Origin of the sequence: Hydrogenothermus marinus, from assembly GCF_003688665.1 — a bacterium.
GTDB lineage: Bacteria > Aquificota > Aquificia > Aquificales > Hydrogenothermaceae > Hydrogenothermus > Hydrogenothermus marinus.
In genome coordinates this window covers 57,672-114,362 of sequence record NZ_REFO01000011.1, presented here as the reverse complement: position 1 = coordinate 114,362, position 56,691 = coordinate 57,672, and the positions used below count along the sequence as shown (strand labels likewise).

At 27.8% G+C, this 56,691-nt stretch carries 68 protein-coding genes (2 of these 68 running past the window's edge); 27 read left to right on the top strand and 41 right to left on the bottom strand.

Going from position 1 to position 56,691, the window contains the following annotated elements; translation table 11 throughout:
- Positions 1–650: the 5' portion of a PEGA domain-containing protein gene (locus CLV39_RS03575; RefSeq protein WP_121922869.1), read on the bottom strand. It extends 943 nt beyond the left edge of the window; the window shows 650 of its 1,593 coding nt (coding positions 1–650); the start codon lies at positions 648–650; its stop codon lies beyond the left edge, outside the window.
- Positions 651–807: 157 nt separating this feature from the next.
- On the opposite strand from CLV39_RS03575, the gene CLV39_RS03570 reads away from it, so the two are divergent.
- Genes CLV39_RS03570 through CLV39_RS03560 form a run of 3 tightly spaced genes read left to right on the top strand, consistent with a single transcriptional unit; the run spans position 808 to position 2,549 of the window.
- Complete coding sequence (locus CLV39_RS03570; RefSeq protein ID WP_121922868.1) at positions 808–1,092, top strand: hypothetical protein; 285 nt, start codon at positions 808–810, stop codon at positions 1,090–1,092.
- Between the two features lies 1 nt (position 1,093).
- A complete protein-coding gene (locus CLV39_RS03565; RefSeq protein WP_121922867.1) occupies positions 1,094–1,297 on the top strand; it encodes a hypothetical protein in 204 nt (67 codons plus the stop codon).
- Complete coding sequence (locus CLV39_RS03560) at positions 1,287–2,549, top strand: MFS transporter (protein ID WP_121922866.1); 1,263 nt, start codon at positions 1,287–1,289, stop codon at positions 2,547–2,549. Before CLV39_RS03565 ends, CLV39_RS03560 begins: the two co-directional genes overlap by 11 nt.
- Before the next feature lie 10 nt (positions 2,550–2,559).
- Here the strand turns inward: CLV39_RS03560 and prfB are convergent, their stop codons facing one another.
- From prfB to CLV39_RS03530, 5 genes are all read right to left on the bottom strand, one after another.
- Positions 2,560–3,672: a peptide chain release factor 2 gene (prfB, locus tag CLV39_RS03555; protein WP_121922865.1), complete on the bottom strand. Its 1,113-nt coding sequence runs from the start codon at positions 3,670–3,672 to the stop codon at positions 2,560–2,562.
- 201 nt (positions 3,673–3,873) lie between these two features.
- Entirely contained in the window at positions 3,874–4,086 is a 213-nt protein-coding gene (locus tag CLV39_RS03550) for a hypothetical protein (RefSeq protein WP_121922864.1), read from the bottom strand.
- 64 nt (positions 4,087–4,150) lie between these two features.
- Positions 4,151–5,935: a penicillin-binding protein 2 gene (gene mrdA, locus CLV39_RS03545; RefSeq protein WP_245960301.1), complete on the bottom strand. Its 1,785-nt coding sequence runs from the start codon at positions 5,933–5,935 to the stop codon at positions 4,151–4,153.
- Positions 5,936–6,378: 443 nt separating this feature from the next.
- Positions 6,379–7,152 (bottom strand): rod shape-determining protein MreC, encoded by a 774-nt coding sequence (gene mreC / locus CLV39_RS03535; protein WP_121922862.1) that lies wholly within the window; start codon positions 7,150–7,152, stop codon positions 6,379–6,381.
- A 7-nt stretch (positions 7,153–7,159) separates the two neighbouring features.
- Positions 7,160–8,197: a rod shape-determining protein gene (locus CLV39_RS03530; protein ID WP_121922861.1), complete on the bottom strand. Its 1,038-nt coding sequence runs from the start codon at positions 8,195–8,197 to the stop codon at positions 7,160–7,162.
- A gap of 82 nt (positions 8,198–8,279) precedes the next feature.
- On the opposite strand from CLV39_RS03530, the gene dapA reads away from it, so the two are divergent.
- From dapA to nusB, 5 genes are all read left to right on the top strand, one after another.
- A complete protein-coding gene (gene dapA, locus CLV39_RS03525) occupies positions 8,280–9,161 on the top strand; it encodes a 4-hydroxy-tetrahydrodipicolinate synthase (protein ID WP_121922860.1) in 882 nt (293 codons plus the stop codon).
- Between the two features lie 118 nt (positions 9,162–9,279).
- Positions 9,280–10,110, top strand: coding sequence for a Gfo/Idh/MocA family protein (locus tag CLV39_RS03520; RefSeq protein WP_121922859.1), 831 nt, complete (start codon positions 9,280–9,282; stop codon positions 10,108–10,110).
- Positions 10,107–11,165, top strand: coding sequence for a DegT/DnrJ/EryC1/StrS family aminotransferase (locus CLV39_RS03515; protein ID WP_121922858.1), 1,059 nt, complete (start codon positions 10,107–10,109; stop codon positions 11,163–11,165). Before CLV39_RS03520 ends, CLV39_RS03515 begins: the two co-directional genes overlap by 4 nt.
- Entirely contained in the window at positions 11,166–11,630 is a 465-nt protein-coding gene (ribH, locus tag CLV39_RS03510; RefSeq protein ID WP_121922857.1) for a 6,7-dimethyl-8-ribityllumazine synthase, read from the top strand.
- On the top strand, positions 11,627–12,070 hold the full coding sequence (gene nusB, locus CLV39_RS03505) for a transcription antitermination factor NusB (RefSeq protein WP_121922856.1): 444 nt from the start codon (positions 11,627–11,629) through the stop codon (positions 12,068–12,070). The genes ribH and nusB overlap by 4 nt, the downstream gene beginning before the upstream one ends.
- Here the strand turns inward: nusB and CLV39_RS03500 are convergent.
- Both CLV39_RS03500 and CLV39_RS03495 read right to left on the bottom strand, forming a co-directional pair.
- Entirely contained in the window at positions 12,045–12,815 is a 771-nt protein-coding gene (locus tag CLV39_RS03500; protein WP_121922855.1) for a prepilin peptidase, read from the bottom strand. The two genes, nusB and CLV39_RS03500, sit on opposite strands and share 26 nt — an antisense overlap.
- Complete coding sequence (locus CLV39_RS03495; protein ID WP_121922854.1) at positions 12,816–13,142, bottom strand: ATP synthase subunit I; 327 nt, start codon at positions 13,140–13,142, stop codon at positions 12,816–12,818. It lies immediately after the preceding gene.
- 106 nt (positions 13,143–13,248) lie between these two features.
- On the opposite strand from CLV39_RS03495, the gene CLV39_RS03490 reads away from it, so the two are divergent.
- Genes CLV39_RS03490 through CLV39_RS03480 form a run of 3 tightly spaced genes read left to right on the top strand, consistent with a single transcriptional unit; the run spans position 13,249 to position 16,445 of the window.
- Positions 13,249–14,220: a thiamine pyrophosphate-dependent dehydrogenase E1 component subunit alpha gene (locus tag CLV39_RS03490; RefSeq protein WP_121922853.1), complete on the top strand. Its 972-nt coding sequence runs from the start codon at positions 13,249–13,251 to the stop codon at positions 14,218–14,220.
- Complete coding sequence (locus CLV39_RS03485) at positions 14,207–15,184, top strand: alpha-ketoacid dehydrogenase subunit beta (protein ID WP_121922852.1); 978 nt, start codon at positions 14,207–14,209, stop codon at positions 15,182–15,184. The genes CLV39_RS03490 and CLV39_RS03485 overlap by 14 nt, the downstream gene beginning before the upstream one ends.
- On the top strand, positions 15,174–16,445 hold the full coding sequence (locus CLV39_RS03480; protein ID WP_121922851.1) for a 2-oxo acid dehydrogenase subunit E2: 1,272 nt from the start codon (positions 15,174–15,176) through the stop codon (positions 16,443–16,445). The genes CLV39_RS03485 and CLV39_RS03480 overlap by 11 nt, the downstream gene beginning before the upstream one ends.
- A 375-nt stretch (positions 16,446–16,820) precedes the next feature.
- Here CLV39_RS03480 and CLV39_RS03475 read toward each other — a convergent pair whose 3' ends face one another.
- The 5 genes from CLV39_RS03475 to CLV39_RS03455 all read right to left on the bottom strand — a co-directional run bounded on the left by CLV39_RS03475 (position 16,821) and on the right by CLV39_RS03455 (position 19,967).
- Complete coding sequence (locus CLV39_RS03475; protein ID WP_121922850.1) at positions 16,821–17,096, bottom strand: HU family DNA-binding protein; 276 nt, start codon at positions 17,094–17,096, stop codon at positions 16,821–16,823.
- A gap of 95 nt (positions 17,097–17,191) precedes the next feature.
- Entirely contained in the window at positions 17,192–18,232 is a 1,041-nt protein-coding gene (gene argC / locus CLV39_RS03470; RefSeq protein ID WP_342769302.1) for an N-acetyl-gamma-glutamyl-phosphate reductase, read from the bottom strand.
- A 3-nt stretch (positions 18,233–18,235) separates the two neighbouring features.
- Positions 18,236–18,667, bottom strand: coding sequence for a 30S ribosomal protein S9 (gene rpsI, locus CLV39_RS03465; protein WP_121922849.1), 432 nt, complete (start codon positions 18,665–18,667; stop codon positions 18,236–18,238).
- 17 nt (positions 18,668–18,684) lie between these two features.
- A complete protein-coding gene (rplM, locus tag CLV39_RS03460; RefSeq protein ID WP_121922848.1) occupies positions 18,685–19,137 on the bottom strand; it encodes a 50S ribosomal protein L13 in 453 nt (150 codons plus the stop codon).
- A gap of 68 nt (positions 19,138–19,205) precedes the next feature.
- On the bottom strand, positions 19,206–19,967 hold the full coding sequence (locus tag CLV39_RS03455; RefSeq protein WP_121922847.1) for an HAD family hydrolase: 762 nt from the start codon (positions 19,965–19,967) through the stop codon (positions 19,206–19,208).
- A gap of 92 nt (positions 19,968–20,059) precedes the next feature.
- On the opposite strand from CLV39_RS03455, the gene mutS reads away from it, so the two are divergent.
- From mutS to CLV39_RS03440, 3 genes are read left to right on the top strand one after another with little or no spacing between them, the layout of a single operon-like run.
- Positions 20,060–22,663 (top strand): DNA mismatch repair protein MutS, encoded by a 2,604-nt coding sequence (gene mutS / locus CLV39_RS03450; protein WP_121922846.1) that lies wholly within the window; start codon positions 20,060–20,062, stop codon positions 22,661–22,663.
- On the top strand, positions 22,653–23,609 hold the full coding sequence (gene lpxK, locus CLV39_RS03445) for a tetraacyldisaccharide 4'-kinase (RefSeq protein ID WP_121922845.1): 957 nt from the start codon (positions 22,653–22,655) through the stop codon (positions 23,607–23,609). The genes mutS and lpxK overlap by 11 nt, the downstream gene beginning before the upstream one ends.
- 25 nt (positions 23,610–23,634) lie before the next feature.
- Positions 23,635–24,258, top strand: a complete 624-nt coding sequence (locus CLV39_RS03440; protein ID WP_121922844.1) for a segregation/condensation protein A — start codon at positions 23,635–23,637, stop codon at positions 24,256–24,258.
- Between the two features lie 93 nt (positions 24,259–24,351).
- Here CLV39_RS03440 and CLV39_RS03435 read toward each other — a convergent pair whose 3' ends face one another.
- The 8 genes from CLV39_RS03435 to CLV39_RS03400 form a co-directional block, all read right to left on the bottom strand.
- Positions 24,352–25,224 (bottom strand): prephenate dehydrogenase, encoded by an 873-nt coding sequence (locus tag CLV39_RS03435; protein ID WP_121922843.1) that lies wholly within the window; start codon positions 25,222–25,224, stop codon positions 24,352–24,354.
- Between the two features lie 10 nt (positions 25,225–25,234).
- On the bottom strand, positions 25,235–26,101 hold the full coding sequence (locus tag CLV39_RS03430) for a universal stress protein (protein ID WP_121922842.1): 867 nt from the start codon (positions 26,099–26,101) through the stop codon (positions 25,235–25,237).
- Positions 26,102–26,104: 3 nt separating this feature from the next.
- Positions 26,105–27,289 (bottom strand): cation diffusion facilitator family transporter, encoded by a 1,185-nt coding sequence (locus tag CLV39_RS03425; RefSeq protein WP_121922841.1) that lies wholly within the window; start codon positions 27,287–27,289, stop codon positions 26,105–26,107.
- The gene (gene carA, locus CLV39_RS03420) at positions 27,289–28,419 is read right to left on the bottom strand and encodes a glutamine-hydrolyzing carbamoyl-phosphate synthase small subunit (protein ID WP_121922840.1); all 1,131 of its coding nucleotides are present in this window, start codon (positions 28,417–28,419) and stop codon (positions 27,289–27,291) included. Before carA ends, CLV39_RS03425 begins: the two co-directional genes overlap by 1 nt.
- 66 nt (positions 28,420–28,485) lie before the next feature.
- Positions 28,486–28,737 carry a hypothetical protein gene (locus CLV39_RS03415; RefSeq protein WP_121922839.1) on the bottom strand — a complete coding sequence of 84 codons (252 nt, stop codon included), beginning with the start codon at positions 28,735–28,737 and terminating at the stop codon, positions 28,486–28,488.
- A 3-nt stretch (positions 28,738–28,740) separates the two neighbouring features.
- Positions 28,741–30,036, bottom strand: coding sequence for a UDP-N-acetylglucosamine 1-carboxyvinyltransferase (gene murA / locus CLV39_RS03410; RefSeq protein WP_121922838.1), 1,296 nt, complete (start codon positions 30,034–30,036; stop codon positions 28,741–28,743).
- A complete protein-coding gene (prmC, locus tag CLV39_RS03405; protein WP_121922837.1) occupies positions 30,033–30,866 on the bottom strand; it encodes a peptide chain release factor N(5)-glutamine methyltransferase in 834 nt (277 codons plus the stop codon). The genes murA and prmC overlap by 4 nt, the downstream gene beginning before the upstream one ends.
- Positions 30,863–32,029 carry a class I SAM-dependent rRNA methyltransferase gene (locus CLV39_RS03400; protein WP_121922836.1) on the bottom strand — a complete coding sequence of 389 codons (1,167 nt, stop codon included), beginning with the start codon at positions 32,027–32,029 and terminating at the stop codon, positions 30,863–30,865. Before CLV39_RS03400 ends, prmC begins: the two co-directional genes overlap by 4 nt.
- Positions 32,030–32,084: 55 nt before the next feature.
- Between CLV39_RS03400 and CLV39_RS03395 the strand changes: the two genes are divergently transcribed.
- From CLV39_RS03395 to CLV39_RS03385, 3 genes are read left to right on the top strand one after another with little or no spacing between them, the layout of a single operon-like run.
- The gene (locus CLV39_RS03395) at positions 32,085–32,651 is read left to right on the top strand and encodes a YqiA/YcfP family alpha/beta fold hydrolase (RefSeq protein WP_121922835.1); all 567 of its coding nucleotides are present in this window, start codon (positions 32,085–32,087) and stop codon (positions 32,649–32,651) included.
- Between the two features lie 32 nt (positions 32,652–32,683).
- On the top strand, positions 32,684–32,929 hold the full coding sequence (gene tatA, locus CLV39_RS03390; RefSeq protein ID WP_121922834.1) for a twin-arginine translocase TatA/TatE family subunit: 246 nt from the start codon (positions 32,684–32,686) through the stop codon (positions 32,927–32,929).
- A gap of 18 nt (positions 32,930–32,947) precedes the next feature.
- Positions 32,948–33,655: an RsmE family RNA methyltransferase gene (locus CLV39_RS03385; protein ID WP_121922833.1), complete on the top strand. Its 708-nt coding sequence runs from the start codon at positions 32,948–32,950 to the stop codon at positions 33,653–33,655.
- Here CLV39_RS03385 and CLV39_RS03380 read toward each other — a convergent pair.
- From CLV39_RS03380 to CLV39_RS03330, 11 genes are all read right to left on the bottom strand, one after another.
- Positions 33,652–34,977 (bottom strand): KamA family radical SAM protein, encoded by a 1,326-nt coding sequence (locus CLV39_RS03380; protein ID WP_121922832.1) that lies wholly within the window; start codon positions 34,975–34,977, stop codon positions 33,652–33,654. The two genes, CLV39_RS03385 and CLV39_RS03380, sit on opposite strands and share 4 nt — an antisense overlap.
- Before the next feature lie 45 nt (positions 34,978–35,022).
- On the bottom strand, positions 35,023–36,831 hold the full coding sequence (gene typA, locus CLV39_RS03375) for a translational GTPase TypA (RefSeq protein ID WP_121922831.1): 1,809 nt from the start codon (positions 36,829–36,831) through the stop codon (positions 35,023–35,025).
- 17 nt (positions 36,832–36,848) lie between these two features.
- Positions 36,849–38,159, bottom strand: a complete 1,311-nt coding sequence (gene purB, locus CLV39_RS03370) for an adenylosuccinate lyase (protein WP_121922830.1) — start codon at positions 38,157–38,159, stop codon at positions 36,849–36,851.
- A gap of 86 nt (positions 38,160–38,245) precedes the next feature.
- Positions 38,246–39,202 carry a 4-hydroxythreonine-4-phosphate dehydrogenase PdxA gene (gene pdxA / locus CLV39_RS03365; protein WP_121922829.1) on the bottom strand — a complete coding sequence of 319 codons (957 nt, stop codon included), beginning with the start codon at positions 39,200–39,202 and terminating at the stop codon, positions 38,246–38,248.
- A complete protein-coding gene (locus CLV39_RS03360) occupies positions 39,192–39,434 on the bottom strand; it encodes a sulfurtransferase TusB (protein WP_121922828.1) in 243 nt (80 codons plus the stop codon). Before CLV39_RS03360 ends, pdxA begins: the two co-directional genes overlap by 11 nt.
- Positions 39,428–39,778, bottom strand: coding sequence for a DsrE family protein (locus CLV39_RS03355; protein WP_121922827.1), 351 nt, complete (start codon positions 39,776–39,778; stop codon positions 39,428–39,430). Before CLV39_RS03355 ends, CLV39_RS03360 begins: the two co-directional genes overlap by 7 nt.
- 8 nt (positions 39,779–39,786) lie before the next feature.
- A complete protein-coding gene (locus CLV39_RS03350; protein ID WP_121922826.1) occupies positions 39,787–40,089 on the bottom strand; it encodes a DsrE family protein in 303 nt (100 codons plus the stop codon).
- Complete coding sequence (locus tag CLV39_RS03345; RefSeq protein ID WP_121922825.1) at positions 40,086–40,319, bottom strand: sulfurtransferase TusA family protein; 234 nt, start codon at positions 40,317–40,319, stop codon at positions 40,086–40,088. The genes CLV39_RS03350 and CLV39_RS03345 overlap by 4 nt, the downstream gene beginning before the upstream one ends.
- 12 nt (positions 40,320–40,331) lie before the next feature.
- Positions 40,332–41,153 (bottom strand): molybdopterin-synthase adenylyltransferase MoeB, encoded by an 822-nt coding sequence (moeB, locus tag CLV39_RS03340; RefSeq protein ID WP_121922824.1) that lies wholly within the window; start codon positions 41,151–41,153, stop codon positions 40,332–40,334.
- Between the two features lie 81 nt (positions 41,154–41,234).
- Entirely contained in the window at positions 41,235–42,368 is a 1,134-nt protein-coding gene (locus tag CLV39_RS03335) for an NAD(P)H-dependent flavin oxidoreductase (protein ID WP_121922823.1), read from the bottom strand.
- Between the two features lie 66 nt (positions 42,369–42,434).
- Positions 42,435–42,872, bottom strand: a complete 438-nt coding sequence (locus CLV39_RS03330) for a hypothetical protein (RefSeq protein ID WP_121922822.1) — start codon at positions 42,870–42,872, stop codon at positions 42,435–42,437.
- Between the two features lie 88 nt (positions 42,873–42,960).
- On the opposite strand from CLV39_RS03330, the gene recJ reads away from it, so the two are divergent.
- The 6 genes from recJ to CLV39_RS08845 all read left to right on the top strand — a co-directional run bounded on the left by recJ (position 42,961) and on the right by CLV39_RS08845 (position 46,964).
- A complete protein-coding gene (gene recJ / locus CLV39_RS03325; protein WP_121922821.1) occupies positions 42,961–44,652 on the top strand; it encodes a single-stranded-DNA-specific exonuclease RecJ in 1,692 nt (563 codons plus the stop codon).
- A 74-nt stretch (positions 44,653–44,726) separates the two neighbouring features.
- Positions 44,727–45,332 carry a peroxiredoxin gene (locus CLV39_RS03320; RefSeq protein ID WP_121922820.1) on the top strand — a complete coding sequence of 202 codons (606 nt, stop codon included), beginning with the start codon at positions 44,727–44,729 and terminating at the stop codon, positions 45,330–45,332.
- A gap of 63 nt (positions 45,333–45,395) precedes the next feature.
- The gene (locus CLV39_RS03315) at positions 45,396–45,716 is read left to right on the top strand and encodes a hypothetical protein (RefSeq protein ID WP_121922819.1); all 321 of its coding nucleotides are present in this window, start codon (positions 45,396–45,398) and stop codon (positions 45,714–45,716) included.
- Between the two features lie 64 nt (positions 45,717–45,780).
- Positions 45,781–45,981, top strand: coding sequence for a 30S ribosomal protein S21 (rpsU, locus tag CLV39_RS03310; RefSeq protein ID WP_121922818.1), 201 nt, complete (start codon positions 45,781–45,783; stop codon positions 45,979–45,981).
- Between the two features lie 25 nt (positions 45,982–46,006).
- Positions 46,007–46,450, top strand: coding sequence for a GatB/YqeY domain-containing protein (locus CLV39_RS03305; protein ID WP_121922817.1), 444 nt, complete (start codon positions 46,007–46,009; stop codon positions 46,448–46,450).
- Between the two features lie 43 nt (positions 46,451–46,493).
- Positions 46,494–46,964 (top strand): CvpA family protein, encoded by a 471-nt coding sequence (locus CLV39_RS08845; protein ID WP_121922816.1) that lies wholly within the window; start codon positions 46,494–46,496, stop codon positions 46,962–46,964.
- Here the strand turns inward: CLV39_RS08845 and CLV39_RS03295 are convergent.
- Genes CLV39_RS03295 through CLV39_RS03280 form a run of 4 tightly spaced genes read right to left on the bottom strand, consistent with a single transcriptional unit; the run spans position 46,945 to position 50,494 of the window.
- A complete protein-coding gene (locus CLV39_RS03295) occupies positions 46,945–47,424 on the bottom strand; it encodes a DsrE/DsrF/DrsH-like family protein (protein ID WP_121922815.1) in 480 nt (159 codons plus the stop codon). The genes CLV39_RS08845 and CLV39_RS03295 overlap by 20 nt on opposite strands.
- A 36-nt stretch (positions 47,425–47,460) precedes the next feature.
- Positions 47,461–48,780, bottom strand: coding sequence for an RIP metalloprotease RseP (rseP, locus tag CLV39_RS03290; protein ID WP_121922814.1), 1,320 nt, complete (start codon positions 48,778–48,780; stop codon positions 47,461–47,463).
- A complete protein-coding gene (gene dxr / locus CLV39_RS03285) occupies positions 48,781–49,884 on the bottom strand; it encodes a 1-deoxy-D-xylulose-5-phosphate reductoisomerase (RefSeq protein ID WP_121922813.1) in 1,104 nt (367 codons plus the stop codon).
- 1 nt (position 49,885) lies between these two features.
- A complete protein-coding gene (locus CLV39_RS03280) occupies positions 49,886–50,494 on the bottom strand; it encodes a thioredoxin family protein (RefSeq protein ID WP_170145597.1) in 609 nt (202 codons plus the stop codon).
- 158 nt (positions 50,495–50,652) lie between these two features.
- Here CLV39_RS03280 and CLV39_RS03275 point away from each other — a divergent pair, with 158 nt between their 5' ends.
- From CLV39_RS03275 to CLV39_RS08670, 4 genes are all read left to right on the top strand, one after another.
- Positions 50,653–51,867, top strand: coding sequence for a molybdopterin-dependent oxidoreductase (locus CLV39_RS03275; RefSeq protein ID WP_170145596.1), 1,215 nt, complete (start codon positions 50,653–50,655; stop codon positions 51,865–51,867).
- A gap of 15 nt (positions 51,868–51,882) precedes the next feature.
- Positions 51,883–52,209 carry a c-type cytochrome gene (locus CLV39_RS03270; RefSeq protein WP_121922810.1) on the top strand — a complete coding sequence of 109 codons (327 nt, stop codon included), beginning with the start codon at positions 51,883–51,885 and terminating at the stop codon, positions 52,207–52,209.
- A 95-nt stretch (positions 52,210–52,304) separates the two neighbouring features.
- Positions 52,305–52,445, top strand: coding sequence for a nitroreductase family protein (locus CLV39_RS08675; protein ID WP_211325046.1), 141 nt, complete (start codon positions 52,305–52,307; stop codon positions 52,443–52,445).
- A 198-nt stretch (positions 52,446–52,643) separates the two neighbouring features.
- Positions 52,644–52,811, top strand: coding sequence for a nitroreductase family protein (locus CLV39_RS08670; RefSeq protein ID WP_211325043.1), 168 nt, complete (start codon positions 52,644–52,646; stop codon positions 52,809–52,811).
- A gap of 151 nt (positions 52,812–52,962) precedes the next feature.
- Here CLV39_RS08670 and CLV39_RS03260 read toward each other — a convergent pair whose 3' ends face one another.
- The 5 genes in view from CLV39_RS03260 to CLV39_RS03240 are tightly spaced (at most 15 nt apart) and all read right to left on the bottom strand, a layout consistent with a single transcriptional unit that may run on beyond the window.
- A complete protein-coding gene (locus CLV39_RS03260; protein WP_121922809.1) occupies positions 52,963–53,358 on the bottom strand; it encodes a hypothetical protein in 396 nt (131 codons plus the stop codon).
- Between the two features lie 10 nt (positions 53,359–53,368).
- Positions 53,369–54,382, bottom strand: coding sequence for a PilW family protein (locus tag CLV39_RS03255; RefSeq protein WP_121922808.1), 1,014 nt, complete (start codon positions 54,380–54,382; stop codon positions 53,369–53,371).
- 15 nt (positions 54,383–54,397) lie between these two features.
- The gene (locus CLV39_RS03250; protein WP_121922807.1) at positions 54,398–54,847 is read right to left on the bottom strand and encodes a type IV pilus modification PilV family protein; all 450 of its coding nucleotides are present in this window, start codon (positions 54,845–54,847) and stop codon (positions 54,398–54,400) included.
- Positions 54,822–55,256 carry a pilus assembly FimT family protein gene (locus CLV39_RS03245; RefSeq protein ID WP_121922806.1) on the bottom strand — a complete coding sequence of 145 codons (435 nt, stop codon included), beginning with the start codon at positions 55,254–55,256 and terminating at the stop codon, positions 54,822–54,824. The genes CLV39_RS03250 and CLV39_RS03245 overlap by 26 nt, the downstream gene beginning before the upstream one ends.
- Positions 55,241–56,691, bottom strand: the end of a protein-coding gene (locus tag CLV39_RS03240; protein WP_121922805.1) for a pilus assembly protein. The gene runs 2,005 nt beyond the window's last position; only the last 1,451 of its 3,456 coding nucleotides appear in the window; its start codon lies beyond the right edge, outside the window; the stop codon is at positions 55,241–55,243. Before CLV39_RS03240 ends, CLV39_RS03245 begins: the two co-directional genes overlap by 16 nt.

Sequence of the window (56,691 nt, the reverse complement as noted above, 5' to 3'; positions counted from 1 at the left end):
ACTTTAACTTCATCTCCTTTTTTAACTTTTAATTCAAACTCATCTTTATAAGGACCTTTTTCTACAAGAACTTTATGTACTCCTTCATCTAAGTAAAGAGACGTAGGTATTTTATTAACTGGTTTTCCATCTATTAATATTTTTGCATCTTCAGGATTTGCATCTAAATGTACTAAAGCCTTTTCAAGATTTACAAAAAGCTTTGTTGTTTTTTTGAAAATTATTTCTACTTTTCTTTCTGCACTTAAATTACCCTTATAAAAATATAAATGATGAAGACCAGGATCTAAATTAATATCAAGAGGTGTTTTGCCTAAGAATTCTTTATTATCCCAAACTTCTGCTCCTTGAGGCTTTGTATCTGTTATTAATTTACCTTTTGGTGTTGGATTAAAAGATAATACTATAGTTTTATCAAAATAAACTTGTACATTTTTTTTAGTTTCTTCTACAAAAGGTTCTTTCTCAACTGTTATATCATACTTGCCTTCTCTAAGTTCTATTTCTAAAGGCACATCACCTACATATTTACCATTAATATAAACTTTTGCACCCTTTGGTTTTTCAATTACTATTTTCCCTTTACCTTCACAAGATACTAAAAATAGAGAAATAGCGAAAACTAAGAGGATAGAAAGTAATTTTTTCATCAGTTATGACTCCTTTTGTTAGCTCTCACTAACTTTATTATACTATATATATTTAACTATCTTTATATTTTAATACAAAAAATTCCTAAATATAAGAATCTTTCTTTTTGTAAATTTGATAAAATATAATTTCATTAATTTTTATTAAGGAGATAAAATGCTTGCACAAACCCTTTTAAAATACTGGAAAATACTTCTTGCAGTTGGAATAATTTTAGCATTTGGAGCTTTATTTATTCCAAATCAGATAGTATCAAAGATTGTAGAACTTACAGGATTTTCAATACTTGCTATAACTGCTTATGTTTTAGGCTATAAAATGGCAACTGATGAAGCAGAAAAATATATAAAGTCAGAAATGGAGAAGTTAGCAAAACATGATATTAGATATAAACTAATGAAGGATAAAATGATTAAAGGATTAAAAGGAGTTAAAAAATAAAGTGTCTGATTTGGCAAAAAATAACAAAACAATAAAAGTTAAAGCATTAAAAGAATATTTAAAAAACTATCCTGACAAAACTATAGCAGAAATATATTTAGAAGTTTTAGAAAATTTTGATGATGATGAGCTTGTTCCTGATGTTATCTTATATAATCTTGGATTTTCTATAGATTTTCTTTCTGAGGGAAGAAATGAAAGCTGAAAAGAAAACCTTCTTTGCTGGAATGGTAGGAAATATTTTAGAGTGGTATGACTTTGTAGTTTATGGATTTTTAGCAGCAATTATAGGTAAGCTTTTTTTCCCTTCAGGGAACGCTACTGTAGAACTTTTGAAATCTTTTGCTGTTTTTGCTGTTGGATTTTTAATGAGGCCTGTAGGGGCTATTATTTTTGGATATATAGGAGATAAATTTGGTAGAAAAAAAGCTCTTACTATATCTATAGTTATGATGGCAATTTCTACAACTGCCATTGGACTTCTTCCAACTTATGAAACAGTTGGAATACTTGCTCCTGTTTTACTTGTATTACTTAAATTAATCCAAGGTCTTTCTGTTGGTGGAGAATATACAACATCTGTTTCTTTTCTTGTAGAGTATGCTCCTCAAGATAAAAGAGGGTTATATGGTAGTGTTGGAATACTTGGGGCAGTTGTTGGAATATTACTTGGCTCTGCTTCAGGAGCTTTTATAACAAAAGTTCTTTCAGAAGATGCTCTTTATAGCTGGGGATGGAGAGTTTTATTTTTTACTGGTGTTATTCTTGGTTTAGTAGGGTATTATATTAGAAAACATATAGATGAAACACCAAAATTTTTAGAGCTTGAGTACGAAGAGTTAAAATCTAAATCTCCTTTAAAAGAACTATTTACAAAAGGAAGAAGTCAGTTATTGAAAACTTTTGCTTTAAGTACTTTTCAAGCTGTAGGTTTTTATATTATTTTTGTTTATATTGCAAGTCATCTTTCAGTATTTGTTAAATTTCCAAAATCTGTTGCATTAACAATCAATACTGTAAGTATGATTATTTTATTTTTATTAATTCCTGTTTTTGGATTTTTATCTGATAAATATGGAAGAAAACCATTTATACTTTTTTCAACATTTTTTACTTTGATACTTGCTTATCCTTTATTTTCCTTTATATCTTCTGGAAGTTTTGAAAATGCTTTAATAGGACAAGTAGTTTTTGCAGTAATTGTTGCAGGTTTTATGGCTATACTTCCAACAACCTTAGTTGAAATATTTCCTACAGAGATAAGAAATTCAGGATATTCTATTGGATATAACTTACCTTTTGCTATTTTTGGAGGAACTTCTCCTTTAATTGCTACTTATCTTATTAAAGAAACAGGGAATTTAGCTTCACCTGCTTATTACTTAATGTTTGCTGCTGCTATTGCTTTTATTACAGGATTATTTTTAAAAGAAACAGCAAAGGAACCTTTAAAATAGGTGAATTTTACTATTCTTTAGCACTTTCTGATGCTTTATATTTTAAAAAGCTTTCTATAAATGGATTTAAATCTCCATCCATAACTGCTTCAATATTCCCTGTTTCATATCCTGTTCTTAAGTCTTTTACCATTTGATAAGGATGAAATACATAAGACCTTATCTGACTACCCCAAGTAATATCTTTTTTTTCACCTTCAAGCTCTTTTTTCTTCTGTTTTTGTTTTTCAATCTCAAGCTGATAAAGTTTTGCTTTTAACATCTGCATAGCTTTTGCTCTATTTTGTATTTGAGATCTTTCACTTTGGCAAGATACAACAATTCCTGTTGGAATATGAGTAATTCTTACTGCAGAATCTGTTTTATTAACGTGCTGTCCACCTGCTCCTGATGCTCTAAATGTATCTATTCTTAAATCATCTTCATTTATCTCAACATTAATTTCCTCTCCTATTTCTGGAATAACTGAAACAGCAGCAAAAGAGGTATGTCTTCTTTTGTTAGAGTCAAATGGAGATATTCTAACAAGTCTATGAACTCCTTGCTCAGCAGATAAATATCCATAAGCATAAGGACCTTTTACTATAAAGGTTGCACTTTTTATACCTGCAACATCATCAGGTTGATAATCTACAATTTCTATATCATATCCATTTTTTTCTGCCCATCTTAAATACATTCTTAAAAGCATTTCTGCCCAATCACATGCTTCTACTCCACCAGAGCCTGATTGAATAGATACTATTGCATTTTTTGAGTCATATTCTCCAGATAATAAGCTTTCTGTTTCAAGTTTTGAAACTAATTTTTCAAGATTTTTTAATTCTTCTTCTATTTCTTTTTTTGCTGTTTCATCAGATTCTAACTCTAAAAGTTCAATATATTCTTTTATATACTGTATCTTATCTTCAATATCTTTTATTTTTTGCAGCTTATTTGCAAGATAATTTCTTTTAGAAGATATTTCTTGAGCTTTTTTAGTATCATTCCAAAAGTCAGACTGTCCCATTAATTCATCAAGTTGTTTTATCTCATTTTCTATGCTATCTGGTTTTATTATTTCTTTAACTGAAGTAAACGTATTCTCAAGCTCTTCTAACTTTATTTTAAGTTCTTCTAACATTTTTACTTTTTTATCCTTTGGATAAAGTTTTTAAGTAATTTTACTATAAAAATGTATGAATAATTTTAAATATTACAAGATATCGTATCAAATTTAGATACTAATTTATTACGCACTTTATTTTAAAATAGAATAAACTTAAGGGAAAAAACCCCTTAAGAATATTTACTTTATTAAATAGATATTAATTTAAATTGAAGCTTACTGAAATAAAGACATTCTATAAACTGTATATATAAGCTCATCTACATTTTCAAATTTCATTGTAAAATTTTCAAATTCAGCAACATAAATATATTTTTGGAAGTCTTCATCAAACTCTTTTGAGATATAAACTGTCATTTTTTCATCTACATCTATTCCTACCCTTTGCTCTGGTACTAAATCTATTAATTTTTCTCTGTCAAATTCCATTTTTTATCCTCACAAATTTATTTTAAATTTTATAATAAAGGTTAAAAACTATTTGTTTTATGATTTATTTAATAAATCCATTTTCAATCATTTTCTCTATTAAATTTTTAGTTATTTTTACAGCATTACTACTTTTTTCACCATGCTCAATAAAAACTACAGAAGAAAATTGTGGATTTTTATAAGGGAAAAAACTTATAAACCATGCATGATTTTGAAGTTCCCATTTATCTATTTTTTCATTTTTTTTTGGTTTTCTATAAACTTGTGCTGTTCCTGTTTTTCCAGCTACTTCTACTGGTAAATCTTGAAGTATTTTAGCTGTTCCTCTTTTACCATAAATAACTAAATAAAGACCTTTTTTTATATAGCTGAATATATCTTTTTTTATTGGAAGTTTGTTTAAAACAACAGGTTCATTTTCATAAATTTTACCTTTATCAACATATGCTTTTAAAAGCAAAGGTTTTAAAACATTCCCATTATTTAAAACAGGAATAAGAATTTTAGAGGCATCAAAAGGAGTGATTGCTAAAAATCCTTGACCTATACTTAAGTTTACAGTATCTCCAAGAAACCAAGATTCTCCTAATTTCCTAAGTTTCCAGTCAGGGGTTGGTACTCTTGAAACTTTTGTTTCAATTTCAGGATTTAATTTTTTACCTATTCCAAACATATATGTATATTCAACAATTTTATTAACCCCAAGTTTTAATCCTATTTGATAATAATAAGTATCACAAGATTGTTCTAAAGCTTGCGTTATATTTATATTTCCACATCCTGCTAAATTCCAGTTTCTATATTTCCATTTACCTATTTTAAAATATCCACCACTAAAGATTCTTTCTGTTGGACTTACTACACCTTCATTTAAAGCAGCAGTAGAAACAACAATTTTATATATTGAACCAGGTGGATATAATCCATTTAAAGTTTTATTAAATAAGGGTTTGTATTCATTTTTCAAAAGTTTATTCCATTCTTTTTTTGTAAGGCCATCTGAAAATTTTTGAATATCAAATATTGGATAGTTTAGCATTGTTAAAATTTCATAAGTTTTTGGATTAACTAAGACTATACTTCCTGATTTTTGACCGGACTCTTTAAAAGATTCATAAGCTAATTTTTGAAGTCTTGCATCAATTGTAAGATATATATCCTTTCCTGTTTTTGGAGGTTTTTCCCAGAGTATCTTTTTTATTCTACCTTTTGCATCAACTATAACAGCTTTATTACCATACTCACCTCTTAAATAATTATCATAAATTTTTTCTACTCCACTTTTTCCAATTAATACATCTGCATTTATATCTGGATTTTCTTCTAACTCTTTTTTAGATGGATATCCAACATATCCAAGTATATGTGGCATATATTTAGCATATTCTGTATAATTTCTTCTTGGAATTGTTTCTATGAATATTCCATTAAATTCATAAAAATGATCATAAAAATTTTTTATATCTTTATCTGTTAATTTAGATTTTATAATTACTTTATTAGCATAACCTTTTATTATTTTTTCTTCTAACTTAGAAGTTATATCAATATTTAAATATTTTTTGAAAGCTTTTTTTAGTTTAGGCAGTTCCTTTTTATCAATAAGATAAGGTAAAGTATAAAGCTGATAATAAGGGACATCATAAGCAAGTAAAATTCCATTTCTATCAAATATTCTACCTCTTGGAGGATTTATAGTAATTATTCTTATGTAATTATTTTTAGATAGCTTTTCATAATAATTTCCTTTTATTACTTGAAGATAAAATAACCTACTTAGTAAAATAAAGGAAAACACCAATAAAAAAATTAAAACTATATCAAATCTTTGTATTTTTATCTTCATATGCCAAATAGACAAAGTAAAAAATAATAAAATTAAGTATAAGGTATATTATATATCCAAAACATATATTTAAATTAGTTGATATTAAAAATGTATAGATTATCTTAAATAAGATATCTATTGCACTTAAAATTAAAACAATTAAAGATTTTATCCAAAAACTACTTAAGAAAAATTTATTATGCAATTTTTGAGCGATAAAAGTTATTAAGGTTTTTGACAAAAAATGGATAAAATAAGACTGAGTAATAATATCTTGAATAAGAGAAATTGGAATTACAATCTTATAATTATCTTTATCTACTTTATATAAAGATAATAAAATAATAAAAATAGATATTATGTCCCAGTGTATACATAAAAAATCTAAATATTTTCCTATGATTGTTGTTTGTAAAATAATAAAAAATAGACCTAAAATTAGAAATTTTGCGTTCCTCAATTTATTTACCTAGGATTAACACATATTCTATATTAAGTTGTTTTATAAATGCTTCTACTTCTGCTTTTTTAAAAAAATCTCCTTCTTGATAAGAAACATTTTTTATAATACCTATAGGAATTCCCTTAGGATTATCAGTTTCTACAATATCTCCCACTCTAATATCCTGATTTGGTCTTATATATTCTAAGTTTCCCCCATCTTTACCATTTCCTTTATAGAAAACAAACTCTCTTGTGTTTTTAGTTCTTCCTGTTATTTTAAAATTTGAATCATTCACAAGAAGTACAAATGAAGAAAAATATCCCACTTTTGTTATCTTACCTACTAAATATCCATCAGTTATAACTAAGTCTCCAACTTTTACTTTATCTTTAGAACCTTTATTTATAATTAAACCTTTTACCCAGCTTTCAGAAGGATATCCTATAACCTCTGCAACTATTTTTCTTTTAAATTTATATTTTTTGGAAAATTTTAATAATTTTTTTAATTTTTCATTTTCAATTTTAAAAGCTTTTAAAGTTTGTGTCTCTAACTTTAATTTTTGTAATTCTTGTTTTAATCTTTGATTTTCTTCATATAATTTTTTATTTTCTATAAAAATATTTTCTAATTTAATTGTAAGATCAGAGATTTTTTTAATAGATATTTGTATAGGATAAACAATATCCAAAACTAAATAAAAGTTTCTATAAAAAACAAAGAAAATCAACAATGAAAAAAAAACTATTAAAAATCCAACTACAATTTTTTTTCTTTTGAAAAAAAACATTATTTAATTATTCCATAGATACCCTTTTAATAAGATCTATATCTTCTAATGTTTTTCCTATTCCTTCAACAACTGCAGTTAATGGATTTTCAGCTCTAAAAACAGGAAGATTTACTTCTTCTCTTATTCTTATATCAAGTCCATAAAGCATAGAACCACCACCAGCTAAAACAATACCTCTTTCAACTATATCTGCACCAAGTTCTGGAGGTGTTTTTTCTAATGCAGTTTTTACAGCATTAACAATATTATCTACTACATCTTCTAAAGCTTTTCTAATTTCTTCTCCTTTTATTACAGTACTTATAGGACTATTTCTAATATCAACACCACCGATCTCCATCTCTTCTTGATCTTTTTCTGAAGGATATGCTGAACCAAGTCTCATTTTTATTTTTTCAGCAGTTTGTTCTCCAATAACTATGCCATGATGTCTCTTTAAATACTGAATTATAGCATCACTCATCTCATCTCCTGCAACTCTTATTGAGTGAGACACTACTAATCCAGATAAAGAAATAACTGCTATTTCTGTTGTTCCTCCACCAATATCTATAATCATATTTCCACCAGGTTCTGTAATAGGAAGGCCTACTCCTATAGCTGCAGCCATTGGTTCTGCAATAAGATAAACATCTCTTGCTCCTGATTGTTTTACTGCATCAATAACTGCTCTTTTTTCTACTTCTGTAATGCCAGAAGGAACACCTACTATAACTCTTGGTCTTGGCTTTAACCAATTTATAAAAGGTATATTTTTATGAACTTTTTTTATAAAATACTTAAGCATCTCTTGAGTTACTTCAAAATCTGCGATAACTCCATCTTTTAAAGGTCTTATTACATCTATATATTCAGGAGTTTTTCCCATCATTATTTTTGCTTCTTGTCCAACTGCAAGAACTTTATCTCTTTTAATATCCTTTGCAACTATAGAAGGTTCTGTTAAAACTATTCCTTTTCCTTTAACAAAAACTAAAGTATTTGCTGTACCTAAGTCTATTCCAATATCATTAGAAAAAATCCCTAGAATTGAAGATAACATTATTCCTCCATAAAATAAAGATAATTATAAAAATATGTTATAAACTAATATTATACTTAAATTTTAAAGATGGAGGATAAATATGTTTACAGGCTCACTAGTTGCAATAATAACTCCTTTTAAAAATGGAACAATTGATAAGAAATCATTTAAAAGTCTTATAGATTTTCATATAAAAAATGGAACTCAAGGAATAGTTGTAGCAGGAACAACTGGAGAATCTGCAACTTTAACTTATGAAGAACATGAAGAATTAATAGCCCTTGCTGTAGAATATGCAGATAAAAGAATTCCTATAATTGCAGGAACAGGAGCAAATGCTACCCATGAGGCTATAGCTTTAACAAAATTTGCTGAAAAAGTTGGTGCTGATGCCTCTCTTCAAATAGTTCCTTATTATAACAAACCAACTCAAGAAGGTATTTATCAACATTTTAAGGCAATAGCAGAAGAAACAAATATTCCTTTGATTTTATATAATATTCCTTCTAGAACAGGTATTGATATGCTTCCTGAAACTTTTGCAAGACTTTTTGCAGACTTTCCAAATGTGATAGGTTTAAAAGAAGCTACTGGGAATGTAGCAAGAGTATCTGAAATTATATCTTTAACCAATCCAGATGTTTTAATCTTATCTGGAGATGATGCATTAACTATTCCTATGATGGCTGTTGGTGCTAAAGGAGTTATATCTGTAGCAAATAATTTGGTACCAAAAGATATTTCTTTAATGTGTGAATATGCTTTAAATGGAGAATTTGATAAAGCTTTAGAAATACATAATAAATACTGGAAATTGTTTAAAGCAATGTTTGTAGAAACAAATCCAATTCCAGTAAAAACAGCAGCATATATGATGGGTTTAATTGAGACAGATGAAATGAGACTTCCTTTATACAAGATGAGTGATAAAAATAGAAAATATTTAGAAGAGGTTTTAAAGGAGTATAATCTAATAAAATAGAGAATTTGCAAAAATACATAGTCATATATATCTTTGATATTATCAATAAATAATAAAATATGGCATAATTCTTGCTTATTAAATTTAGCAGTTAGAAAATTTACTGGAGGAAATTTTTTTGAAAGTAGGAATTGTTGGCATTGGGAATATGGGAAGACATTATGTAAGTAAATTTAAAATTCTTGGTTATGACGCAGTTTTAGTTGATTTAAATCAAAAGCTTTTAGCAAAATACGATAGTTCTTTTAAAAAATATACAGATATAGATGAAGCTTTAAAAAAAGAAAAATTAGATTATCTTTTTGTAGCAACTGCTCCAACATCTCATATTCCTATAGCAAAAAAAGCATTAGAAAAAGAAATAAATGTTATGGTAGAAAAACCACCATCAATTAATCCAAAAGAGCTTGAAGAAGCTATAGATTTAGCAGAAAAAAAAGGTGTTGTATTAGGAGTTTCAGAAATAGAACTTCGTTCAAACTCAGTTAGAAATTTTGAAAATAATACAAATATACATGAAGTAGAAGCATATAGATTAAATCTTGGTAGAGGATATATAAATCCATTTTACGACCTTGCTTGGCATGATTTATATATATTTCAATATCTTTTTGATAGAGTTAAGATAAATAAAGTAATAGATAAGGGAGATATTTTTGATATTTATGGAGAAACAGATAAAAATGAGTTTTTCCTTCAAGTAGCTTGGAGTCAAAAAAATTTAAAAAGAAAATGGATTTTAAAAACTAAAAATGGAGATATTGTTTTTGATTTTGTAAATGATAAGATAATATATCCTTCTGGTGAAGAAAAAGAAAAAGATGGAAAGGATAAATTAGAAACAATGATTAAAGAGTTTATTGAAAATCCTACTTTTGAAAGCTCTTACAGAGCTTTAGAAATTCTCAAAGAATTTGATAAATTTAATATAAAGGAGAAGGTAGCTTGATACCAATAATAAAACCAGATTTTGGAAAAGAAGAAGAACAAACTGTAAATGAGATTATAAAAAGTGGACATATTACAAGAGGAAAATGGACTTTAAAATTTAAAGAAGAGTTTGCAAAATATTTAAATATAGGTTTTTGTCATACAGTATGTAGTGGTACAGCAGCTTTATATATAGCTTTAAAAGCTATAGGGATAGATAATAAAGAAGACAAAGTAATAGTTCCTGCAATGAGCTTTATGGCTACTATAGATGCAGTATTACTTGCAGGTGGTACTCCTATAGTAGTAGATATAAATGAAAGTTATACAATGGATACTGAGCAATTAATTGAAGCAGTTGAAAAATATAAACCAAAAGCAGTTATACCTGTTCATCTATTTGGTCAAACTGCAGATATGGATAAAATAAATGAAATATGCAAAGCAAATAATATAATTGTTCTTGAAGATGCTGCACAAGCTCATGGGGCTACTTATAAAGGTAAAAAAGCAGGTAATCTTGGAGATTTAGCGGCATTCAGTTTTTATGCATCAAAGAATCTTGCTATGGGAGAAGGTGGTGCAATTGTAACTAATGATTATAAAATAGATGAAAAAATATCAAACTGGATAGAGTTTGGTAATCATCCTGCATTAAACTTAAGAATTACAGAATTTCAAGCAGGAATTGGGTATTGGCAACTTAAAAAACTTGAAGATAATAATGAAAAAAGAAGAAAAATAGCTGAAATATATAATAAAGAGTTTGAAAATCTTCCGGGATTAATATTACCAAAAGAATATCCAGATAGAAAACATGTTTATCATATATATGCTTTAAGGCATCCAAAAAGAGATGAAATTGTAGAAAGATTAATTGAAAATGGGGTTGGAGCAAGAGTTTATTATGAATATACCCTTGATAAACTTAGAAATGCAGAGTGCTTAGACTGTGAATTTGCACATCTTTTAACTAAAGAAATTTTTGCTATCCCTATATTCCCAGCTTTAAAAGATAAAGAAATAGATTTTATTGTTGAAACTGTAAAAAAAGTAGTAAAAGAGGTTTCTTAAATGAAAATTATAAATGGAAATTTAACAGCAGAAGGATTAAATTTTGCGATTGTAGTAGGAAGATTTAATAGTTTAATTACAGAAAAGCTATTAGAAGGAGCAATAGACTGTATAGAAAGACATGGTGGAAATATTGATAATATAACTGTTGTTAGGGTGCCAGGTTCATTTGAAATACCTTTAATTGCAAAAAAATTAGCAAAAACTAAAAAGTATGATGCAATAATATGTCTAGGAGCAGTAATTAGAGGCTCAACTCCTCATTTTGATTTTGTTGCAAATGAAACAACAAAAGGAATAGCACAAGTAAGTCTTGAAACAGAAGTACCTATATCTTACGGAATACTTACCACAGATACAATAGAACAAGCAATTGAAAGAGCAGGAACAAAAATGGGGAATAAAGGATTTGATGCAGCTCTAACAGCAATAGAAATGGTAAATGTATTAAAGGAAATAGAATGATAGGAAGGTTTAGAAAAAAAGCAAGAGAGATAGCATTAAAAACTCTTTATGCTTTTGATATAAATAAAGGTGATAAAGATATAAATGAGATTCTTGAAGATGTTATAAAAGATATAAGAGATAAAATTTCAGAAAATACCTTAAGATATGCATATATGCTTGTAAATGGAATTGTAGATAATCTTGATAAAATAGATCAGATAATACAATCTCATTTAAAAGATTGGAGATTAGAAAGATTAGGGTATATAGAAAGAGCATTACTGAGACTGGGTACTTATGAGCTTATTTTTTCTGATGTACCAGATAAAGGAAGAGTTTTTACAGATATACTTGATTTAGGAAAATGTTATTCTTTAAATGAAGATGCTTTAAAATTTGTAAATGGTGTTTTAAGTGCAATATATAAAGATGCTAATATCCAAAGTAAAATTTCTTAATATATTCTCCAAAAAACAGATAAATTATAGCAGCAACAGATAAAAAAGGACCAAAAGGAATTTCGTATCTTGATTTATCCTCTGCTTTTTGCATATATGCTAATGATATTCCAACAACTGCACCAAAAAAAGAACCTACGAATATAGTAAATAAACTTCCAAACCAGCCAAGGTATGAACCAAGAAATGCAAGAAGTTTTACATCACCAAGTCCAAGTCCTTCAACCTTTCTAAATTTTAAATAAAGAAAATAGATTAAATATAGAAAACCTGCACCAACAAAAGCACCAATTAAAGCATCAATTATAGAAAAATCCTGTCTAAAAAAGGAATATATAATTCCAGATATAAAACCAATAAGATTTATCTCATCAGGAATAATTTTAAAATCAATATCTATAAATATTACAGCTATTAGAAGATATAATAAAATTAAAGAAAATATTAAATCTATACTTAATCCAAACTTTAAATATGCAAATATAGTAAATAGACCTGTTAAAAACTCTACAAAAGGATATCTTAAAGAAATTTTAGTTTTACAACTACTACATTTTCCTTTTAAGAAAATATAAGAGATGATAGGAATATTCTCATACCATCTTATTTTATGTCCACATTTAAGGCAAGAAGAAGGAGGATATACAATAGATTTTTCTCTTGGAAGTCTATATATTACAACATTTAAAAAACTTCCAACAACTAATCCAAAAATAAAAACAATAAATATAGTTAAAATTTCCATTTAGTTATCTTTCTCTTTATTTTCTTCTTCAAGGGTTTTAGCATATTCTTCTAAATCTTTTTTTAATTGGGAACCTTTTTTTACTAAATAAAAAATCTGAAAAACAGAAAATCCAAATATTACTATAATAATACCAACTACACCTGCTAAAAAACCACCAATAATAGCAGCAATTATTGGAATAGGGAATCTTAAAAAAGAGGAAAATATTAATTTACTCTTATTTTCTTTATGTTGATTTACACTTTTCCATAGATTTGTAAAATAAAAAAATCCTGCCAATAAACCTAAGATAAATAAAAAACCATAAATTAATATTTTTTCCAAATGAAAATTCCTCAAAAGTTTTTTTCTAATTTTATCATAGTAAATTGTTGACTATAAGAAAAATAAACTTTATCTTTAAAGCAAAGATACTATTAGAGGTAAAAAAATGATTAAATCCTATGCAGAGCAGTTTTATTATTTAATGAAACTTGGTAGAGAGTTTGAAATAAGAGCTAAGGAAGAATATATGAAAGGAAATATTGGTGGATTTTTACATCTTGCAATTGGTGAAGAAGCAGTTCATGTAGGAGCAACTGTTGGATTTGGAAAAGGGGATATATTTGTACATTATAGAGATCATATTTATGCCCTTGCAAGAGGTATTCCTGCTAAAGAAGTTATGGCTGAATTATTTGGAAAAGTCACTGGAGTTTCAAAAGGAAAAGGTGGTTCAATGCATTTATACCATCCAAAATATAATTTCTATGGTGGGATAGCAATAGTTGGAGCCCAAATCCCTCATGCAGTTGGAGCTGCTTATGCTAGAAAGCTTTTAGGCCATACTGAAGGAGTATTGGTAGCCTTTGGAGATGGAGCTACAAATGCAGGAAATTTTTATGAATCTTTAAATTTAGCAGCAGTTTATAAAGTTCCTGTAATTTTCTTATGTGAGAACAATTATTATGCAATTGGTACCAGAATAGATAGAGTATCAGCATTTTCTGATTTATATCTAAAAGCAAAAGATTATATGCCAGCTATTTCTGTTGATGGAATGGATGTTTTTGAAGTTTTTAATGCAGTATCAAAAGCTAAAGAATATGTAGAAACAGAAAGTAAACCTTATTTTATAGAAGCAAAAACTTATAGATATGAGCCTCATTCAATGAGTGATGGAGGAGATTATAGATCACCGAGAGAATTAAAAATAGCTAAAGAAAGGGATCCAATAGAAAGATTAAAAGAAAAAGGATTAGAAAAAGGAGTTTTGACTCCAGAGTTTATTAAAACAATTGATGAGAAAGTTGAGAAAGAGATAGAAGAAGCAGTTGAGTTTGCTTTAAATTCTCCAGAACCTTCTGAAGATGAACTTTATAAAGATATTTATTGTGAGGTATGTGAAGATGTTGTATCGTGAAGCATTAAAAAAAGCAATGGATGAATTAATGGAAGAAGATGAGACAGTTGTAGTTTTAGGGGAAGATGTTGGATTTTATGGAGGAAATTATAGAGTTACAGAAGGGTTGTATGCAAAGTATGGAGAAAAAAGAGTAATAGATACTCCAATAGCAGAAAACTCTATTGTTGGAAATGCAATAGGAATGGCAATAGGTGGATTAAGACCTGTTGCAGAAATAATGACTGTAAATTTTTCCTTAATAGCTTATGATCAGATTGTAAATGAGGCTGCAAAAATAAGATATATGAGCGGAGGAAAAGTTAGTTTACCATTAACAATTAGGATGCCTCAAGGAGTAGCTAAACAGCTTGCTGCTCAACATTCTCAATCATTTGAAAGAATTTATGCATCTATCCCGGGACTAAGAGTTTTTACTGCTTCTGATTCAATAACTGCTTATTACGGTTTAAAACAGGCAATACTTTTAGATGATCCGGTAGTTTTTTTAGAACATGAACTTTTATATGCTCAAGATTTTGATTTTATAGATATACCACATTTTGATGTTAGGAAACAAAGATTAATAAAAGAAGGAAATGATATAACTGTTGTTTCCTATCTTAAAATGCTTCATGATACATTAGAGGCAATAAAAGATATAGAAAAAGATTTAGGAATTTCAGTTGAAGTTATAGAACTTACATCTTTAAATCCTTTAAATCTTGATAAAGTTTATGAATCAGTTAAAAAAACTAAAAGATTAGTTGTAGTAAATGAAGAACCTAAAACAGGTAGTTTTGCAACAGAAATTATTACAAAAGTTATTGAGAATAATTTTTATGATTTAGATGCTCCGCCTTTAAGAATATGTGGTGAAGATGTTCCAACTCCTTATAACAGAAAATTAGAACTTTTATCAATTCCAACACCAGACAAAATTTATAAAAAAATTATAGAGTGGGGAAAAGAAAATGGATTATGAAATAACTATGCCAAGACTTACAGATACTATGGAAACAGGTATGATTGTAAGATGGTTAAAAAATGAAGGAGATTTTGTTAAAAAAGGAGAACCTATAGTAGAAATAGAAACAGAAAAGGCTATTCAAGAAGTAGAATCATTTAAAACAGGTAGATTAAAAAAGATTTTAGCCCACGAAGGTGATGAAGTTCCTGTTGGTAAACCTATTGCAATATTAGAACTAACAGAAGAAAAAAACACTGCGCCAATAAAAAAAGAAACTATTAAAACTGAAGAGAAAGTTATAAAAACTGATAAACAGGAAAAAATTAAAAAAGAAGAAATAAAAGAAGAAAAAACTCCTACTGAAAAACCTAAAACAGAAGAACAAGAAATTAAAAAATATCCAACAGGTTTAGCATCTCCATATGCAAAAAAATTAGCAGCAGAATTTAATATAGATATAGAAAAACTACAAAAAGAAGGGAAACTACCTTCTCCAGCCCATGAAGAAGATATTTTAACTTATTATTATTCAGAATTTTTTGAAATAGATGCTTTAGAAGAAGCAAAAGCATTTAATATTGACCTAAAAGAAATAGTTGAAAATTATGGAAAAAAAATAACAAAAGATATGGTGATACAATTTGCAAAAGAAAGAAATTTATACAAAAAAATAGATATTTCACAAATCCAAAAAAGAACTATTGAACATTTATCAAAGTCAGCTACAGTGCCAGTTTATCATATATATGAAACTATAGATGTGAAATATATTCCTGAAGATACTGAATATTCATTAACAACCTGGATTGTAAAAATTACTGGAGATGTTATGCAAAACCATTATAGAACAAGACTTTATTATGACAACGGAAAATATAGACTTTATCCTTCCAGTAATATAGGAGTAGCTGTAGCAGTAGATGAAGAACTATTTTCTCCTGTAATAAAAAATATAGAACTAAAATCTTTAAAAGATATTCAAGAAGATATAAATATAATTAAAGAAAAAGCAGAAAAAAAGATTTTTAATCCTGAAGATTTTGAAGCAGGGACATTTGCAATTTCAAATCTTGGAATGTTTGGAATAGAGAGATTTGATGCAGTAGTACCTTATAATTATAGTGGTATTATGGCTATTGGAACTAAAACTAAAAATAAAATCAAAATAACTATAACTTTTGACCATAGAATAATAAATGGAAGAGAAGCGGCTATTTTTGTAAAAGGACTTAAGGAAAAATTTAAAGATAAAGATTATATCCAAAACTTAAAATAAACAAATTACGATTAAATAAAGTTTTTAAAAGTTTACTATTTTTATAAGAGATAGTTGAGATTATTAATCGATAAAGTAAAGGAATTAAGAATTGTATTTAGTTGAATGTGGGTTTATTATTTTTGATGAAACTGAAAAAAAATATTTTTAAAACTATAAATTTGCTGTAATTTGAATTAAAAATTACAAAATAAATCTTAAATTTATTATTCAATTTAATCAACTTTAAAATTGAATACCGAAAATCTAGTAGCAGCTTTTAAAAAATCATAGATTTTTTATTAAAATTTACCAATAGGCTTTTTTGTATATCCTTAAACTACTATTTGCCAAATATTTAAGAAGGGGAAAAATATTTCCCCTTTAAGAATTACTTTATTTATTTAATTCTTCTTTTAAAGCTTTAGCAGCATGGAAAGTAACGACTTTTCTTGCAGGAATAGTTATCTCTTCACCAGTTCTTGGGTTTCTCCCTTTTCTAGCTTTTCTTTCTTTTACATTGAAAACACCAAGTCCAGGTAAAGCAACTCTTTCACCTTTTGTAAGTGCTTCTGCTAAAGCTTCCACAAAAGCATTAACACATCTTTCTGCTGCTGCTTTAGTAGTACCTGCTTCTGAAGCAACTTTTGCTACTAATTCTGCTTTTGTCATAATAAAACCCTCCTAAGATACGATTTATTGGCTTTTAAGCCTATAGTTATTAATATATATAGATTTAACCTCAAAAGTCAAGTATTTTAGGATTTTTAAGGATATATTATAGAGATTTCTGATAAATTTTTTAAATATTTTTCTTCTTCAATGCCTACTATTAGATTAAAATTTTGCATAGCTTGAGAAGAAGCACCTTTCCCAAGATTATCTATAGCAGTAATTACAACTGCATATCCTGTTCTTTCATCTAAATCTACATAAATATCACAGTAATTAGAACCTATTACATATTTTATTTCTGGTGGTGTTTTTTGAAATCTTATAAAAGGTTCATATCTATATTCTAATCTATAAAGCTCTATTAAATCTTTTTTATTTAAATTAGTTTTAAAATTGACAGTAGAAATCATACCTCTTGAAACAGGTAATATATGAGGGGTAAATCTAACTTTAATATCTTTTCCTGAAATTTGATTAATCTGATCTTCCATTTCTGGAATATGTCTATGTTTTGTTGGGTTATATGCAAAACTATTTGAAAAAGCTTCTGGATAGTGAAATTTTTGTTTTAATCCCCTTCCAGCTCCTGAAATTCCGGATAAAGCATTAACTATAATTGTATCTGAATCAATAATATTTTCTTTTAAAGCTGGATATAAAGCAAGTAAAGTTGCTGTTGGATAACATCCAGGATTTGCAATTAAGTTTGCATTTTTTATTTTGTCTCTATGAATTTCTGGAAGGCCATAGACAGCTTTATCTAATAATTCTTTATAACTATGTTCAAAACCATAAAATTCAGGATATGCATTAAAATTTTTTATTCTATAAGCTGCAGATAAATCTATTACTTTTTTATTTTTATCTAATATTTTTTTAGCAAGTTCTACTGCAGGCTCGTGGGGAATAGCAAGAAAATAAATATCAGCAGAATCTAAGTCTGGTTCTTTATCAAATTTAATATCTGAAAATTTAGTAGAAATAAAAAAAGGGAAAACCTCTTTTAAGGCTTTCCCTTCAAATTCTCTTGATATTATTTGAACAAGTTCAACTTCTTTATATAAATTTAAAATTCTTAATAGTTCTATTCCTGTATAACCAGAAGCTCCAACAATAGAAACTTTGATAGCCATAAATTAACGCTTAGACCATCTGTATTTAGCTCTTGCACCCATTTGTGCATATTTTTTACGTTCTTTAACTCTTGCATCTCTTGTCATTAATCCAGCTTTCTTTAATACTGGTCTTAATTCTGGATTATAGCTTTCTAATGCTTTAGCTATTCCATACATTATAGCTTCAGCTTGTGCTGGTTTTCCACTTCCTTTAACTGTAGCATATACATCAAATTTTCCAAGAGTTTCTGTGATAACAAAAGGTCTATTTATTTTTGCCATTAAAATATCTCTTTCAAAATAATCTTTTCCTTCCCATTCTTTTCCAGATGAAGATTTAACAACTATTCTTCCATTCCCAGGAATAATCCACACCCTTGCTACTGCTTCTTTTCTTCTTCCTGTGCCATATTTTGCTGTTTTTGGATCTACCTTTATTGTTTTAGCTCCCAAATTATTAACCTCCTAATTTAAAAATTCTTCCACATAGGAACAATTGAGTCTATTGGTTTTGGATTTTGAGCTTGATGTTTATGAGTTTCACCAGTGTAAACTTTTAATCTTTTCATAAATCTTTTTTGAAGTTTGTTTTTAGGAAGCATTCTTTCTACAGCAAGTCTTATAACTTCCTCAGGTTTATTTTCAAGCATCCATTTTAAAGTTCTAACTTTTAATCCACCTGGATAATTAGTGTGGAATTGATAAAGCTTATCAGTTTCTTTTTTACCTGTATATTTGATTTTATCAGCATTTAAAACTATAACAAAATCACCAACATCCATATCTGGTTGAAAATATGGTTTATGTTTTCCTCTTAAAACATTTGCTATTAATGTAGCAAGTCTTCCTAAGGTTTTACCTTTTGCATCAACAATATACCATTCTCTTTTTATTTCCGCTTGTTTAGGACGATATGTTTTCATATATCAGCACTCCTTCTGCAGTTTTTCTAAATTCAGACTAATTATTATCTAATATATAACTTTTTTTGTCAAACAGAAAAATTATATAAAATATCAAATATTTCGTCAGGTTTTTCTATTTTTAAGTTGGAGTTAATATCCAAATTATGTTGATTTTTTCTTAAAACAAAGTTTACATTTTTATTTTCTTCTAAATTGAAATTTTCTACCATTTGCTTATCAGAGTTTGTATCGCCTATATAAAATACAGGTTCTTTATATTCTATTTCTTCAAAAAATAATTTTAAAGGATAAGCAGAAGGCTTTCTTAAATGGGTTTCCGGGATGTCATCTTCTGTTATTATTTTGTCAAAATATTTATAAAGATTAAAAAGTTTAAAAGAATAATCTAAATCTTCAAAAGGCCTTCCTGTAATTACTCCTGTTCTTGTTGCAATATTTTTTACTTTTTCTAAAACTTGTGTAGGAAAAATTAGCTCTTCTTTTTCTCTATGAATTTTGTATCTATTTTCAAAATATTCAACTAATTTATTATAATCTGGTAGTTTTATCCCATAAACAATAGAAAATTTATAAAAATCTTCTAATGAAGAAGAAAATTTTTTAAATTCATCTTTAAAATCTTCAAGTAAAAGACCACTTTCTACATATAATATTCCAGCTATTGATGCATCCCAATCATTATTTATATTAAATCTAAATTTTATATCAAGCAGTTCTTCAAGATTTGCTTCTTTTCCGGTGAAATACTCAACAGTATCTTTTATTGAATAATGATAAGATTTGGAAACATCAATTAACACTCCATCAACATCAAAAATTACTATCATCTACTCTCCTTTAAAATTTGCTTGATAAATCGGTTTTGCTTCATAATATATGAACTTAAAATTATAATACAATTTAATATAGAGGTTATTTTATGGCAGAAAAAGAAACTCCTATGCTTGCTCAATACAATAAAATAAAAGCAAAATATCCTGAAGAACTTCTTTTATTTAGATTAGGAGATTTTTATGAGCTTTTTTATGAAGATGCACATATAGGAGCAAGAGAGTTAAATATAGCCCTTACTAAAAAAAGAGTTGGAAAAGATAAATACATTCCAATGTGCGGAATTCCTTATCATTCTGCAGATAGTTATATTACAAGACTTGTATTAAAAGGATATAAAGTTGCCATTTGTGAACAACTTGAAGACGCATCTAAAGCAAAAGGTATAGTTAAAAGAGATGTAATTAGAGTAATTACACCTGGTACCTTTTTTGAAAATGAAAAACTAAAATCTGCTTTAATGGCAATAGATAAAGTAAAAGGGAAATATCCAATATCTTATTTAGACCTTTCCACAGGAGATTTTATAGCAGGAATTTTAGATAAAGATGAGCTTATATCTTTCATTGGAAAGTTTCAGCCAAAAGAGATTTTAGTTAGACCAGAGTTTGATACATCAGAAATAGAAGAACATTTTAAACATCTATTTTTTTCTAAAATCTCAGAAGAGCTATTTAGTAATTATAAGGAGCTATTTAATTACTTTAATATTCAAGATTATAAATCTTTCGGATTTACAGAAAAAGAAAAAGCAGTATTACCTGTAATAACTGCAATTTTCAATTATGCAAAAGCAACTCAAAAAAGCTTTTTACCCTTTATAAAAAAGCCAAAACCTTATAGAGAAGATATTTATATGAGAATTGATTATCATGCTCAAAAACATTTAGAAATAGTTAGTTCAAATGAAGGAAATATATCTTTATTCAATGTAATAAACAAAACCCTTACAGGAATGGGAAAAAGAAAGCTTAGATATTTTCTTCTTCATCCTTTAAAAAATAAAAAAGAGATACAAAAAAGACAGCAAGCAGTAGAAGAACTCTTAGATAATGAACTTAGAGAAGAGATAAAAAAATATTTAAAAGAGATATTTGACGTAGAAAGACTTGTTTCTAAAATATCTTCTAACACACTTACACCAAGAGATATGATCTCTTTAAGAACTTCCTTAGATAAAATCCAGCAGTTAAAACAGTTATCAGATAAATTTAACTCTGAATATCTAAAACAACTTTTTAAGCAGATAGAAGATTTTGAGTATTTAGTAGATAAGCTATATAGATATTTAGAAGATAATCCACCAATCCATTTAAAAGAAGGAGGATTAATAAAAAAAGGAGTAGATAAATATTTAGATGAACTTAAAGAGATAAGAGAAAAAGGAGATAAATGGATTAAAGAATTCCAAGAAAGAGAAAGACAAAGAACAGGTATTTCAAGCCTAAAAGTAGGTTTTAACAAAGTAATGGGATATTATATAGAAATAACTAAACCAAATCTAAAATTTGTACCACCTGAATATAAAAGAAGACAAACATTATCAAATGCAGAAAGATTTACAACAGATGAACTTCAATCTTTTGAGGAAAAAATATTATCAGCAGATGAAAAAATAAATGCTTTAGAGTATGAAATATTTATGAGTTTAAGAGATGAGGTTAATCTATTATCTGATAAAATTGCAAAAACAGCCCAAGCAGTTGGAGAAATAGATGCTGTAGTAAGTCTTGCACAGATAGCAATAGAGAAAAACTGGATAAAACCAGAAATTACAGATGATTATGATTTAGTGGTAGAAGAAGGGCAACATCCTGTAATTGTAAACTTTAATCCTGATTTTGTTCCAAATAGTTTAAAAATGGATAAAAACTCTTATTTTCATATTATAACTGGTCCAAACATGGCAGGTAAAAGTACATTTATTAGACAGTCTGCAGTATTAATTGTTTTATCTCATATAGGTTCTTTTATACCTGCAAGATATGCAAAAATTCCTGTTGTTGATGCAATATTTACCAGAATAGGTTCAGCAGATGCTTTAGCCAAAGGACTTTCTACATTTATGGTAGAAATGCTTGAAATGGCTAATATTATAAACAATGCCACAGAAAAAAGTTTTATTGTGCTTGATGAGGTAGGAAGAGGAACAAGCACTTATGATGGCCTCTCATTAGCTTGGGCTATTTCTGAGTATATTGCTAAAAATATAAAAGCAAAAACATTATTTGCTACTCATTATCATGAGCTTACTTCATTAGAAAATGAAATTCCACAAGTTAAAAATTTCTATATGCATATAAAGGAAGAAGGAAAAGAAATTAGATTTACATATAAAGTTTTAGAAGGATTTACAAATAAATCTTATGGAATACATGTAGCAAAACTTGCAGGAATAAAAAATGAAATAATAGAAAGGGCTTATGAGATTTTAGAAAAATTTGAAAATAGTGAAAAAATAAAAACAAGCGAAGAAACTAACATATTAAAGCAACCAGAGAAAAGATATAATGAAATTAAAGAAGATTTAGAAGAACTTCCTATTTTTAAACAGCTAAAAGTAATAGAAGAAGAAAATAAATATAAAGAAATAATAGAGTATCTAAAAAATATTGATATAGGAAATATCACACCTTTACAAGCTTTGAATATTTTAAATGAGTTAAAAAACAAAATAAAAAATGATAGATAAAATTTATGGATTTTTAGCATATATAAGAAGAAAGCTTTACAAAAAAAACATATTAAAGCAGAAAAAACTTCCTAAACCTGTGATATCAATAGGAAATTTATCTGTTGGTGGTACAGGTAAAACACCTATTACAATCTCTATTTCTAAATATTTAAAATCAAAAGGATTAAATGTAGTTGTTTTATCAAGAGGATATAAAAGAAAAACAAAACAAACATTAATTGTTTCTGAAGAAGATAAAGGTTATGAGATTTTTGGCGATGAGCCTTATTTAATGTTTAAAAAAGGAATTCCTGTAGTTGTATCTTCTTCAAGATATGATGCAGGAATTTTAGCTTTAGAAAAGCTTAATCCTGATATATTTATTTTAGATGATGGGTTCCAACATTTTCAGCTTTATAGAGATATAGATATTCTGGTAATAGACTTAAATAAACCATTTTGGGAAGATAAACTTTTGCCTTTTGGAAGACTTAGAGAACCAAAAAGCTTTTATAAGTATGCAGATTTATTTTTAATTACAAAATGGAAAAACAAAAAAGAAAAATTAAAAAAATTAAAAGAGTTTAATAAACCTTATTTTTTAACTGAAGAAAAAATAAATAGACTTACAGATTTTAAAAAGGTTTATGATTTTGATATCCTAAAAGATAAAAAAATAATAGCTTTTGCAGGACTTGGAAATAATAAATATTTTTTTGAAACTGTTAAAAACTTAGCTAAAGAATATAATTTTAAGATTGAGAAATTTTTAGATTTTCCAGATCATTACAATTATAAAAATTTTAAAAAAGAAGAAAATAAAATATATATAACAACAGAAAAAGATTTAATAAAATTTAAAGATAAAAAAAATATTTATGCTTTAGAGTATCAGATTGAGATACCTGAAGATTTTAAAAAATATTTAGATTTAAAGCTAAATCAGATTTTAACGAAAAAATAAGTAAGAAACCAGTGAGGTTTAAAAAATGTTTGATAATAAAGAAAAAAATCCATTTGATATAGTTTTAAAGCTTGTAATAAATGGGGAAATTCAACCTTGGAAAGTTGATATAGTTGAACTTGCAGATAAATATTTAGCAGAAGTAAAAAACATGTATATTCCTGATTTAAGGCAAGCTTCAAAAGTATTACAAGCAGCAGCATTACTATTAAAAATGAAAGCAGATGCTTTAGAGCTTGGTAAAGAAGAAGAAAAAGAAAAAATAAAAAGAAAAAGAATTTTTGGAATAAAAAGATTTTATACAATAGATGAGATTGCCCATGTTTTAAAAAAATACGTATCACCTGTTATCCAATTTAAACCAAAAAGAAAATATACCAGAAGAAAACCTTATAAAAGAAATAGCAAAAAAATAGATGTTCCATTATTTCATGCAACCTTAGAAGAAACTATCGAGATTTTAGAAAAAGAGTTTTTAAATTTAGAAGGTTATACTACTTTTTCACAGTTAGATTATCCTAATAAACCTCAAGCTTTTGTAGCACTTTTATTTTTAAATTTTGAAAAAAAGATAAATATTTATCAAGAAGAAGAGTTTGGTGAGATTTATATAGAAAAGTATAACGAAGCATTAGAAAAGATAGCTTAAAATGGATGAATTTGGTATACTTAGCTTAATCTTAGGGATTATATTTCAACTTTTTGCAATTTTTGTAAAGCCTGTAGAAAAAAAGAAAAACATTTAATCTTCTAAGGATAATCTTTTCTCTCTACTTTCAGAAAGAATTTTTATAATTTCCTCTTCATTTTCTTTTTCAATAACTTTTTTTAAGTTTTCAAGAGATTTTGAAAAAATATCAATTGTATGTAATACATTTTCTTTATTTTCTAAAAAAATATCTTTCCATACATTTGGTGAACTTGCAGCAATACGAGTAAAGTCTTTAAAACCACCACCAGGATATAAAAATAAATCTATTCCTTTTTCTTCTGATAGTTTTATTAATGCATCAACAAGAGCAAAAGCTACTGCATGAGGAAGATGTGAAACAGCAGCAAAAACAAAATCATGAAGTTCAGGGTCCATAATTTCTACTTTTGCACCAATATCATTCCATAAACTTTCTATTTTTTTTGTATTTTTAGTTTCTTTATCTATAGTAAGTATTAATTTTTTTCCTTTAAAAAGATCATCTAAGGCATTTTCAACACCTTCTTTTTCTGTACCTGCAATTGGATGAGCCCCAATAAACTCATTTGGATAAAAGATTTTTTCAAGTTTTCTTACAAGTTTTCCTTTTACACTTCCAACATCAATTATTACTGTATCTTTATCTAAATAAGGTTTTATCTGCTTTGCTATATTTTCAAAGGTTCTAACTGGTGTTGCAAGAACTACTAAATCTAATTTTTCCCAAGGAATATCTTTAAAATCTGAAAAACCATCATTTATTATATTCTCTTTTTTAGCTATACTAACTCTTTCTTTTGAAAGATCATAACCATAAATATTTCCTTTAAAACCTTCTTTTTTTAAGCTTTTTGCAAAAGAACCACCTATTAAACCAAGTCCAATAATTAGTATATTTTTAAATCCACCAAAGTCTTTTTCCAAGTCTTTACCTCTATTTTACAAGTAATAAAGGTATTGGAGATTTTTGCATTATATAAGAAGTTGTACTTCCAAGAATTAACTCTTTTATTCTGCTTTCTCCAAATGCACCTAAAACAGCAAGGTCATATTTATCTTGATTTTCTTTTATATAATTTTCTATTTCCTCTTCTGGATATCCTTTTAATATATGAATATTAAATTCAATATCTGTTAAATAATTTTTAAGAATATCTTTTACAGCATCTTCTACAGGTTGTCCTTCTTTACAAAAAGTATCTATAACTTTATCATCAGAAACTGTAATTACATCAATACTTTCTATTCCTAAATCTTTTGCAAAACTATTTATATACTGGGCTGCATGGATAGATTTTTCTCTACCGTCAAAAGCAAGTAATATATTTTTTATTTCTGAAAATTTATCTGTAGTAATTAATACAGGACATTTTGATTTTCTTGCTACAGCTTCAGCAGTTGAACCTAATAAAAACTCAAATTGTGGATGTTGTCCTCTTTTACCAACTATTATTAAATCTTCTGGATCTGCCATTTCTGTTAATTCTTTTGCAACAAGTCCAAAAGCTTTAGCTATTGTACAGTCAGCTCCTTTTTCTCTACATTTTTGAGCAAATTCTTTTAAAAGAATATCTGCTCTTTCTTCAAAAAATTCTTTCACCTTAGGGGTCAAATCAGAATATATAGTAAACCCTAAAGCCCCTGCTAAGTCTTCTATAAATGGTCCTTCTAAAAGCCTAATATCTATAATATGAACTCCAACAACAGGTTTTTTTAATTTTTTTGATAACCATATTCCATAATCTTCTGCTATTTTTGAATACTTAGAGCCATCAATACCAACTAAAATTCTATTTATCATAAATCATCCCCTTTTATTATATTCTTTCCAAGATTTTACCACTTCTTCTACTGCTTTTTCAAAGTTGTCTTCTTCTGTTTCCCAAACAATGCTTCCTGCTTTACCAAGTTTCCATCTTACTTCAAAATCTTCAGGATGATTTTTTGAGATTATAATGTCTACACTTAATTTTGAAAGAATATCTCCAATTTCTTTTTCTTCTTTATTAACAGGTATCTCATTACTTTTTTCTAAATGAAAATCTTTTGAAACATCTATAATAATTATTTTTTCTGCTGTTTTAAAATCTTTTATTATTTTCCCATCCTTTTCTGTTAAGACTGCTATTCTTAATCCTTCCTGACGAGCTGGCTCATAATGAATAACTACAGATTCTATATTGGGAATTTCTTTTTTTATTTTTTCTTCTATTTCATCAACTATTTTATGGGTTTCTCTAATTCCATAATTATGTAAAATAAGTTCAAGTTCTAAAAATTTATAACTTCCTGCAGAGCGACCTCTAATACTTTTTATTTCCATCACAGATGGATATTCATAAATGATTTTTTTTATTTTTTCTATTTCTTCCTTACTTAAGGATACATCTAAAAGAGATTTAATGCCATTTATAAATATTTCCCATCCTGTATGTATAATGAAAAGAGAAACAACTACAGCAGCATATTTGTCTATGTTATAGCCTAAGTATACACCTATAAGTCCTATTATTACTATCAGGGCAGATAAAAAATCTGCCCAAATATGTTCTGCATCTGCTTTTAAAGTAGGAGAATGTAACTTTTCTGCTGCTTTTAGTTCTAACCTAGAATATACAAATGTAAATATCATTGTGATAATCATTACAGCAATAGCATATTCTACATGCTTTACTTCTCTTATTTCTTTAGAAAACAAAGCCTCTTTTAATATTTCATAAGCAGTAAAAAATAAAAAAAGTGAAATAATTACTGCAGCAATATTTTCTATCTTATAAAGTCCATAAGGAAATTCTTTTGATTTTATTTTAGAAACTTTAACACTTACAAAAGAAATAATAGAAACAATTAAATCAGAGAAAGAATGAATAGCCTCTGCCATAAGAGCAAGACTTCCTGTAATTAAAGCAAATACAAATTTAAGTAAAGTTAAAAATGTATTTAAAAGAAGTGAGCCAAGAGCCCATCTCTCTTTTTGGATTTGTTGCATTATTTTTTACAATCCTCTATTAAACTTACAAATTCATCAAATAAGTATAAAGAATCATGAGGCCCTGGTGAACTTTCAGGATGGTATTGTATAGAAAATACAGGTTTATCTTTTAATCTCATTCCTTCAATTGTTTTATCATTAAGGTTTATATGAGTTATTTCTATATTATTTGGAAGACTATCAGGATCGGTTGCATAGTTATGATTTTGTGCAGTAATTTCTACTTTTCCTGTTTTTAAATTTTTAACAGGATGGTTTCCACCATGATGACCATACTCTAATTTATATGTTTTACCCCCAATTGCCCAAGATAAAAGCTGATGGCCAAGACATATGCCAAACATAGGAATATCTGTTTTTAATAATTTTTTTATCTGCTCAATCTGAAAATGAAGAATTGCAGGATCCCCGGGACCATTTGATAAGAATATTCCATCAGGATTAAACTCAATAATATCTTCAGCTTTTGTATTATGAGGAAAACAAGTTAAATCAAGTCCTCTATCAGCCATAAGTCTTAAAATATTTCTTTTAACACCAAAATCTAATACTGCCACTTTATATTTTTTCTCTTTTTGTTTTTTATAACCTTTTTCTAAATCCCAAGTTCCTTCTTCCCATTTATAAGGTTTTTGTGTAGAAACTTCAGGCACAAGATTAAGGTTAGATATATCTGGAATATTCCTTGCCCTTTTAACTGCTTCAGCAGGGGAAATATCTCCAATAGCTATATATCCTTTCATAACTCCATATTCTCTTAAAACTCTAACTAAAGCTCTTGTATCAATATCTGTAATTCCAATTACATTATTTTCATCTAAATAAGAAATTAAATCTTTTTCTGCTCTCCAGTTTGAATAAAAAGAGGAAATATCCTTAACAACTATTGCATTTGCATGAATCTTTTCCGATTCTATATCCTCATTATTTATCCCATAATTTCCAATTTGTGGCTCTGTAAAGACAATAATCTGTCCTTTATAAGAAGGATCTGTGATTATCTCTTGATAACCTGTCATAGACGTATTAAATATTACTTCACCACCTACTTCTTTTTGTTTTAAACCTGAAAAAGCATAACCATAAAAGAAATGACCATCTTCAAGAGCTAAAATAGCTTTTTCCATTTACTTCCTCAAAAGAATAAATTTTAAATATTTTAACAAAATATCTATTAAATTAATTTAGATTTTTTAATTTTTTATAAAGGTTTGTGTATGTTTTCTTGTAATATTTAGGATAAATTCATAGACCCCAACTTCTTTGATTTCATTTTTAAATTTTTGAAGTATTCCATCAACTTTTTTTATTAAGTCTAGATTCCTTGTGTTTAAAGCATCTTCTAAATAGAACATATCATTTGCTATAAACTCATCTACATCAAAATACATTGAAATAAGTTCTAATTTATGCTTTATTTTCTTTTCGTTTTTCAGATTCATCATTCTTTAAATATCTTTCTTATATTTTCTTTCTATTTTTGCTCCAATACCGTTTAGTTTTTCTTCTATTTTTTCATATCCTCTAAAAAGATGATAAATATCTTCAATGATTGTAGTTCCTTTTGCTACTAATCCTGCTATAAGCATTGCGGCACTTGCCCTTAAATCTGTAGCTTTTACTATAGTTCCTTCTAAACTTTTAACTCCTTTAACTGTTGCAACTTTCCCAAAACCATCAAGATTTATATCTGCTCCCATTCTTCTAAGTTCTGGTACATGCATAAATCTGTTTTCAAATATATTTTCTTTTATTATTGAAGTTCCTTCTGCAAAACAGAGTAAAACCATAAATTGAGCTTGTAAATCTGTAGGAAAATATGGATATTCTTTAGTTTCAATATTTATTGGCTTTATATTTTCTCTTCTTTTAATTACTGCATTTCTTTCTCCAACTTTTATAACTGATATTCCTATATCTTCCAAGATATTATTTACATATTCTAAATATTCAAAAGGATAATTTTCTATTAATATTTTTCCTTCTGTTAAAGCAGATAAAACTGCAAAAGTTCCAGCTTCTATTCTATCTGGAATTATTTTATGTTTTGCTCCTTTTAAATAGGACACTCCATTTATTATTATCTCATCTGTTCCTGCTCCTTCAATGTCTGCCCCCATTTTTATTAAGAGATTTGCAAGGTCTACTACTTCAGGCTCTTTTGCTGCATTTTTTATAATTGTAGTTCCTTTTGCTAAAGTAGCTGCCATCATTATATTTTCTGTTCCAGTAACTGTTTTTTTCCTAAATTCTATTTTTGCTCCTTTTAAACCATTTGGAGCTTTTGCTATTATATCTCCTTCTTTTAATGTTATATCTGCACCCATTTTTTGAAGTGCTTCAATATGAAGATCTATAGGTCTTTCTCCAATTGCACATCCACCAGGAAGTGATACTTGAGCATTACCAAATCTTGCAAGTAATGGCCCAAGAACAAGAACAGATGCTCTCATTTTTTTTACAAATTCATAACTTGCTTTTAAATTTGGCTCTTTACTTAATTTTAATAATATAGAATTACCATTTCTATGCACATCTATACCAATATTAGAAAGAAGTGAACTCATTGTTTCTATATCTAAAAGCTCTGGTACATTTTCAAGATATAAATAATCATCTGTAAGTATTGATGCTGCCATATTTGGAAGAGCTGAATTTTTAGCTCCAGAAACTTTTAAAACACCTTCTAATTTTCTTTGTCCTTCTATTAAAAGGATTTCTTCTTTTTCTTTTATTTTATTCATTGTTTTTCTCCTATTACTACCCTATCTATTTGTTGAAGGTCTTTTATTTTTTCGGCTTTAAAACCATAACTTTGAAGAATATTTTCTACTTTTTCTGCTTGATTATATCCAACTTCAAATGCAAAAAATCCATCTTCTTTTAATAAATCTTTTCCTTTTTTTATAATTTCTTTATAAAACTCTAAACCTTCATCTTTTGCTATTAAGGCTTCTTTTGGCTCTTTTTTTACTTCAGGCATTAAATTCTCATATTCTTTTAGAGGAATATAAGGTGGATTTGATACTATAAAATCAAATTTTTCATTTATACCCCTTATTTTATCTGTTTTTATGATTTTCAATCTATTTAAAACATTATGTATTTTAGCATTTTCTATAGCTACTTGAATAGCTTTATCTGATATATCTGTAGCTATCATTCTTAAATCTGGTTTATTCTTCAAAAGAGATATAGAAATTGCTCCACTTCCTATACCAATTTCTAATCCTATCGGATTTTTTTTGTTTTTTATTCTTTTTAATGTTTCTTCTACTAAAATTTCTGTTTCAGGTCTTGGTATTAAAACCCCTTCATTTACCTTAAAATTAAGGCCATAAAATTCTTTTTCTTCTATAATATATGCAACAGGATACCTTTCTGCTCTTTTTTTTATTTTTTCAAAAAACTCTTCTTCCTGTTTCTTTGAAAGGTTTATATCTTCAATAATTAATTTCCATCTTGGAATATTTAAAATATTAGAAAGTATTATCTGAGCATCTAAAACAGCTGTTTCTATCTGTGCTTTTTTTAAAATATCTACTGCTTTTTTTAACGCTTCTTTTGTATTCATTCTACTTTCACTAAAAATCCTCTTAGATATAATGAGTTTGGAATATTAATTACATAAGGATGATCTATATCTTGATATAAATGCTCAACAACAGTTATATACTTTTTTGTTTTTTCTGCTGCAAAAAGTAAAACTCTTTTTAGATGTTCTTCTGATATATGATGAGAACAGGTAAATATAGCAATATATCCTTCTTTATTTAAAAGTTTTATAGAGTTAATTAAGAGGTATTGGTATCCTTTTATTGCATTTTCTATTTGAGCTTTATTTTTTGCAAATGAAGGTGGGTCTATTATTATAAAATCATAATTTTCTTTTTCTTCTGTTAAGAATTTAAAAGCATCTCTTGTTGTAATTTTATAATTTTTAACATTATTAAGCTGACAATTTTTTTCTATCTTGCTTACTGCTAATTTTGATATATCTACAAAATGTACAAAAGATGCCCCTTTTTTGTAGCAGTATATACCAAATCCACCAACATTTGAAAATAGGTCTAATACTTTGTCTCCTTTTTTAATATAATCTGAAACTATTTTCCTATTTCTTCTTTGATCTAAAAAAAATCCTGTTTTTTGTCCTGCTTTTATAGAGGTTGAAAATTTAATATTATTCTCTTCTATAATTATCTCATCAGGTATTTCTCCATATATTATTTCTCTTTTTGAAGGAATATTTTCTATTTTTACAATATCTACATCTGGAACATAATAAATACCTCTTGGTTTTAAAATATCTATTAATAAAGAAACAATTTCTTCTTTAAAGATATATATTCCTGCAGTGTTAAACTGAACAGATATATAATCAGAATATTTATCAACAATAAGTCCTGGTAAAAAATCTGCTTCTGAATGGATTATTCTATAAGAATTAGTGATATTTTCTAAGGATTTTCTTTTTTCTATTGCTCTTTTTATTCTTTTTTCAAAAAACTGCTTATCTATATTTTCTTTCTCAAAAGTTAAAATTCTTAAAGATATTTTACTTTCTGGATTTAGGTATCCTATTCCTACGAACTTTTTTTTCTCTGAAAAAACTTCTACTAATTCACCTTTTTCTACTTTTAATACAGGGAATTTTTTAATCTCTTTTTTATAGATTGAAGGATTTAAAAGTTTAATTTTTTTTAATCCTTCTTTATTTAGTATTACTTTTTTCAAATTCTATCCTTTTCATTTATAATTATTACAAAATAATATTATAAGGGAAATTAAAATGAAAATATTGTATATTCATGGTTTTAATTCTGCAGGATATGGAGATAAAATAAATCATCTAAAAAATGATTTTGGAGCTGAAAATATTATTGCTCCAACTTTACCTTATGATCCTGAAAAAGCAATGAAACAGCTTGAATTTCTTACAGAAGCTATAAAAGATAAAGATAAATTATGGATTTTTGGAACTTCCTTAGGTGGTTTTTATGCTTTATATCTTGCTGATAAATATAAAGTACCTGCAGTATTAATAAATCCTTCTACAGATCCTTATACTTCTTTGAAAGATCAAGTAGGGCCTCAGGTTAACTATAAATCTAATGAAAAATATGAATTTACTGAAAAGCATTTAGAAAGTTTAAAAAAATATTATGTTAATAATCTTGAAAATTTAAAAGATTTTGTATATGTTTATCTTGATGAAGAGGATGAGCTTCTTGATAGTAAGAAAACTAAAGAGTATTTTGAAAAAAATGGTATATATGTAAAAATGTACCCAGGAGGTAATCATAGATTTATACATATGCCAGAGCTTATACAAGATATAAAAACAAAAATGGTATAATTTTTATAATTTTTATGTAGGAGGAAAATTTTATGTTTGGTGGAATAGGAATACCTGAACTTTTATTAATATTTGGAATACTTCTCTTATTATTTGGAGCAAGAAAACTTCCAGAAATAGGAAAAGGTCTTGGAGAAGGAATTAGAAGTTTTAAATCTTCTTTAAGTGGTGATGAAGAAGAGAAAAAAGAAGAAAAAGTTGTAAAAGCTAAAGAGATAGAAGCAGAAGTTCAAAAAGAAGAGATAAAAACTGAAGAAAAGCAAAAGGCAGAGGCTTAAAAGCCTTGTCTTTTTAAGATGTCTTATCCAAGATTCATAGGAAAAGTAGAAAATTCTACTGTAATACTATCAGAAGAAGAATTTCATCATCTTAAAGTAAAAAGATTAAAAGAAGGTGATTTTTTTGAGTTAAATGATCTTAAAGGTAATATATATCTATGTAAGATAGAAAAAATTTCAAAAAATGAACTAAAAGCTTATCCAATAGAAAAAATACATCAAAAAGAAGAAAAACTAAAAATAGATTTATATCTTTGTATTCCAAATCAGTTATCTAAAATTGATGATCTTATTCCTTTTTTAAGTGAGCTTGGAGTGGATAAATTAATACCTGTAATATGTAAAAATTCTGCTATAAAGCAAAAACAGATAGAAAAAAAATTAAAAAAATGGGAAAAGATAGCTTTAAACTCTATTAAACAATGTAAAAGGCTTTATCCTTTAAAAATAGAACCCCCAAAACAGTTAAAAGATATAAATCCAGATTCAGATATAAAGTTTTTATTTTATGAAAAAGAAAAGGAAAAAACTTTAAAACAGTTTTGTGATAAAAAAGTAGACTCAATTAGTATTTTTATTGGGAATGAAGGAGGCTTTAAAGAAGAAGAGGTATTATTTTTAGAAAAAAAAGGTTTTATTCCTTTATCCTTAGGAAATTTAATTTTAAAAATGGAAACTGCCGTAATTACGGCAGTTGCAAATATTAAGTTCTGTTTTGAAGATTAACTAACTCCTGCTTCTAATCTATCTCTGGATAAAATTTCTTCAAGTTCTTCTTCATAAAAGAATTTATCTGAGAATGCAGGTTTTAAATCATCTATCCATAAAGCTTCTTCATTATATTCTGCAAAGAAAGGTTTTCCTACCCAATCAGGATTTCTTCCTTGTAAGAAATCAAGCACCATATATTTTTTACCATTTATTTCTGTAATTCCAAGCATTCTAATCTTACCTGGAGTTGCAGACATAGAAGGTCCTCTAACAGTTCTTGCTATTCCACTTACTTGTTTAAAAGCATCTGTGAATATTTTCCAAGCTCTTACTAAAGGTACTCCGAAATAATGTTGTGCACCTGTATCTCTTGCCATAAACATATAATAAGGTATCATTCCAAGTTCTACTTGTTTTTGCCACATCTTAGCCCAAACATCAGAGCTATCATTTATATGTTTTAGTATTGGAGATTGGGTTCTAATTTCTGCACCTGTTTCTCTTATTTTTGCAATTGCTTCTTGAACTTCTTCTGTTTCTAATTCTTTATAATGGTTAAAATGAGCCATATATGCAAGATGATAACCTTTATCAACAATTTTCTTAAATAAATCTAATAATTCTTGAGCATCATCATCTGTTAAGAATCTATAAGGCCAAAATCCAAGAGCTTTAGAACCAATTCTTATAGTTTTTAAATTAGGAATATCTGCTTCTAAAATAGGTTCTATATATTGTTTTAAAAGTTTAGTTTTCATTATAAGTGGATCACCACCAGTAAATAATATATCTGTAATTTCAGGATGAGCTTTAATATATCTAATTAATATATCAACCTCTTTCATTGCAAATTTAAGCTCATTTATACCTATAAATTGTGGCCATCTAAAACAGAAAGAACAGTATGCATGGCATGTTTGCCCTTGTTTTGGGAAGAAAAGTATAGTCTCTCTATATTTATGTTGTGAACCATGTAGTTTTTCCCCATCTATTTCTGGAATATTATATTTTTGCCCTGCAGGATGAGGATTAAGTTTCATTCTTATATCATGAACAACTTTATTTATTTTTTCTTCAGACTCTCCATTTTTTAATAATGTTGCTATCTTATTATAATCTTCATCTGTAAGCATTCCTCGTTGAGGAAATGTAAGTCTAAAAATAGGATCATTTAAAGGATCAGACCAATCTATCAGTTTTTCTATAACATAATTATTTACCTTAAAAGGAAAAACCTTAGCTACTACTTTTATATCAAAAATCTCTTTTTCTGATAAAGAATTTTTTACCTGTGGAATGTTTTCAAATGTCCTAATATTATATGTCCTATATTTCATATACTTACCTCCTTTCTTATTTTCCTGCTACTTACCTTCTAATTTTTATTTTTTTAAATCTTTTTTTCTAATTCTAATAGCATCAGGAGTAACTTCTATTAACTCATCATTATTTATCCATTCCATAGCCTTTTCAAAATCCATCTTCTTAGCAGGAATTATTTTTATTCCTTCATCTGCACTTGCTGCTCTCATATTTGTAAGCTTTTTCTCTCTTGTAATATTTACCCATAAATCATTATCTCTATTATGTTCTCCAACTACCATTCCTTCATAAACTTCTGTTCCTGGGTCAATAAAAATAATACCTCTATCTTGAAGTCCATTAATTGCATAAGGAGTAGCTACTCCTTTTCTATCTGATACTAATGCTCCATTTTTTCTTGTTTTTATATCTCCAGCCCAAGGTTCCCAACCTTCAAATATAGCATTTATTAAACCTTCTCCTTTTGTATCTGTTTTAAACTCGGATCTATATCCAATTAATCCTCTTGATGGTATTAAAAATTCAAGTCTTACCCTACCAAAGCCATGATTTATCATATTTATCATTTTTCCTTTTCTTGAACCAAGCTTTTCTGTAACTATTCCAACATATTCTTCCGGAATATCTATAACTACCCTTTCTACAGGTTCTAATTTTTGTCCATTTTCTTCTTTTGTGATTACTTCTGGTTTTGAAACTTGAAACTCATATCCTTCTCTTCTCATCATTTCTGCAAGAATAGAAAGCTGGAGCTCTCCTCTACCCATAACTAAAAATGCTTCTGGATTTTCTGTATCTTCAACTCTTATAGCAACATTTGTTAATGTTTCTTTAAATAATCTATCTCTTAAATGTCTTGATGTTAAAAATTTTCCACTTCTTCCTGCAAAAGGTGAATCATTTACAGAAAAAATCATAGATATAGTTGGTTCTTCAACTGTAATTGGTGGTAAACTTTCTGGATTTTCTGCATCTGCAATAGTTTCACCTATATATATATCATCAATTCCTGCTATTGCTACTATATCTCCTGCTTTTGCTTCTTTTACTTCTACTTTGTTTAAACCTTCATATGTATATAAAGCTCTAATATTTCCTTTTATAATTTTTCCATCTTTTTTTATAACAGATACAGGCTGACCAACTTTTACTGATCCATTAAAAATTCTTCCAATTGCTAATCTTCCAACATAATTATCATAATCAAGGGAAGTTATTAAAAATTGAAAACCTTTTTCTGGATCATATGTAGGGGCAGGCATGTAATTTATTATTTTTTCAAATAAAGGTTTCATATTTGTAGAATCATCTTCTAAATTCTCTTTTGCTATGCCATCTTTTGCAATGGCATATATAATTGGAAAATCAAGTTGATCTTCCGTTGCATCTAAATCTATAAATAAATCATATATCTCATCTATTACTTCATTTATTCTTGCATCTTGTCTATCTATTTTGTTAATTACAACTAAAGGTGTAAGTCCTGCTTCTAAAGCTTTTTGTAAAACAAATCTTGTTTGAGGCATAGGTCCTTCTGCTGCATCCACTAAGAGGATTACACCATCTACCATTTTTAAAGTTCTTTCAACTTCTCCACCAAAATCTGCGTGCCCCGGTGTATCTACAATATTTATTTTGATATCTTTGTATTTTATAGCAGTATTTTTAGCCATAATTGTAATTCCGCGCTCTCTTTCAAGGTCTATATTATCCATTACTCTTTCTTCTACTTCTTCATTTTCCTTAAAAGTACCACTTTGTTTTAAGAGGGCATCTACTAATGTAGTTTTTCCATGATCAACATGGGCAATAATAGCAATATTCCTTATATCGCTTCTTACTGCTTTTCTTTCTTTTAAATTTTCCAATATAAAAACTCCTTTAATTAATATTTTCCAAAAACTCTTTCATATATATATGGAACATTCCTTAAGAATTTATTAACATCAAAGATTTCGTCAAGCTCTTCTTTTGAAAGTCTTTTAGTTACTTCTTCATCTTGAAGTAATGCATCTTTAAACATTAATCCTTCTGTATCCCAAGCTTTCATTGCATTTCTTTGAACAATATCATAAGCCTCATCCCTTGAAAGTCCTTTTTCAACAAGAGCAACAAGCACTTTTGAAGAAAAATAAAGCCCTTTTGATAAATCCATATTTTTTTTCATTCTTTCTGGATAAACGACTAAATCTTTTAAAACTTTAATTGTAAGATTTAATATATAATCAAGAGCTATTGCTGAATCTGGCATGACTACTCTTTCTACTGAAGAATGGGATATATCTCTTTCATGCCATAAAGCTATATCTTCCATTGCTGGAATACTATTTGCTCTAATTACTCTTGCAAGTCCTGTAATTCTTTCACATGTTATTGGATTTTTCTTATGAGGCATTGCGGATGAGCCTCTTTGACCTTTTTTAAAAGGCTCTTGAGCTTCTAATACTTCTGTTCTTTGTAAATGTCTTATCTCAACTGCTATTTTTTCAAGAGAAGAAGCAGTAATTGCCATTGCAGTCATAAACTGGGCATGTCTATCCCTTTGAACAACCTGATTAGAAACAGGTTCTGGCTTTAATCCAAGTTCTTCTAAAGCATATTTTTCTACCATTGGATCTATATTTGAATATGTACCAACTGCTCCTGATATTGCACCAACAGAAACTACTTCTTTTGCTTGCTCTAATCTTTTTCTATTTCTTTTCATCTCTTCATACCAAAGAGCAAACTTAAGGCCAAAAACCATAGGTTCTGCATGAACTCCATGGGTTCTTCCCATCATAACTGTATCTTTATATTTAAATGCATTTTCTTCTAAAATAGGTAAAAGTTGATCAATATCTTTTAAAAGTATATCTATTGCTTCTCTCATTAAAAGACCAAGGGCAGTATCTATAACATCAGAAGATGTAACTCCAAGGTGTATATATCTTCCATTTTCACCAACTTGCTCAGCTACTGCAGTGACAAAAGCTAAAACATCATGATTATAAATTTTGTCAAGTTCATGAATTCTTTCTACAACTTTTTCATCTATATAGGTTTTTTCTTCTATCTCTTTTAATGCTTCATCAGGTATTTTGCCAAGTTTATTCCAAGCTTTACATATAGCTATTTCTACATCTAACCATTTTTTAAACTTATTTACTTCAGACCAAACTTGTCCCATTTCAGGTAAAGTATATCTTTTAATCATAAATAGACTGACCCCTTAGATGAATTTGTGATTAGTTTATTATATCAGGTTTATCTGATTATATAAAATTATGATTATTAGAATATTTAAATTAATTTATCTGCTAATTTTACAGCTTCTATCAAGGAAGATGGATCAGCTTTATCTTGTCCTGCTATATCAAAGCCTGTACCATGGTCAGGAGAGGTTCTTATAAAAGGAAGTCCAAAGGTAATATTTACTGCTTTTCTAAAACAAAGTAATTTTAAAGGTATTAATCCTTGATCATGATACATTGCTATGTATATATCAAACTCTTTGTATTTATTAAAAGCAGTATCTGCAGATAAAGGATTAGTAATATCTATTCCTTCTTTTCTTAGTTTTTCGGCTACAGGAATTAGTATTTCAATCTCTTCTTTTCCAATATTTCCTCCATCTCCAGCATGAGGATTTAAACCTAAAAGGGCTATTTTAGGTTTTTTTATTTTAAGTTTTTCTTTTAGTTCTTTATCTACAAGCTTTACTTTTGAGTAAACCTTTTCTTTTGTTATATTTTTAGCTACATCTTTCAAAGGAATATGAGTTGTTATTAAAGCAACTTTCAGTTTTTCACATATTAAAACCATAGAATATTCTTCTGCTTTTGAAACTTCTGCTAAATAATCTGTATGTCCTGCATATTTAAAACCTGAAAGCATTACGTATTCTTTAGATATTGGAAGAGTTATAAGAGCATCTACTTTTTTATTTAAAATATCATTTACTGCTTTTTCAAGATATAAAACTGATGCTTTTCCAGTTTCTTTTGAAGGTTTTGAAGGTATGAAATTTTTGTCGTATATATTTATTAAATAAAATCCTTTATTCTTTGCTTCTTTAGGAGAATTTATCTCAACAAAAGGACTTTTTTTATTATACTTTTTCAAATAAAAATCAATTATTCCTTTTGAACCATAAATAATATAAATGTTAGGAGGAAGTTTTTCTACAGATTTTACAAGTATTTCGGGAGATATACCTGCAGGATCGCCTAAGGTAATAGCTAATTTTTTACCAGACAATTACCTTTTCTGCCTTTTCTATTATATCTATAATGTCTTCATAAGATATAAGCTTATCTTCAGGAAATTTAATATTTCTTGCTTTAACATCTTCTTCACAAGCAAGCCAGTTTTCTATAGAAGGAATTCTTAATACAGCATCTTGGATAAGAATAATCATATCATTATCTTCAAGTAAGTCTGCTTCAGGGAAATCTGCAGGCCTTTTTATCAACCATACTGTATTTACCATGTTAAAACAACCTCAGAGTTTTTTATTAATTCGCAGATTTCCTCTTTAGGTTTTATATTTATATCTACACCCCAATCTTTTAATTTAATACCCCTTTCTCTTATTGCTTCTTCTTCTGCATAGATTTTAGCTTCCATCATTCCAAGAGCTGATATAGATTTATCAAAAGGTTCTATTCCTATTAATTTAGGATTCCAATCTGTTAATGTATAAACACCATCTCTTATAAAGATAACATTTACATTATGTTCCATTGCACTACCAACAGCTTGTCTTAGAGCTTCAAATGCTTTCCAGCTAAATGGATTTGTTCTTATAATAACTGTAAGATTTTTCTTTGCCATTTTTTCCTCTAATCTAAAATAATAACCTTATCTGCTTCTTTTATAAGTTTTGCAAGTCCATACATACTACTGCTTTCAGCCCAGCTTTCTGGTTTTATTTTTCTCTGTTCTGCATTATGAGCACAATAAAAAGCCTTCGCTCCATTTTCTACAAGCTGTTTTATTTCATCTCTAACAATAGAATAAAGACCATTACCCATAAAAAATATACTTGTTTCATGTTTTCTACTTAAAGATGCTTGAGACATTTTTACTAAAGTATTAAAATCATTTGAGTAAGGATTGCTTGCCATTATAAATAGTAATTTCATTTTACTTTCCTTACATAAACTTCCCACAAGTTATCTCCAACTTGCTTAACATCTAATACTTCTTGTCCCTCATCTTTCATACTTTTAGGTACATTTTCTACTGAAGGTTTATAATCTAAAATTATTTTTAAAACTTCTCCTTCTTTCATCTGTTCTATCATTAATTTGCCTTTAACAAAGGTAAAAGGGCAAACCTCACCTTTTAAATCTAACTCTTTATCAAACTCCATTATAAACCTCTCTTAAAATCTTATTTCACAGGTTTCAGGATCATATTCTATAAGCTCTTTAATTTTTGGATTTTCACTACATAAAGGACATTTTGGATCTTTTCTTAGTTTTACAATATTAAACTCGGTAGTTAAAGCATCAAAAGTTAATAACTTTCCAATTAAAGGTTCTCCAATATCTAAAATAAGTTTTAATGCTTCATTTGCTTGGAGTGTTCCCATAATACCACCAACAACACCAAGAAGACCTGCTTCTTGACAGCTTGGAACAAGCCCTGGAGGTGGAGGTTCTGGGAATAAACATCTATAACAAGGAGATTCTTCTTTATTTCTATAATCAAAAGTAGTTAACTGTCCTTCAAATCTAAGAATAGCCGCAGAAACTAAAGGTTTTCCTAAGAAAAAGCAAGCATCATTAACTAAAAATCTTGTAGGGAAGTTATCAGAACCATCTAAAACAATATCGTAATCTTTGATTATATCAAGTACATTACCTTTGTGGATTTTTTCATTATAAGCAACTACTTTTACATCAGGATTTAAAGCTTCTAATGTTTTTTTTGCTGATTCAACCTTTGGCATTCCAACTCTTGAAGTATCATGAACTATCTGTCTTTGTAAGTTTGAAAAGTCAACAACATCAAAATCTACAACTCCTATTGTTCCTACACCAGCAGCTGCAAGATAATATAAAGATGGTGAACCAAGCCCACCTGCTCCAATAACTAAAACCTTTGAATTTAAAAGTTTTTGTTGCCCTTTTCCACCAACTTCTGGCAAGATTATATGTCTGCTATACCTTTTAATCTGTTCTTCTGTAAATTGAAATGACATAAAAAACACCTCTCTAATAAGAGATTTATAGAAAGCATTATATTATATTAATTTATAAAATTATTCAATCTATTATCAATATCATATTTTTTTAGCAAAATTTTCTTCAGGAATATCTTGTCCTGAAGGAACCCCTTCAACTAATTCTCTTATTAAATCTTTTACATGTACTAATCTTTTTATTCTATATCCATTAGAACCACTAAAGAATAAACCTGTTTCATATCTTCCAAGATATGCATCTCCAAGTCTATCTGCAATACAATATCCTACTTTTTTAGCTTCTTCACCATGATTACATGGTACAACACAGTTAGATACACATTTGACTTCAGGAGCAATACCTTTTTCAATATCTTTTAGTAATTTTGTAATAACACCTCTTGCAGGGTATCCAACTGGAGATTTAATAAGCTGTATATCTTCTTTTTTTGCATTTATTATTACTTTTTTAAACTCATCTGATGCATCACATTCATAAGTACCTACAAATCTTGTTCCCATTTGAACACCAGCAGCCCCAAGAGACAAATAATACTCTATATCTTTTTTATCCCAAATTCCACCTGCTGCAATAACCGGAAAGTCTCCCCATTTATCCCTTTCTTCAATAACCTGAGGAACAAGATTTTCAAGTTGGAATTCAGGTTTAAAACAGTCTTCATAAGGAATTCCTTGATGCCCTCCTGATTTTGGTCCTTCTACTACAACTGCATCTGGAAGTCTGTTATATTTTTTCTTCCAATGTTTACATATTACCCTTAAAGCTCTTGCAGAAGAAACTATTGGTACAAGTGCAACATCTGTTCCTGCTGCATACTCAGGAAGTCTTAAAGGAAGTCCTGCTCCTGATATTATAATATTAGCTCCTGCTTCTATACTATCTTTAACAACTCTTCCATAGTCTGTAATTGCACAAAGTATATTAACTCCAATTACTGCTTTTTCTCCACCTGCTATTTCTTTTGCATCTTGTATAATTCTTGTTAAAGCTTCTTTATTGTGGATATATTTACTTCCAACAGGTCTTCCATCTTTTAAACGAACATAATTTGGATGTCTATAACCTGTTCCTACAGAAGAAACTACACCAAGACAGCCATGTTTAGAAACATTTCCTGCTAAATTTTCCCAAGATATACCAACTCCCATTCCACCTTGTATTATTGGATATTCTATTTCATATTTACCTATTCTAAGTGGTTGAAAACCCATCTCTAAAAACCTCGTATTTTAAACTTAATTTTTAAGTTTATCATATTTAAAAATATTTTCTATGATTTAAGCTTCTATTTTAGGGAGCGCTTTTTTTGCTTTTAAAGTTTTTAAAATACTCATATATAAATCTGGCTCACCTTCAGCAAAAGCAACTTCTATTACCCTTATATTATTTTTCTCTTTTATACATTCTGCAATAAAATCAGCTATAAATGGCCCGCCTCTTCTTTTATGCTCATAAACTAAACCTCCTAAAACTCCAATTGTAAATTTATTTTCTTTATAAACTATTTCTATCTCTAAAATTTCTTTTACAGCAAAAACAGATTTTATGTAGTTTGAAATAGCTTCTTTTAAAGAATCTTCTATATTTTCAATATTTACTGATTTTTCTTTTTCATTTTTAAATGCTAAGGTTTTTGAATTTTCTGAACCATTTTCTTTTGTTTTACTTTCTTTATTATTGTCATTCTTCTTATTAAATTTTATAATTTTTGCCATTTTAATTTCTCCTTCAACCTCTGTTAAATTTAATATAATTAACTATAATATGATATAATCCAAATTTCAAAATAAATAAGGAATAAAAATGCAAAAAGGTTTAACAGGTCAGGCTTGGATTGTTTTATCTGAGAAAAACAATCCTCCTGATTATTTAATAAAAAAATATGGAAAAGTTTTAGCCCAGCTTTTATATAATAGGCAAGAACTATTTGGAGAAAATCTTTCTGAAGAAAGTATATATCCAAGCCTAAAAAATCTGTTAAACCCTTCATTATTCATAAAACTTGAAGAGATCTCTGGAAAACTTGCTAATCTTATAAAAAAAGGAAAAAGAATTGCAATTTATGGTGATTATGATGCAGATGGTATAACAAGTACTGCTCTTCTTTCCAACTTTTTATATGACATAGGAGTAAAAGTAAGATATTACATACCAAGTAGATTTTCTGAAGGGTATGGATTAAATAAAGCTGCTATAAAAAAAATATCAACATTAGCAGATATTTTAATTGTTCTTGATAGTGGTACAAGCGCTTATGAAGAGCTACAATTTGCTATTGATAATGGACTTCAAGTTTTCGTTTTAGACCATCATGAGCCAAAAGATAAAAACTGGTTTTACAAAAATGTAAATATTTTAAATCCAAAACTTTTTGATAATATAAATCCATATTTTAAGCATTTATCAACTGTTGGAATTGTTTTTTATCTTATGATAATGCTTAGAAAGCATCTAAATCTAAATATTAAACTAAAACCATACTTAGATATTGTTTCCATAGGAACTATAGCAGATGTTGTACCTTTAACAAGAATAAATAGAATTTTAGTTAAAGAAGGAATAAAAGAGATAAATAAAAGACATAGAGTAGGTATTAAAGCTTTACTACAAAATATAGCTTTAAGTCGTGTAAATAGTTTTGATATTAGCTTTCATATTGCACCGAGAATAAATGCAGCAGGAAGATTAGATGATGCTAAAAAAGCAGTAAAACTCCTTATTACAAGAGATTTTAAACAAAGTAAAATACTTGCTAATGAACTTGAAGCCTTAAATAAAAAAAGACAAAAAATTACAGAAAATTTACTTCATGAATGTCAAAAATCAATAAATGAGAAATCTCCTGAAGAGATTATTGTTGTACATGGAGAAAATTGGCACCAAGGAGTAATAGGAATAGTAGCTGGAAGGCTTCTTGAAAAATATAAAGTACCTTCTATAGTACTTGCTGTTAATAATGGTAAAGCAGTAGCATCTGTAAGAAGTACACCAAATATAAATATTCATAAAATACTCCATAAACATTCTTATTTATTTGAAAAATTTGGTGGTCATTCTATGGCTGCAGGTTTTTCTATAAAGACATCTAATATTCCTAAATTAAAAGAAGTTTTAAAAGAAGAAATTAAACATATAAAAAAAGAAGAAACATATTTGGAAATAGATATGGAAATTCCCCTTTCCTACTGGAATGAAAAAACCTTTAAACAGCTTTCAATATTAGAACCTTTCGGAGAACAAAATCCTTTTCCAATATTCTTAGCCAGAGGATTAAGAATAGAAGATTTTATGACTGTAGGTAAAGAAAATCTACATCTTAAATTTTATCTTAGAGATGAAAATAAAAATGTATATCAAGCATTATGGTGGAATGCTAAAAATTATGTAAATAAACTTTCAGTAGGAATGAAAATAGATATTGCATATATTCCAAAAATTTCTATCTTTAATAATAAGACATCTATAGATTTTATTATTTCAGATATAGCTATATGAGAAAAATCATTAAAAAATATTAAATAATTAGGAATAATTATTAATAACAATAATAAATCTATGGAGGTGCCAAAATGTCAGAAGAAGTAATCTTAGTTGGTCAAGAAGTACCAGATTTTGAAATGGAAACTTATGAGCCTGAAACAGGTAAATTTGGAACATTCTCATTAAAACAAGCTAAAGAAGAAGGAAAATGGACAATTCTTTTCTTCTATCCAGCAGACTTTACATTTGTATGTCCTACTGAACTCGCAGATCTTGCAAATGTTTATCCTAAATTAAAAGAGCTTGGTGCAGAAGTAGTTTCTGTATCAACTGATACTAAATTTGTACATCTTGCATGGCATAGAGATGAAAAACTTCTTGAAAATGTAAAATTCCCAATGGGTGCAGATCCTACAGGAAAAGTTTCAAGAATGTTTGGAGTTTATGACTGTGAAACTGGACTTGCTTTAAGAGGAACATTTATCATATCTCCAGAAGGAAAACTTGTTAGCTCTGAAGTTAATTTCTATAATGTAGGAAGAAATGCAGATGAACTTTTAAGAAAAATGGAAGCTAATGCTTATCTAATTGGTCATCCAGAAGAAGCATGTCCTGCTAAATGGGAACCTGGTAAGAAAACTCTCAAACCTTCTGAAGAAATTGTTGGTAAAGTTTACGAAGCTCTTAATGAATAATAAATATAAAGGTAGGGAAAACCCCCTACCTTTTATATTTTCTAGTTTGATATAATAATATTTATGCAAAAGTTTAAACTTAAAAGATATTTTCCACAAGAAATAGAAATAGAAATTACCGATAAGCAACTTTTAGATATGTTTCCTATAGAAGAGCAAGAACATCCTTTTATGGGAAATATAGAAAGAGTATGGAAATCTGAAAATCAAATTTTTAGTATAAAAAATTCAAACCCTGAAGACATTATAGATTTATCAGGAAAAACAAAACATATCCAACTAAAAAAAGAAAAAATGTTTGATATTCTCTCTAATCTTGAAAAATTTCAAATAATTCTATATTACGAAGATAAAGAAGACCTATATGATGTTATAAAAATTTGACTTTTCAATGGAAAATAAGTTATTCTATTTTGATAAAATCTTATTTTAGGAGGTTGCGTTTTTAATGGCAATAGTTGAAGTAAAACCTGATGAAAGCATTGATAAAGCTTTAAAAAGATTTAAAAAAATATGTGAAAAAGAAGGTATCATAACAGAAATGAAAAGAAGAGAATTTTATGAAAAACCTTCTGTAAAAAGAAAAAGAAAACAAAGAGCTGCTAGAAAAAGACTTATAAAAGCATTAAAGAAAAAAGGTTTATTATAATTTATATAAATTTAGAGGTTTTATAATGCCTATTTTGCAAGACTTACAAAATGAAATGAAGCAAGCATTAAAATCTGGAGACAAGGAAAGGCTTTCTGTAATTAGAATGCTTGTGTCAGAAATTAAAAAGTTTCAAATAGATAGTAAAAAAGAACTTACCGATGAGGAAATTATTCAAGTTCTTCAAAGATATGCTAAACAAAGAAAAGAAGCTGCGAAACAATATAGAGAAGCTGGAAGGGAAGATTTAGCACAAAAAGAAGAAAAGGAATATGAGATAGTTTCCAGCTTTTTACCTGAGCAGCTTACAGAAGAAGAGATTAAAAAGATAGTTGAGGAAACTATAAAAGAAGTTGGAGCATCTTCTATAAAAGATATGGGAAAGGTAATGCAGGCTGTTATGCCAAAGGTAAAAGGAAGAGCAGATGGCTCTGTTGTAAGTAAAATTGTTAAAGAAAAACTTTCTTAAAAAGTTGAATTTTAATTAAATAAGATTTAATATCGATTGTTTTATGATTGATTTAATTTTTATTTTATTTTTCTTTTGTGTTTTGCTTATAGGGGGATATAAGGGATTTTTTTATTTGGTTTTTAACTTTATTGCAGGTTTTACAGGTGTAATTTTTGCTTTAAAATTTAATGATATTCTAATCTCCGTATTAAAAAACTATTTTCAAACAAATCAGATAGTATTAAAAATCCTTTCTTTTCTTTTCATTTTTCTTTTTATTTTTTCTACATTTATGATTTTACATAGATTAATAGATAAATTTCTTATGAAAAAGTTTAAAATATTATCCATTGCCGATAGAATATCTGGAATTATAGCTGGTGTTTTAATATCTATTTTTAGTATTTATCTAATTTATATTTACTCTAATTCTAATAAAGTTATTAAGACCTTAGTATCAAATTCTAAAATTATAAAAAGTGTAGAAAGGTTAGAAAAGGGGAATAATCCCCTTAGAAATTTAAAACTATAGGTTTATCTGCTTGGTTTACAAAATTTAAAAATGTAGAAGCACCTACAGGCTTTTCAACACCTTCAAGTAAATCTTCAGCTTTATATCCAAAGAGCTGTAAAGCAGTATTACAAGGAAAAAGTTTTATATCTAAATCAATTGCTTGTTGTATTAAGTCTTCAAGTTGAGGCACTTTATTTTTTTTCATCATATTTTTCATCATTGAAGTTGCAAAATCTACCATGCCAGGCATTACTGTAAGAATTTGAGGTACTGGAAATGGCATTGTCATTGCAGGATTTCCAACAGGCGCAACTTTTAAATTTTTATATTTTTCTTTGTGTAGTACATTAATGCCATAAAAGCTAAAAAACATACCAACTTCCATTCCCATTGCAGCTGCTGTTGTACCAATTACAAATGCAGGTAATACTTTGTCTAATGTTCCGCTTAAAACAATAATTCCAACTCTTGTTGTCATCCTTTTATCCTCATAATAATTTTATATTTATATATATTATTGTAATACTCTTAATATATCATTAAAAATGACAAATATCATTAGAGTACCAAGAATTGCAAATCCAATATAAGCTAAATATTCTTTAGCTTTTTCTGGTAAAGGTTTTCTTATTATACTTTCAATTAAAAGAATAGCTATAAGTCCACCATCTAAAACTGGTATAGGAAGTAAATTTAAATAACCAAGTTGTAAAGATATAAATGCCATTGCAAATAAAAATGTAGATATACCTGATTCAAGGGCTTGTCCTGAAAACTGAGCAATAGCAATAGGTCCTCCAAGAGTTTTTATTGACACTTCCCCTGTTACCAATCCTTTTATAACTTTCCATAAAGCAACTGTAAGATCTGCTGATTTTTCAAAAGCTTTTTCTATAGCTTCAGTAAATGGATATTTTACAAGTTTTGTTTCTAAAGCAGGTGATATTCCAATAATATATTTTTTTAACTGAGAGTTATATTGAGGTATTACATCTATTGAAATAATTTTTCCATCTCTTTTTACTAATAATTTTATTGGTTTTTGTTCTTTAATTTTAGAAATTATCTCTACAAACTGATACCAAGTTTTTACAGGTTTGCCATTTACAGCAAGTATAATATCTCCTTCTTTTAAGCCGGCTTTTTCTGCAGGGGAACCTTCTAAAATTTTCCCTATTTTCACAGGAATAACTGGTGCAATTCCTATTCTATCTTTATTTATATTTTCTGGTACTTGAACAGTAATATTTATTTTTTTCCCATTTCTTAACACTGTTAAGTTTGCTTTTTTACCTGCTTTTAAGCCTATTTTTATTAAAAAGTCTTTCCAATTTTCTACAGGTTCACCGTCTACAGCAATTATTTTATCCATAGGTTTTATACCTGCTTTTTCTGCAAAACTTTCTTTTTCTACATATCCAACAACAACTGGTTTTTCCATGTAGGCTGGTTGTTGAATTCCTATCATATAAGCAAGAGCAAAAGCAAATAAGGCAAAAATAATATTAAAAAGAGGTCCTGCTAAAGCTATTAATATTTTTTGCCATCTTGGTTTTGCTGAAAATGAGCGAGGATCTATTTTATCTTTTTCTGACTCTCCTTGTATAGGTTCTGTCATGCTATCTTCGCCATACATTTTTACATAGCCACCAAGAGGAAGAATTGCTACTTGATATGTAGTTTCTTTTCCTTTCCAACTAAATATTGGTTTACCAAATCCTATAGAAAATACTTCTACTTTAACTCCAAACATTTTTGCAAAGATAAAATGTCCAAATTCATGGATAGTGATTAAAACTCCAAGTAATATTAAAAATCCAATTGCTGTTGCCATTTATTCCTCCAATAATTTTTTTGTTTCATTGATTATTTTAAATATATCTTTAAGATTTTCTGGTTTAGAAAATTTAGCTTTTTTTAATACTTTTTCAATTAAAAATGGAATATCTGTAAAAGATATTTTTCCATTTAAAAATTTTTTTACTACAAACTCATCAACTGCAGTAATTACTATTGGATAAGCTCCACCTTTTTTAGCATATTCAAGAGCTATTTTTAAAAGTGGAAATTTCTCTAAATCTGGATTTAAGAACTCTAACTTACCTATTTCTGTAAGCTTTAATTTTTTTATACCTATATTTTTTCTTTCCGGATAAAATAATGCATAAGCTATAGGATATCTCATATCTGTTGGAGACATATTTGCAAACATAGTACCATCTATAAGTTCAACTATAGAATGTATTATACTTTGAGGATGTATTACAACATCTATTTTTGAATAATCAAAATCAAATAGATAATGAGCTTCAATTACCTCAAGGGCTTTATTCATTAATGTGGCACTATCTACTGAGATTTTTTTACCCATTTTCCATCTTGGGTGATTAATAGCTTCTTCTATAGAAACATTTTTTAGTTTTTCTTTATCATAATTTAAAAATGGCCCTCCTGAAGATGTTAAATATATTTTTTCAACTTCTTCTTTTTTTAAGTTTATTAAAGTTTGAAAAATTGCAGAATGCTCACTATCTATAGGAATAATATCCTTATATCTTTCTTTTAGTAGTTCTCCAAGACATATTATTGATTCTTTGTTTGCAGTTATAAGCTTTTTACCATTTTTTAAAAGATAGTAAGTTGGATAAATTCCTGCGATTCCTGATATTCCATTTATGTATAAGTCTATATCAAGCTGTGAATAAAATTTTATTCCTTCTTCACCTTTTAGTAGTTTTATATTTTTTAAGTTTATATTTTCATCATTAGCAATATGTACGTACTTAGGTTTAAACTCTTCTATACACTGGATTAATTTATCAGATATTTTAGATGCTGAAAGTAAAACAACATTAAACTTATTTTTAAATCTTCTTACAATATCTAAGGTTTGACTGCCTACTGAACCGGTACAACCTAGAACTGCTATATTTTTCAAGTTAATTTCCTACTGCTGAGATAATATAACCTAATATATCATTTTCTTCTTTATATCCTACAAATTCAACTTTATCGTTTATAACAATTTTTGGAACAGTTGAAACATTATATTTTATTGCAAAATCTGGAAAATCGTGACAATCTATTCCATAAACAAAAATATTATCATTTACTAAAGCAAAGCTATATAGTTTTTTCAAAGCAAGAGGGCACCAACCACAGCTTTTTGTTATGAAAACTTTTATTTCTACTTTTTTATCAACCATTTCTATAATATTTAGTGTCCTTTCTGAAAGGCTATAATTATTTGTTGATACCATAAAAATAGTATCTATAAAGTTTTGAAATTCACCACCTGCTGGAAGGCCTATATATCTTATACCAAAATCTTTTTCTTTTGTTTTTATAATAATACAAGGATTTAAAAGACATTCTTTTTCTTCTTCTTTAAAACTTATTTTTTCACTTAAAGAAGATATTTCTTCAAGCAGTTCTTTTATTTGCTGAGTTAATTGATTTTCTTCTTTTTTCAAAAGTACAAGTTCTACTTCATCTATAAGCTCTTTAAATCTTTCTTTTAATTTTTGTTTAATATTTTCCGAAATCACTGCTTTACTCTCTGTCATTTTAGGATTGATTTAACTATTTTAATCTAATTTTAATTTCATTTAAATATATCTATAGATTTTATCTATTTTACAAAAACTTTAATTTAATTTAATTTTTATATAAATATTTGCAAAACTTTATGGAGGTTATATTCCAAATGAGTTCAAGAAGAGAATTTTTAAAAAAAGGGTTGTTGCTGGCAGGTGCAGCAACAGTTGGGAATTCACTTATAGAAAAAGCTTTTGCTAATCCTTCTGAAATATCTATTGAAAACTATCCACCACTTGTAAAGTATCCAACAAAAAAACCTTTAATTTTGCATGCAGATAGACCTCCTATACTTGAAACTCCAAGAGAATACTTTGACAAAGTAATTACTCCAAATGATGCTTTTTTTGTAAGATGGCATTTAGCAGATATTCCTACAAAAGTTGATACAGCTACTTGGAGATTAAAAATTACAGGTAATGTAAATAGAGAGGTTGAGTTATCCTTAGATGATTTAAAAACAAAATTTGAACCAGTTTCTTATTATGCAGTTTTACAATGTTCAGGAAATGGAAGGGCATTTTATCAAAAACAGCAAACTCCTACAGGTACCCAGTGGACTTATGGAAGTATGGGAAATGCTTTATGGACAGGAGTAAGACTTTCAGATGTTTTAAGATATGCAGGAGTTAAACCAGATAGTATAGAAGTAGCTTTTGATGGACTTGATAAAGCACCATATCCTAAAACTCCTGATGTAATTAGAAGTCTTCATATTGATAAATGTTTATATGAAAATCTTATTCTTGCTTATGAAATGAATGGAGAACCTTTACCTTTATTAAATGGATTTCCAATTAGACTTGTAGTTCCAGGATGGTATGCTACCCATTGGATAAAATCTGTTACAACAATAACAGTTTTAAATGAAAAATTAAAAAATTTCTGGATGGAAAAAGCATATCATATCCCTGATAATGCTTGCCATTGTGTAGAGCCTGGAGAAAAACCTAAAAGAAAAAGAGTAATATCTTTTATGGATGTTAAATCAATAATTGCAAAACCAAAAAATAATACTGTTCTTAGAAGAGGAGAAGTTGTAAAAATTTCTGGTGTAGCTTTTGATGGTGGAGCAGGAATAAAAACTGTACTTTTATCTTTTGATAATGGAAAAACATGGAAACCAGCAAATCTTGAACCAGAACTTGGAAGATACTCATTTAGAGGTTGGTTCTATTACTTTAAAGCAAATAAAACTGGAAATGTAAAAGTATTAGCTAAAGCAATAAATAAAGATGGAATTGAACAACCTTATGGCTCAGGTTGGAACCCTGGTGGTTATATGTGGAATGGTCTTGATAGCATTACAATAAAAATAGTTTAAAAGGAGGAATAAAGTATGAAAAAATTAGCAATATTTTTAGTTTCTATCTTTGTTATAAATGCATCCTTTGCAGAAGTAAAAGAAATAAAGCTGCCTTACTTTAACTGGAAAATGAAAGATGCTCCTGGAAAAGATGTTTTTGAGAGAAACTGCTTAATGTGCCACTCTCCTGGATATATATTTGATCAATCAGAAGGTAAATCAGGTAAACATTTATGGGAACATGTTGTTCATTCTATGATAAATGATTTTAAAGCACCAATTTCAGAACATGATGCAAAAATAATCATAAAATATTTAAAAGAAAATTACTCAAATACAAAAAAAAGGATACTAAACTAAAAAGGCTTCTTTAAAGAAGCCTTTTTTATTTTTTTATCTTGACATCTCATAAAAAGATATCTACTTTTATTTTAAAAAGCAAAGAGGAATAAGTTATGGATATTATTCAGGCATTTAAAGAAAGAAGATCTATAAATTTTTTTCAACCAAATAAAGAAATTCCAGAAGAAAAATTAAAACAGCTTCTTGAGATAGCAAATTTATCTCCATCATCTTTTAACTTACAACCATGGTAGGTTATAGTTGTTAAAAATCCAGAGAAAAAGAAGATTTTAAAAAAATGCGCTTTTAATCAAGAGAAAGTAGAGGAAGCATCTGTAGATCTGATTATAATTGCAGATCCAGATGCAGTTGAAAAAAATATAGATAAAGTATTAAAAAGTTGGGAAGAGCTTGGATATATTACACCGGGAAAAAAAGAAACTATTAGAAATATGGCTTTAAATCTTTATGGTTCACCAGATAGTACTAAAAGAAAAATTTTTGCTGTAAAAAATGCCTCTTTATATGCAATGAGTATCATGTTAGCTGCAAAAGGATTAGGTTTAGAAACTCATCCTATGGATGGTATGGATGAAGAATGTATAAAAAAAAGAGTTTAATATTCCAGAAAACAAAATAGTAATTATGATAATTGCTGTAGGTTATTTAAAAGAAGGAGTAAAACTACTTCCAAGAGCATGGAGAAGAAATATAAATGAATTTGTAAAATTTGTTTGAAATTGCATACAACTGAATGATTTTCTTTTATCTTTACTGACTTAAACTATATACAAAATCTATAGAAGCTCTTTCTTCTCCTGAATTTGCATTAATTTCAATGGCGAATACAGTAGCTGTAGTTGTATTTATTTTTTTTAATAATTTAGCACTTACATTAAAACCACCAAGATTACTGTAACTACCTAAATCTATATTATTCCCATCACTACAAGGATTACCACCACATGTTAAATTTCCTGATAGTATTTTTTCTATTATATATTCTGATGCACCTTTTGCTGCTTCTAAAGCAAGAGAATATTTTTTCTCTTTACCAGATATTTGAGTTCCTGAAGTGAGCATATATATAAGTCCGCCAACTATAACTAAAGCAATTAATCCTAAAACTAATGTAGTGATTAATGCAACACCTTTTTCACTTTTCATAATTAGCCTCTTATAAATCCATAGGTTTTACTGAAAGTTTAATAACTTTCCATCTATAATGTTCAAAATTTTTCGGTAAAGGCAATTCTTGATCTCCTGCTTCTACACATTTATCAGATAATCTACTATCAGTAGGAGCAGTACTACAGGTTTTATAATTTGTAAAATTAAAACTACCATCTTCTTTGCCTTCTTGAATAAGAATATAAATATTTACTTTTTTTAATAAATTTTTTACTTCTTGAGCATCTACTTTACCATCACTATTTATATCTAAATTTTCAAAAGAAGAATCTGGGAGATCAACAGTTCCATTTTCATCTGTATCTATATCAAATGTATATTTTATTGATGATACACAGTTTAGAAGTGGTTCTCCAAAGCTTTTACCTACAGCTCTTAATAGATTTCTTGTTTTAGGGTTGCAATTATTTAAATTTTGTGTGGAACTTAACTTATAAATTATTTTATAACAAAACTGATTGTCACATCCATTTGTTGCTGTAGAATCATAAGGTATTACCAGCATTTTACCTGTTATATTATATCCGTCTTTTTGAGGACAAGCTAAATTAGTTGATGTACTTATAAACTTTTTATCTAATGCAGATAAATATAAATAATTAGCATTTTCAGAAGAAGGTATATTTTCTATATCTCCTTCTTCAGTTATATCTTTAGAATATCCAGAATAATCACAACTTAATAAAGCCCAATAAACAGGTTTAGCTGAATTATCTTTTATTATATTCGTACTATTTAAATTAGTTCTAACTATAAACTGACTATTATTAAGTTCTATAGGTAAATCAGGTTGATAACTACCAAGTCCAAATCCAGCATGCTCTATATCTAATCTTAAAAGCTCAGTTCCAACAGATGTTTCTATCTGTGTTTCAATAGAAGTAGTTTCTTTAAAAAAACCTTTTAAAATAGTAATATATGTAATATAAGCTCCCCCTAATACCAAAAGAATAATTACTATAGCAACTAATATTTCTATTAAAGAAAATCCCTTTTTCATTTATATCCTCTAAATTTAATCATTACTAACTAAGGTTTCTATAGTATATTTATAATTTTTACCAAAAAGCTTCCAACAAACATTTACAATTATCTTTTTTAAATTTGATGTTTCATCTGTTATTTTCCATCCTACATTATAATCTAAAGTTAGGTTCCTAATTTTCCTTTGTACTTTATCTGCTGTAGTTTTATTTATATTCATACAAGGTGAATTTACATTTGTAGGATTATTATTACAATTAACAGTAGTTGCTATTATGTTATTAAAAGGAATATTTCTAATATTTTCACTGCATTCTTGAGCTATTAACCTTGCTTCATCTCTTGCATGATTTATTAAATTATATTTAACAGCTATGTTTAAACCTGCTAATAAACCTACTAATAAAATAGCTAAAATAACTAAAGATACTAAAGCTTCTATTATAGTAAAACCTTTATAATGCTTTACAACTTGATCCATCCCATTTTCCTAATTTTACTCTTAATGTAGATACTGCTATACAATCATAATTTGCAGTAATTGTACTACTATCTTGGATATGAATATTACTTTTTGAAAAATATCCTCTTTTATAAATGTTTATAGTTCCACTGAATTTATTTTCTAAGTCTTTGCATTCTATTTGAGTATTTCCTTGGTATAAACAAATTTTATTACCTGTAGCTTGAATAGTTAAATCCTCTTTTTCTGTAAAAGCTTTAGCTCTTGCTTTTTGTATAAAGGCATAAATCTGCTTTGTATCGCTTTCTATAGATTTTTGCTTCTTCCACTTAAAAAAATTAGGAATAGCTATTCCTAAAATTATAGCCATTATAGCAATAACTACTAAAAGCTCAAGTAATGTAAAGGCTTTTATTTTTCTAACCATAGTATCATCCTACTTTGTAAACTATTGCCACCTGGTACAGTCGGTGGAGCTTCAGGTGTTGTTCCTGTAAACCATTTAGTAGTTTTATTTCCACTTTGAGTAAAACTACTTTTATTAATAACTTCAATATTACCTCTGGATAATTGTAAAAGTATAGCTGCATTTTCTGGTATATTTAATTCATATCCTGGACATGAATTACTAAATATATCTCCTCCTGTTGCACAGTTTAATCCCCAAAGTCTTGACCTTCCTCCAAATCCGCAAATACTTCCTGTTGGCTCTGTAGTGGCAAAATAAACTACATTATAATTTGTTATTGCTGGATCTGATATTAATCTTTCTTTATAGTAATCGGTAGTAGCAGATTCTAAGTCTATATACCAACTATCTTTAGCATTACTATCTGATAAATTATCACAAGAATTGCTACTAGTATGGGCTGCATTTATATTGCAATTTCCTCCAGCTAAACATTCATCAATTCTTATTCCATATAATTTATTTGCTGTACCATCTTTTTCATCATCTTTGAAGAACCATCTTCCAGTTCCAAAGTATATATAATTCATACCAAAACATTTCATATACTCTACTTTTGCAGTAATAGGAAGAATCGCAGAGTTAAATACTTTTACTACTTCCCAATCAGAAGGATTTCCTGATGTAATTTTTACACCAATTACATTCCCTTTCCAAACTGAACCAGCTTTTTTATTAACTCCGAAAAAAACTATATCGGTATTTCCATCTTCATTATAATCTACTCCTTCTGTAAAAAGTCTACCTCCAAAAGAATTTTTGAAGCTTGATAAAGCAGATCTATTTGTCCCATCTAGTATTGTAGTAGATGCAATTTTGAAATTATTATCCATACTTAAAATAAATATTTTTAAATCTTGGTTTGAATCTCCACATTTAGTAGTTGGGCCAGATAAAAACATTATGAAATGTTTTCCATTATATGTTATATGTGCAGGACCTGAGAAAGAAAATCCAAGACTTGAATCTGTAAACTCCCATAAAAACTGAGGATTAGTAGGATCTGTAATATCTAAAGCAAAATAAGAGGAATAACCTATAGGAGATGTATCTGAAGGAGGATTTTCACAGTCTGCACCACTGCATCCACAACCTCCACCAAGCCTCATTCCACCTATTAAGATTTTTTTATCTGTAATACCATCTCCATTTGTATCTACCCTTATTATATAAGGCTGCAAATCTACTATATACTGATGAATATAATTTGGATCTGCAAGGTACCTTAGATAAGGTAAAGCATTTTTAGGAATAAATGCCCAAAGTTCTTTACCTAATTCACTATGGCTACAATTTCCTGTTTTACTATCACATAATTGAGCTACGCTATCACTGCTAAAACTATCAGTTTTTATATACCCTACTTTAAAAGCATGAAGCATTCCATCATTTG

What these genes read in the sequence shown, in the direction of transcription:
- CLV39_RS03570 (WP_121922868.1), top strand. Translation starts at nt 808, where the DNA reads ATGCTTGCACAAACCCTTTTAAAATACTGGAAAATACTTCTTGCAGTT.
- CLV39_RS03560 (WP_121922866.1), top strand. Translation starts at nt 1,287, where the DNA reads ATGAAAGCTGAAAAGAAAACCTTCTTTGCTGGAATGGTAGGAAATATT.
- prfB (WP_121922865.1), bottom strand. Translation starts at nt 3,672, where the DNA reads ATGTTAGAAGAACTTAAAATAAAGTTAGAAGAGCTTGAGAATACGTTT.
- CLV39_RS03550 (WP_121922864.1), bottom strand. Translation starts at nt 4,086, where the DNA reads ATGGAATTTGACAGAGAAAAATTAATAGATTTAGTACCAGAGCAAAGG.
- mrdA (WP_245960301.1), bottom strand. Translation starts at nt 5,935, where the DNA reads ATGAAGATAAAAATACAAAGATTTGATATAGTTTTAATTTTTTTATTG.
- mreC (WP_121922862.1), bottom strand. Translation starts at nt 7,152, where the DNA reads ATGTTTTTTTTCAAAAGAAAAAAAATTGTAGTTGGATTTTTAATAGTT.
- CLV39_RS03530 (WP_121922861.1), bottom strand. Translation starts at nt 8,197, where the DNA reads ATGTTATCTTCAATTCTAGGGATTTTTTCTAATGATATTGGAATAGAC.
- dapA (WP_121922860.1), top strand. Translation starts at nt 8,280, where the DNA reads ATGTTTACAGGCTCACTAGTTGCAATAATAACTCCTTTTAAAAATGGA.
- ribH (WP_121922857.1), top strand. Translation starts at nt 11,166, where the DNA reads ATGAAAATTATAAATGGAAATTTAACAGCAGAAGGATTAAATTTTGCG.
- nusB (WP_121922856.1), top strand. Translation starts at nt 11,627, where the DNA reads ATGATAGGAAGGTTTAGAAAAAAAGCAAGAGAGATAGCATTAAAAACT.
- CLV39_RS03500 (WP_121922855.1), bottom strand. Translation starts at nt 12,815, where the DNA reads ATGGAAATTTTAACTATATTTATTGTTTTTATTTTTGGATTAGTTGTT.
- CLV39_RS03490 (WP_121922853.1), top strand. Translation starts at nt 13,249, where the DNA reads ATGATTAAATCCTATGCAGAGCAGTTTTATTATTTAATGAAACTTGGT.
- CLV39_RS03485 (WP_121922852.1), top strand. Translation starts at nt 14,207, where the DNA reads ATGTTGTATCGTGAAGCATTAAAAAAAGCAATGGATGAATTAATGGAA.
- CLV39_RS03480 (WP_121922851.1), top strand. Translation starts at nt 15,174, where the DNA reads ATGGATTATGAAATAACTATGCCAAGACTTACAGATACTATGGAAACA.
- CLV39_RS03475 (WP_121922850.1), bottom strand. Translation starts at nt 17,096, where the DNA reads ATGACAAAAGCAGAATTAGTAGCAAAAGTTGCTTCAGAAGCAGGTACT.
- argC (WP_342769302.1), bottom strand. Translation starts at nt 18,232, where the DNA reads ATGGCTATCAAAGTTTCTATTGTTGGAGCTTCTGGTTATACAGGAATA.
- rplM (WP_121922848.1), bottom strand. Translation starts at nt 19,137, where the DNA reads ATGAAAACATATCGTCCTAAACAAGCGGAAATAAAAAGAGAATGGTAT.
- CLV39_RS03455 (WP_121922847.1), bottom strand. Translation starts at nt 19,967, where the DNA reads ATGATAGTAATTTTTGATGTTGATGGAGTGTTAATTGATGTTTCCAAA.
- mutS (WP_121922846.1), top strand. Translation starts at nt 20,060, where the DNA reads ATGGCAGAAAAAGAAACTCCTATGCTTGCTCAATACAATAAAATAAAA.
- lpxK (WP_121922845.1), top strand. Translation starts at nt 22,653, where the DNA reads ATGATAGATAAAATTTATGGATTTTTAGCATATATAAGAAGAAAGCTT.
- CLV39_RS03440 (WP_121922844.1), top strand. Translation starts at nt 23,635, where the DNA reads ATGTTTGATAATAAAGAAAAAAATCCATTTGATATAGTTTTAAAGCTT.
- CLV39_RS03430 (WP_121922842.1), bottom strand. Translation starts at nt 26,101, where the DNA reads ATGATAAATAGAATTTTAGTTGGTATTGATGGCTCTAAGTATTCAAAA.
- CLV39_RS03425 (WP_121922841.1), bottom strand. Translation starts at nt 27,289, where the DNA reads ATGCAACAAATCCAAAAAGAGAGATGGGCTCTTGGCTCACTTCTTTTA.
- carA (WP_121922840.1), bottom strand. Translation starts at nt 28,419, where the DNA reads ATGGAAAAAGCTATTTTAGCTCTTGAAGATGGTCATTTCTTTTATGGT.
- CLV39_RS03415 (WP_121922839.1), bottom strand. Translation starts at nt 28,737, where the DNA reads ATGATGAATCTGAAAAACGAAAAGAAAATAAAGCATAAATTAGAACTT.
- murA (WP_121922838.1), bottom strand. Translation starts at nt 30,036, where the DNA reads ATGAATAAAATAAAAGAAAAAGAAGAAATCCTTTTAATAGAAGGACAA.
- prmC (WP_121922837.1), bottom strand. Translation starts at nt 30,866, where the DNA reads ATGAATACAAAAGAAGCGTTAAAAAAAGCAGTAGATATTTTAAAAAAA.
- CLV39_RS03395 (WP_121922835.1), top strand. Translation starts at nt 32,085, where the DNA reads ATGAAAATATTGTATATTCATGGTTTTAATTCTGCAGGATATGGAGAT.
- tatA (WP_121922834.1), top strand. Translation starts at nt 32,684, where the DNA reads ATGTTTGGTGGAATAGGAATACCTGAACTTTTATTAATATTTGGAATA.
- CLV39_RS03385 (WP_121922833.1), top strand. Translation starts at nt 32,948, where the DNA reads ATGTCTTATCCAAGATTCATAGGAAAAGTAGAAAATTCTACTGTAATA.
- CLV39_RS03380 (WP_121922832.1), bottom strand. Translation starts at nt 34,977, where the DNA reads ATGAAATATAGGACATATAATATTAGGACATTTGAAAACATTCCACAG.
- purB (WP_121922830.1), bottom strand. Translation starts at nt 38,159, where the DNA reads ATGATTAAAAGATATACTTTACCTGAAATGGGACAAGTTTGGTCTGAA.
- CLV39_RS03360 (WP_121922828.1), bottom strand. Translation starts at nt 39,434, where the DNA reads ATGGTAAATACAGTATGGTTGATAAAAAGGCCTGCAGATTTCCCTGAA.
- CLV39_RS03355 (WP_121922827.1), bottom strand. Translation starts at nt 39,778, where the DNA reads ATGGCAAAGAAAAATCTTACAGTTATTATAAGAACAAATCCATTTAGC.
- CLV39_RS03350 (WP_121922826.1), bottom strand. Translation starts at nt 40,089, where the DNA reads ATGAAATTACTATTTATAATGGCAAGCAATCCTTACTCAAATGATTTT.
- CLV39_RS03345 (WP_121922825.1), bottom strand. Translation starts at nt 40,319, where the DNA reads ATGGAGTTTGATAAAGAGTTAGATTTAAAAGGTGAGGTTTGCCCTTTT.
- moeB (WP_121922824.1), bottom strand. Translation starts at nt 41,153, where the DNA reads ATGTCATTTCAATTTACAGAAGAACAGATTAAAAGGTATAGCAGACAT.
- CLV39_RS03335 (WP_121922823.1), bottom strand. Translation starts at nt 42,368, where the DNA reads ATGGGTTTTCAACCACTTAGAATAGGTAAATATGAAATAGAATATCCA.
- CLV39_RS03330 (WP_121922822.1), bottom strand. Translation starts at nt 42,872, where the DNA reads ATGGCAAAAATTATAAAATTTAATAAGAAGAATGACAATAATAAAGAA.
- recJ (WP_121922821.1), top strand. Translation starts at nt 42,961, where the DNA reads ATGCAAAAAGGTTTAACAGGTCAGGCTTGGATTGTTTTATCTGAGAAA.
- CLV39_RS03320 (WP_121922820.1), top strand. Translation starts at nt 44,727, where the DNA reads ATGTCAGAAGAAGTAATCTTAGTTGGTCAAGAAGTACCAGATTTTGAA.
- CLV39_RS03315 (WP_121922819.1), top strand. Translation starts at nt 45,396, where the DNA reads ATGCAAAAGTTTAAACTTAAAAGATATTTTCCACAAGAAATAGAAATA.
- rpsU (WP_121922818.1), top strand. Translation starts at nt 45,781, where the DNA reads ATGGCAATAGTTGAAGTAAAACCTGATGAAAGCATTGATAAAGCTTTA.
- CLV39_RS03305 (WP_121922817.1), top strand. Translation starts at nt 46,007, where the DNA reads ATGCCTATTTTGCAAGACTTACAAAATGAAATGAAGCAAGCATTAAAA.
- CLV39_RS08845 (WP_121922816.1), top strand. Translation starts at nt 46,494, where the DNA reads ATGATTGATTTAATTTTTATTTTATTTTTCTTTTGTGTTTTGCTTATA.
- CLV39_RS03295 (WP_121922815.1), bottom strand. Translation starts at nt 47,424, where the DNA reads ATGACAACAAGAGTTGGAATTATTGTTTTAAGCGGAACATTAGACAAA.
- rseP (WP_121922814.1), bottom strand. Translation starts at nt 48,780, where the DNA reads ATGGCAACAGCAATTGGATTTTTAATATTACTTGGAGTTTTAATCACT.
- CLV39_RS03275 (WP_170145596.1), top strand. Translation starts at nt 50,653, where the DNA reads ATGAGTTCAAGAAGAGAATTTTTAAAAAAAGGGTTGTTGCTGGCAGGT.
- CLV39_RS03270 (WP_121922810.1), top strand. Translation starts at nt 51,883, where the DNA reads ATGAAAAAATTAGCAATATTTTTAGTTTCTATCTTTGTTATAAATGCA.
- CLV39_RS08675 (WP_211325046.1), top strand. Translation starts at nt 52,305, where the DNA reads ATGGATATTATTCAGGCATTTAAAGAAAGAAGATCTATAAATTTTTTT.
- CLV39_RS08670 (WP_211325043.1), top strand. Translation starts at nt 52,644, where the DNA reads ATGGCTTTAAATCTTTATGGTTCACCAGATAGTACTAAAAGAAAAATT.
- CLV39_RS03260 (WP_121922809.1), bottom strand. Translation starts at nt 53,358, where the DNA reads ATGAAAAGTGAAAAAGGTGTTGCATTAATCACTACATTAGTTTTAGGA.
- CLV39_RS03255 (WP_121922808.1), bottom strand. Translation starts at nt 54,382, where the DNA reads ATGAAAAAGGGATTTTCTTTAATAGAAATATTAGTTGCTATAGTAATT.
- CLV39_RS03250 (WP_121922807.1), bottom strand. Translation starts at nt 54,847, where the DNA reads ATGGATCAAGTTGTAAAGCATTATAAAGGTTTTACTATAATAGAAGCT.
- CLV39_RS03245 (WP_121922806.1), bottom strand. Translation starts at nt 55,256, where the DNA reads ATGGTTAGAAAAATAAAAGCCTTTACATTACTTGAGCTTTTAGTAGTT.